This is a genomic window from Brevundimonas sp. SL161, from assembly GCF_049896985.1.
GTDB lineage: Bacteria > Pseudomonadota > Alphaproteobacteria > Caulobacterales > Caulobacteraceae > Brevundimonas.
In genome coordinates this window covers 55,728-99,928 of record NZ_JAFCVJ010000013.1, presented here as the reverse complement: position 1 = coordinate 99,928, position 44,201 = coordinate 55,728, and the positions used below count along the sequence as shown (strand labels likewise).

Annotated in this window: 43 protein-coding genes and 1 tRNA gene (1 of these 44 only partly in view); 27 read left to right on the top strand and 17 right to left on the bottom strand. The window is 66.7% G+C overall.

Annotated features, from left to right (window positions below; translation table 11 throughout):
* Positions 1-204: 204 nt before the first annotated feature.
* From ACP7AU_RS10955 to ACP7AU_RS10940, 4 genes are all read left to right on the top strand, one after another.
* Positions 205-375 carry a hypothetical protein gene (locus ACP7AU_RS10955; protein ID WP_426051426.1) on the top strand — a complete coding sequence of 57 codons (171 nt, stop codon included), beginning with the start codon at positions 205-207 and terminating at the stop codon, positions 373-375.
* Positions 376-455: 80 nt separating this feature from the next.
* Positions 456-701: a DUF3489 domain-containing protein gene (locus ACP7AU_RS10950; protein ID WP_426051425.1), complete on the top strand. Its 246-nt coding sequence runs from the start codon at positions 456-458 to the stop codon at positions 699-701.
* Positions 701-1,114 carry a DUF2924 domain-containing protein gene (locus tag ACP7AU_RS10945; protein WP_426051424.1) on the top strand — a complete coding sequence of 138 codons (414 nt, stop codon included), beginning with the start codon at positions 701-703 and terminating at the stop codon, positions 1,112-1,114. The genes ACP7AU_RS10950 and ACP7AU_RS10945 overlap by 1 nt, the downstream gene beginning before the upstream one ends.
* On the top strand, positions 1,111-2,721 hold the full coding sequence (locus ACP7AU_RS10940; RefSeq protein ID WP_426051423.1) for a recombinase family protein: 1,611 nt from the start codon (positions 1,111-1,113) through the stop codon (positions 2,719-2,721). Before ACP7AU_RS10945 ends, ACP7AU_RS10940 begins: the two co-directional genes overlap by 4 nt.
* Before the next feature lie 273 nt (positions 2,722-2,994).
* On the opposite strand, the gene ACP7AU_RS10935 is transcribed toward ACP7AU_RS10940, so the two are convergent.
* Both ACP7AU_RS10935 and ACP7AU_RS10930 read right to left on the bottom strand, forming a co-directional pair.
* Positions 2,995-3,070: transfer RNA gene (locus tag ACP7AU_RS10935), tRNA-Ala, on the bottom strand.
* 191 nt (positions 3,071-3,261) lie between these two features.
* A complete protein-coding gene (locus ACP7AU_RS10930) occupies positions 3,262-3,726 on the bottom strand; it encodes a TIGR02300 family protein (protein ID WP_426051422.1) in 465 nt (154 codons plus the stop codon).
* Between the two features lie 133 nt (positions 3,727-3,859).
* Here ACP7AU_RS10930 and aroA point away from each other — a divergent pair, with 133 nt between their 5' ends.
* From aroA to mscL, 5 genes are all read left to right on the top strand, one after another.
* Entirely contained in the window at positions 3,860-5,176 is a 1,317-nt protein-coding gene (gene aroA, locus ACP7AU_RS10925; RefSeq protein ID WP_426051421.1) for a 3-phosphoshikimate 1-carboxyvinyltransferase, read from the top strand.
* 49 nt (positions 5,177-5,225) lie between these two features.
* Positions 5,226-5,876 (top strand): (d)CMP kinase, encoded by a 651-nt coding sequence (cmk, locus tag ACP7AU_RS10920; RefSeq protein ID WP_426036093.1) that lies wholly within the window; start codon positions 5,226-5,228, stop codon positions 5,874-5,876.
* 156 nt (positions 5,877-6,032) lie between these two features.
* Positions 6,033-7,736 carry a 30S ribosomal protein S1 gene (gene rpsA, locus ACP7AU_RS10915; protein WP_425991855.1) on the top strand — a complete coding sequence of 568 codons (1,704 nt, stop codon included), beginning with the start codon at positions 6,033-6,035 and terminating at the stop codon, positions 7,734-7,736.
* Positions 7,737-8,029: 293 nt separating this feature from the next.
* Positions 8,030-8,320, top strand: coding sequence for an integration host factor subunit beta (locus ACP7AU_RS10910; RefSeq protein ID WP_426036095.1), 291 nt, complete (start codon positions 8,030-8,032; stop codon positions 8,318-8,320).
* Between the two features lie 47 nt (positions 8,321-8,367).
* Positions 8,368-8,787: a large-conductance mechanosensitive channel protein MscL gene (gene mscL / locus ACP7AU_RS10905; RefSeq protein ID WP_426036097.1), complete on the top strand. Its 420-nt coding sequence runs from the start codon at positions 8,368-8,370 to the stop codon at positions 8,785-8,787.
* Here mscL and ACP7AU_RS10900 read toward each other — a convergent pair.
* Together ACP7AU_RS10900 and ACP7AU_RS10895 are read right to left on the bottom strand one after the other, a co-directional pair.
* Positions 8,770-9,642, bottom strand: coding sequence for a hypothetical protein (locus ACP7AU_RS10900; protein WP_426051420.1), 873 nt, complete (start codon positions 9,640-9,642; stop codon positions 8,770-8,772). The two genes, mscL and ACP7AU_RS10900, sit on opposite strands and share 18 nt — an antisense overlap.
* Positions 9,623-10,741 (bottom strand): N-acetyltransferase, encoded by a 1,119-nt coding sequence (locus ACP7AU_RS10895; protein ID WP_426051419.1) that lies wholly within the window; start codon positions 10,739-10,741, stop codon positions 9,623-9,625. Before ACP7AU_RS10895 ends, ACP7AU_RS10900 begins: the two co-directional genes overlap by 20 nt.
* A gap of 153 nt (positions 10,742-10,894) precedes the next feature.
* Here ACP7AU_RS10895 and ACP7AU_RS10890 point away from each other — a divergent pair, with 153 nt between their 5' ends.
* The 4 genes from ACP7AU_RS10890 (at position 10,895) to ACP7AU_RS10875 (ending at position 18,807) form a co-directional block, all read left to right on the top strand.
* Positions 10,895-11,575, top strand: coding sequence for an ImuA family protein (locus tag ACP7AU_RS10890; protein ID WP_426051418.1), 681 nt, complete (start codon positions 10,895-10,897; stop codon positions 11,573-11,575).
* Complete coding sequence (locus tag ACP7AU_RS10885) at positions 11,496-13,097, top strand: Y-family DNA polymerase (RefSeq protein ID WP_426051417.1); 1,602 nt, start codon at positions 11,496-11,498, stop codon at positions 13,095-13,097. The genes ACP7AU_RS10890 and ACP7AU_RS10885 overlap by 80 nt, the downstream gene beginning before the upstream one ends.
* A complete protein-coding gene (locus tag ACP7AU_RS10880) occupies positions 13,094-16,444 on the top strand; it encodes an error-prone DNA polymerase (protein ID WP_426051416.1) in 3,351 nt (1,116 codons plus the stop codon). The genes ACP7AU_RS10885 and ACP7AU_RS10880 overlap by 4 nt, the downstream gene beginning before the upstream one ends.
* A gap of 413 nt (positions 16,445-16,857) precedes the next feature.
* Complete coding sequence (locus tag ACP7AU_RS10875; protein WP_426036109.1) at positions 16,858-18,807, top strand: peptide MFS transporter; 1,950 nt, start codon at positions 16,858-16,860, stop codon at positions 18,805-18,807.
* A 147-nt stretch (positions 18,808-18,954) separates the two neighbouring features.
* On the opposite strand, the gene ACP7AU_RS10870 is transcribed toward ACP7AU_RS10875, so the two are convergent.
* From ACP7AU_RS10870 to ACP7AU_RS10860, 3 genes are all read right to left on the bottom strand, one after another.
* On the bottom strand, positions 18,955-20,988 hold the full coding sequence (locus ACP7AU_RS10870; protein WP_426051415.1) for a TonB-dependent receptor plug domain-containing protein: 2,034 nt from the start codon (positions 20,986-20,988) through the stop codon (positions 18,955-18,957).
* A gap of 114 nt (positions 20,989-21,102) precedes the next feature.
* On the bottom strand, positions 21,103-23,169 hold the full coding sequence (locus tag ACP7AU_RS10865) for a TonB-dependent receptor plug domain-containing protein (protein ID WP_426036113.1): 2,067 nt from the start codon (positions 23,167-23,169) through the stop codon (positions 21,103-21,105).
* Between the two features lie 121 nt (positions 23,170-23,290).
* A complete protein-coding gene (locus tag ACP7AU_RS10860; protein ID WP_426051414.1) occupies positions 23,291-23,830 on the bottom strand; it encodes a hypothetical protein in 540 nt (179 codons plus the stop codon).
* Between the two features lie 134 nt (positions 23,831-23,964).
* On the opposite strand from ACP7AU_RS10860, the gene ACP7AU_RS10855 reads away from it, so the two are divergent.
* A complete protein-coding gene (locus ACP7AU_RS10855) occupies positions 23,965-24,915 on the top strand; it encodes a TraB/GumN family protein (protein ID WP_426036117.1) in 951 nt (316 codons plus the stop codon).
* Between the two features lie 147 nt (positions 24,916-25,062).
* On the opposite strand, the gene ACP7AU_RS10850 is transcribed toward ACP7AU_RS10855, so the two are convergent.
* The 8 genes from ACP7AU_RS10850 to ACP7AU_RS10815 form a co-directional block, all read right to left on the bottom strand.
* Complete coding sequence (locus tag ACP7AU_RS10850; protein WP_426051413.1) at positions 25,063-25,746, bottom strand: hypothetical protein; 684 nt, start codon at positions 25,744-25,746, stop codon at positions 25,063-25,065.
* A 64-nt stretch (positions 25,747-25,810) separates the two neighbouring features.
* Positions 25,811-26,053 (bottom strand): hypothetical protein, encoded by a 243-nt coding sequence (locus ACP7AU_RS10845; RefSeq protein WP_426051412.1) that lies wholly within the window; start codon positions 26,051-26,053, stop codon positions 25,811-25,813.
* 85 nt (positions 26,054-26,138) lie between these two features.
* Positions 26,139-26,807 carry a hypothetical protein gene (locus ACP7AU_RS10840; RefSeq protein WP_426036123.1) on the bottom strand — a complete coding sequence of 223 codons (669 nt, stop codon included), beginning with the start codon at positions 26,805-26,807 and terminating at the stop codon, positions 26,139-26,141.
* Between the two features lie 154 nt (positions 26,808-26,961).
* Positions 26,962-27,312, bottom strand: a complete 351-nt coding sequence (locus ACP7AU_RS10835) for a helix-turn-helix domain-containing protein (protein ID WP_426051411.1) — start codon at positions 27,310-27,312, stop codon at positions 26,962-26,964.
* Positions 27,313-27,428: 116 nt separating this feature from the next.
* Positions 27,429-28,859 (bottom strand): metalloprotease TldD, encoded by a 1,431-nt coding sequence (gene tldD / locus ACP7AU_RS10830; RefSeq protein WP_426051410.1) that lies wholly within the window; start codon positions 28,857-28,859, stop codon positions 27,429-27,431.
* 175 nt (positions 28,860-29,034) lie between these two features.
* Positions 29,035-29,910: a GIN domain-containing protein gene (locus ACP7AU_RS10825; protein ID WP_426051409.1), complete on the bottom strand. Its 876-nt coding sequence runs from the start codon at positions 29,908-29,910 to the stop codon at positions 29,035-29,037.
* The gene (locus ACP7AU_RS10820) at positions 29,907-30,497 is read right to left on the bottom strand and encodes a DUF1700 domain-containing protein (RefSeq protein WP_426036131.1); all 591 of its coding nucleotides are present in this window, start codon (positions 30,495-30,497) and stop codon (positions 29,907-29,909) included. Before ACP7AU_RS10820 ends, ACP7AU_RS10825 begins: the two co-directional genes overlap by 4 nt.
* Positions 30,494-30,853 (bottom strand): PadR family transcriptional regulator, encoded by a 360-nt coding sequence (locus tag ACP7AU_RS10815; RefSeq protein WP_425991817.1) that lies wholly within the window; start codon positions 30,851-30,853, stop codon positions 30,494-30,496. The genes ACP7AU_RS10820 and ACP7AU_RS10815 overlap by 4 nt, the downstream gene beginning before the upstream one ends.
* 266 nt (positions 30,854-31,119) lie before the next feature.
* Between ACP7AU_RS10815 and coxB the strand changes: the two genes are divergently transcribed.
* The 11 genes from coxB (at position 31,120) to ACP7AU_RS10760 (ending at position 41,492) form a co-directional block, all read left to right on the top strand.
* On the top strand, positions 31,120-32,124 hold the full coding sequence (gene coxB / locus ACP7AU_RS10810; RefSeq protein WP_426036133.1) for a cytochrome c oxidase subunit II: 1,005 nt from the start codon (positions 31,120-31,122) through the stop codon (positions 32,122-32,124).
* A gap of 19 nt (positions 32,125-32,143) precedes the next feature.
* On the top strand, positions 32,144-33,823 hold the full coding sequence (gene ctaD / locus ACP7AU_RS10805; RefSeq protein ID WP_426051408.1) for a cytochrome c oxidase subunit I: 1,680 nt from the start codon (positions 32,144-32,146) through the stop codon (positions 33,821-33,823).
* 64 nt (positions 33,824-33,887) lie between these two features.
* On the top strand, positions 33,888-34,862 hold the full coding sequence (gene cyoE, locus ACP7AU_RS10800; RefSeq protein WP_426051407.1) for a heme o synthase: 975 nt from the start codon (positions 33,888-33,890) through the stop codon (positions 34,860-34,862).
* A 4-nt stretch (positions 34,863-34,866) separates the two neighbouring features.
* Positions 34,867-35,073, top strand: coding sequence for a hypothetical protein (locus tag ACP7AU_RS10795; RefSeq protein WP_426036139.1), 207 nt, complete (start codon positions 34,867-34,869; stop codon positions 35,071-35,073).
* Positions 35,073-35,651: a cytochrome c oxidase assembly protein gene (locus tag ACP7AU_RS10790; RefSeq protein WP_426036141.1), complete on the top strand. Its 579-nt coding sequence runs from the start codon at positions 35,073-35,075 to the stop codon at positions 35,649-35,651. Before ACP7AU_RS10795 ends, ACP7AU_RS10790 begins: the two co-directional genes overlap by 1 nt.
* A gap of 59 nt (positions 35,652-35,710) precedes the next feature.
* Positions 35,711-36,583, top strand: coding sequence for a cytochrome c oxidase subunit 3 (locus ACP7AU_RS10785; RefSeq protein WP_426036143.1), 873 nt, complete (start codon positions 35,711-35,713; stop codon positions 36,581-36,583).
* Positions 36,584-36,699: 116 nt separating this feature from the next.
* Positions 36,700-36,987: a DUF983 domain-containing protein gene (locus ACP7AU_RS10780; protein WP_426051406.1), complete on the top strand. Its 288-nt coding sequence runs from the start codon at positions 36,700-36,702 to the stop codon at positions 36,985-36,987.
* Positions 36,988-37,198: 211 nt separating this feature from the next.
* Positions 37,199-37,810, top strand: coding sequence for an SURF1 family protein (locus ACP7AU_RS10775; protein WP_426051427.1), 612 nt, complete (start codon positions 37,199-37,201; stop codon positions 37,808-37,810).
* A 50-nt stretch (positions 37,811-37,860) separates the two neighbouring features.
* A complete protein-coding gene (locus ACP7AU_RS10770) occupies positions 37,861-39,072 on the top strand; it encodes a M16 family metallopeptidase (protein WP_426036149.1) in 1,212 nt (403 codons plus the stop codon).
* Positions 39,073-39,220: 148 nt separating this feature from the next.
* Positions 39,221-39,808, top strand: a complete 588-nt coding sequence (locus ACP7AU_RS10765; RefSeq protein ID WP_426036151.1) for a GNAT family N-acetyltransferase — start codon at positions 39,221-39,223, stop codon at positions 39,806-39,808.
* A gap of 37 nt (positions 39,809-39,845) precedes the next feature.
* Complete coding sequence (locus ACP7AU_RS10760; RefSeq protein ID WP_426036153.1) at positions 39,846-41,492, top strand: putative bifunctional diguanylate cyclase/phosphodiesterase; 1,647 nt, start codon at positions 39,846-39,848, stop codon at positions 41,490-41,492.
* On the opposite strand, the gene ACP7AU_RS10755 is transcribed toward ACP7AU_RS10760, so the two are convergent.
* Positions 41,489-42,058 carry a YqgE/AlgH family protein gene (locus ACP7AU_RS10755; protein ID WP_426051405.1) on the bottom strand — a complete coding sequence of 190 codons (570 nt, stop codon included), beginning with the start codon at positions 42,056-42,058 and terminating at the stop codon, positions 41,489-41,491. The genes ACP7AU_RS10760 and ACP7AU_RS10755 overlap by 4 nt on opposite strands.
* A gap of 135 nt (positions 42,059-42,193) precedes the next feature.
* On the opposite strand from ACP7AU_RS10755, the gene ACP7AU_RS10750 reads away from it, so the two are divergent.
* Positions 42,194-42,679 carry a peroxiredoxin gene (locus ACP7AU_RS10750; RefSeq protein ID WP_426036157.1) on the top strand — a complete coding sequence of 162 codons (486 nt, stop codon included), beginning with the start codon at positions 42,194-42,196 and terminating at the stop codon, positions 42,677-42,679.
* Positions 42,680-42,692: 13 nt separating this feature from the next.
* Positions 42,693-43,154 (top strand): very short patch repair endonuclease, encoded by a 462-nt coding sequence (locus ACP7AU_RS10745; protein ID WP_426051404.1) that lies wholly within the window; start codon positions 42,693-42,695, stop codon positions 43,152-43,154.
* On the opposite strand, the gene ACP7AU_RS10740 is transcribed toward ACP7AU_RS10745, so the two are convergent.
* Positions 43,097-44,201, bottom strand: the 3' portion of a protein-coding gene (locus ACP7AU_RS10740) for an ATP-binding protein (RefSeq protein ID WP_426051403.1). The gene runs 830 nt beyond the window's last position; the window shows 1,105 of its 1,935 coding nt (coding positions 831-1,935); its start codon lies beyond the right edge, outside the window — the gene reads right to left on this strand; the stop codon is at positions 43,097-43,099. The genes ACP7AU_RS10745 and ACP7AU_RS10740 overlap by 58 nt on opposite strands.

Genomic DNA, 44,201 nt, shown 5'->3' with positions numbered 1-44,201 from the left:
ACGAACGGCTCGAAGAACGCCCACTCCGCATCCGACATCAAACCACGAACCATGGCTGCTCTCCGCAAAGAACAGCCTTGAATCAGCGATCAGCTGATTTGGGAATCCACTTTGTCCACGTCACCTAGAAGTCGCCTCGACTTCCCACTAACGGCAAGCCTGTGTGTTGCCATGGCAGGCACGCTTCCGAAACAAGATCGACAGATGGCCGACAATCTGCTCGCAATAGTGTGGGCTCGATTGGACCAGGCTGAGCGGCTCGCGACGGGTGCCAATGCATTCTCAGAACTGGGCCCCATCGCCGCTTTGGCCGACGATGTCGCCGTTCTCGCCCGAGCCATACAACTCGTTCTGAAAATTGATCAGCCGGGCTGAAATCGTCGCTTCTTCCATTCGACTTCGCTGGTGAAGCAAGCGTTGGTCGCTCCACCGCAAGGTGCGGATGGAGAAAAATGATGAGCCAGAACAAGACTGAAGCGACCGCCAAGATCCCTCGCGTCAGCAAGACCGATCAGGTCGTCGCCCTGATGCGGAGATCGGAGGGCGCGACCTCAGCCCAACTGATGGAGGCCACCGGCTGGCAGGCCCATAGCGTGCGCGGCGCCATCGCCGGACAGATCCGCAAGAAGCTGAAGCTGGCGGTGACCACGGAGAAGACCGATGCCGGAACGGTCTATCGCATCGTCGAGGCCACGGTCTGATGCCTGCCGACTCAACAAGCCTGGAAGGGCTGCGGGCTGAGTGGCGGGAGCGGTTCATGACCGCCCCGCCCAAGCTCCGATCCCGTGATCTGCTGGCGCGAGAAATCGCCTACAGGGATCAGGTCGCCCGCCACGGCGGTCTGTCGCGCACCCTGGATCGACGGTTATGCCGGCTGGCCGAGCGGTTTGCTGAGAACGGCGCGTTTGAGCCGTCCCTAGCGCCGAAAATCAAACAGGGTAGCTGTTTCGTGAAGCACTGGCGCGGCGACCGCCACGAGGTTTGGGTGAAAGACGAAGGCTATCACTATCGAGGCCGGGACTTCGCCTCTCTGAGCCAGGTCGCCTTCGTCATCACCGGCACCAAGTGGAATGGCCCGGCCTTCTTCGGGCAGAGGAAGCCGGTGAAGTCATGAAGCGTCTACGATGCGCCATCTATACGCGCAAATCGACCGAAGAGGGCCTGGAACAGGGCTTCAACAGCCTGCATGCGCAGCGCGAAGCCTGCGAGGCCTACGTTCTGTCGCAGGCGGGAGAGGGTTGGCAGGCCCTGGCCCGCGAGTACGACGATGGCGGTTACTCGGGCGGGAGCATGGAGCGCCCAGGCCTCAAGCAGCTCATGGCTGACATCGCGCGCGGCGAAATCGATATCATCGTCGTCTACAAGGTGGATCGGCTCACGCGATCCTTGTCGGATTTCGCCAAGATGGTCGATTCCTTCGACGCAAAGGGCGTTAGCTTCGTCTCGGTGACCCAAGCCTTCAACACGACCAACAGCATGGGCCGTCTGACCCTGAACGTGCTGCTGTCCTTCGCTCAGTTCGAGCGTGAGGTCACGGCTGAACGGATCCGGGACAAGATCGCGGCCTCAAAAGCCAAGGGCATGTGGATGGGTGGCCCGCCGCCGCTGGGCTACGAGGGCGTTGACCACAAACTCATCCCGAACCCCGCCGAAGCCGAGACGGTGCGGCTGATTTTTGAGCGGTATCAGGCGCTAGGGTCGATCATGGACCTTCAGGTCGAGCTTCGCCGTCAAGGCGTTCGGTCGAAGCTTCGGACCACTAAAACAGGGACGATTCGCGGAGGAGCCATCATCACGCCGGGCGCACTGCGCGGCATCCTGATGAACCCCGTCTACAAGGGAGCTCTCAAGCACAAGGAGAAGCTGGTCGAGGGCGCACATGAAGCCATCGTCGATCCGGTGCTCTGGGAGTCGGTGAACACGGCCCTGCAAACCCGCAGTGACTCGCTGTCTGACGACAAGGCCAAGGGAACGGGTGGCCTGCTATGCGGCCTCCTCAAGGATGACCACGGTCATACTATGAGGCCGGTGCACACCAAGGGTAAGGCCGGACAGCGTTACCGCTTCTACTCCTCGGTGGCCCACGAGAATGGCAAACGTGACGACATTGGAAGCGTGAGTCGGATCTCAGCCGGTGTGATCGAGGCCTTCGTCTCAGACTTGGTGATGCCAAACCTCTCGCCGACTTGGCAGGCAACCTTGCCCGCCGATGAGCGGCTGCGAGCCGCCCTGGTCAAGGTGACGCTCGGCGAAACCCAGATCCGGCTGCTGGTGGGCAAGGGTGCGATGGCGGAGGGCCAGCCGATCGCCGGTGCCGAGTGCAGCGAGCAGGCTGATGGCCAGCTGGCATGGACTGTCCCGGTTCAACTGAAGCATCGGCACAATGCGACCTTGATCCAAGCGATTGGTCAGTCGCCGACATCGGCGAATCGCATCGACAAGACATTGCTGAGGAGTGTCGCAATGGCGCGTCGATGGGCTGGGGACCTGCGGAGCGGCCGCTATGCATCCAGTGCTGACCTGGCGAAGGCCGAGAAGCTCTGCGTTCGATATCTGGGACAAGTGTTGCCCCTGGCCTATATGGCGCCGGACCTGGTCGAGCAGATTGTTGAAGGACGCCAACCTCAGGCGCTCTCGCTGGGCGCCCTGATCGCCAAGCCCTTCCCAACGGATTGGGAACAGCAGCGCCGCATGTTCATGGCGATCGGTGCCGTAGGCTAACGGCCGACGTCCGTAAAAAACCCGGAGAGACATTACATCCGCCGCCGGCTCGCCGGCGGCGGCTCAGTTCTGGCGCAATAGTCTCTGTAGGCGAGCTCCGGCCAAACCGGAAGTCGGAATGCGGGCTTGGAGAATGGCAGCTCAATTCGTGGAGAGTGCCGCACAAAAACACTCTCTGGAGACAGAAAGGTCGCCGTCTTAACTGTCTAGGCTGCTGAAAAGAGTGGCCAATCTCCCCCTTCCCCGGATTTCCGGAAGAAGGGGGAGACTGATTGGTGGAGCTTAGCGGAGTCGAACCGCTGACCTCTTGCATGCCATGCAAGCGCTCTACCAGCTGAGCTAAAGCCCCAGACCTTAAGACGCTAGGTCTTTCGGTTGGTCCGCCGGGTCTGGTGTGGCCCCCGGCGAGGCGGCGGAACCTATGTCGGGTCGTTTTTCAGATCAACCCGGTTCCGAATTTTATTTTCAACTTTCTCGAAGGCCCGGGGACGGACCGAAATCCGCCCCCGAAATCCTTTGGAAAACAGGCTTCAGGCCGATCTAGTGATCGTCGTCCTTGCTGCCCTTGGCGATGTCGCCGTCGAAGGCGTCGTCGTCTTCGTCCTCGATGAAGGGAACGGAGTCGTCGTCATCGTCGTCGTCCGCCAGGACGTCGTCGTCGCCATCGGTCGTGCCCATGCCGGCTTCTTCGGACGGGTCTGCGGTCGTGTCGTCCTCGTCGTTGGGCGTCAGGATCGGCTCGTGGCCTTCCTGATCGATTTCGGGGGTGACGACATCCTCTTCTTCATCCTCGTCATCGGTCGGCTTCTTCTCGACCACCTGATCTTCGGCGTCATCGGCGGCATAGCCGCCCGGACGGCCGCGACGACTGCGCAGCTTGATGGCTTCTTCGGGATCGAACTCGTGCTCGCACTTCGGGCAGTGCGCCGGGCGACGGCCCAGGTCGTAGAATTTGGCCTGGCAGTTCGGGCAGACCTGCTTGGCGCCAAGTTTGGGATCGGCCACGGGTGATGGAGACCTTTGGATGGAGGAGGGGATTTCGGCCGCGTCCCTTGCCACCATGGGGGGCCGCTGTCAAAAGCCGTCTTTGGCGTGGCCGTGGTCCGCTCCCTACCACATTGCATCCTGCGGAGCCTCCGTGGCCTCCAACGCCCCCCATCTGACCGCGCGTCCCGGCCATCCCTTGCGAGGGATCGTGCGCGCCCCCGGCGACAAATCCATCTCTCACCGCTCGATGATCCTGGGCGCCATGGCGACCGGCGTGACAGAGGTCGACGGCCTGCTGGAAGGCGACGACGTCCTGGCCACCGCCCGCGCGGCCGAGGCCTTTGGCGCGACGGTCGAGACGCTGGGCGGCGGGCGCTGGCGCATCACCGGGCGCGGCGGCTTCCAGACCCCGGCCGGCGTCATCGACTGCGGCAATGCCGGCACCGGTGTGCGGTTGTTGATGGGGGCGGCGGCCGGATATCCGATCTCGGCCACCTTGGACGGCGACGGTTCGCTGCGGTCGCGGCCGATGGGCCGCGTCACCGACCACCTGACCCGGATGGGCGCGCGCTTCGCCTGGAGCGGCAAGCCGGGCCTGTTGCCGGCGACCCTGACTGGCGGAACGCTCCACGCCATCGACCATGTCCAGACCGTCGCCTCGGCCCAGGTGAAGTCGGCCATCCTGCTGGCCGGGCTGAACGCAGACGGCGTCACCTCGGTGACCGAGCCGGAGAAGAGCCGCGACCACACCGAGCGGATGCTGCGGGCCTTCGGCGCGACCGTCGATGTCGAGGACGACGCCGAGGGCTGGGTCATTCGTCTCAAAGGCGGCCAGCCCCTGACGGGGACCACCGTCTCCGTGCCGGGCGATCCCTCCTCGGCCGCCTTCCCCTTGGCGGCGGGGCTGATCGTTCCGGGATCGGAAGTGACCGTTGAAGCGGTCATGCTAAACCCGCACCGGACCGGCCTGTTCGACACCTGGGTCGAGATGGGCGCGGACCTGACCATCGCCAACCGCCGCGTCTCGGGCGGAGAGGAGGTCGGCGACATCACCGCGCGTCACTCCGCGCTGAAGGGCGTCATCGTGCCGGAGAGCCGCGCCGCCTCGATGATCGACGAATATCCGATCCTGGCTGCCACCGCTGCTTTCGCAACGGGCCGGACCGTCATGCGCGGCGTCGGCGAGATGCGGGTCAAGGAAAGCGACCGCATCCGCCTGATGGTCGACGGACTGCGGGCCTGCGGCGTCGCCGTGGAGGAAGAACCTGAGGGTTTCATTGTCGCCGGAGGCCCAGTCCCGGGCGGGGCGACGGTCCACACCGCCCACGATCACCGCATCGCCATGAGCCATCTGGTGCTCGGCCTCGCTGCCGCGAACCCCGTCACGGTCGATGAGCCCGACATGATCGCCACCTCCTTCCCCGGCTTTGTCGAGATGATGCAGGGGCTTGGCGGCGACGTCGGGTGACACAGCGTTCACTGGCGTCCGCCGTCGGTCTGTGCTTCGTCACACCGGAATGAGCAATCCGTTCGTCATCGCCGTCGACGGGCCCGCCGCCTCGGGCAAGGGCACGATCGCCTCGCGTCTGGCGCGCGAGTATGGCCTGCCGTTCCTCGACACGGGCCTGCTGTACCGCGCCGTGGGTCTGGACGTGCTGACCGGTGGAGGCGACCTCGGCGACGCCAGGGCGGCGGAGGCCGCAGCCCGCGCCCTAGACGCCGGGCGGCTTTCGGACGATGCGGCCCTGACGAGCGGGGACGCCGGCGAGGCCGCCAGCCGGGTCGCGGGCTTCCCCGGCGTCCGCGCGGCCCTGCTGGATCTGCAACAGGCCTTCGCGCGTCAGGCGGGCGGGGCGGTGCTGGACGGGCGCGACATCGGCACGGTCATCGCCCCCGAAGCCCAGTCCAAACTGTTCGTCACCGCCACGCCCGAAACCCGCGCGCGACGCCGCTGGCTGCAGCTGAACGGTCGCGGTGATCCCATCACCTACGAGGCCATGCTGGCCGATATCCAGCGCCGCGACGAACGCGACGCGGGCCGCGGCTCGGCCCCCATGGTCCAAGCCGGGGACGCGGTCTTGCTGGATACGACCGATATGGATATAGAGGCGGCCTTCGATGCGGCCCGCCGTATCGTCGAGGCGGCGCGAGCGAAACACGGCCTCTAGGCTCGTTTCGCAAATCCAGCGCTCCGTCCTCGGCTTCCGCGGGCGCTCTGGTTCAGCTGAGCCTCGCGTCCCACGACCGACTTCCCATTCCAACTTTCACCTCGCGCGGGGCCGTTCGGTCGCGCGCCACAGCCCTATCGGAAACACCAGAGCTTCATGTCTGATACCCTCAACCCCACCCGCGACGACTTCTCCGCCCTGCTCGACGAGCAGCTGCAAGGCCGCGACCTCGGCGAAGGCCAGGTCGTTCACGGCCGCGTCGTCGGCATCGAAAAAGACATCATCATCATCGACGTCGGTCTGAAGACCGAAGGCCGCATCCCCGCCCGCGAGTTCGGTCAGGGTGAAGGCGCCGTCATCCCCAAGATCGGTGATGACGTCGAAGTCTACCTGGAGCGCGTCGAGAACGCCCTGGGCGAGGCCGTCATCAGCCGCGACAAGGCGCGTCGCGAAGAAGCCTGGACCCGTCTGGAAGTCGTGTTCGCCGAAGGTCATCCGGTCAACGGCGCCATCGTCGGTCGCGTCAAGGGCGGCTTCACCGTCGACCTGGGCGGCGCCTCGGCCTTCCTGCCCGGCTCGCAGGTCGACATCCGCCCGGTGCGTGACGTCGGTCCGCTGATGGGCAAGGAACAGCCGTTCCAGATCCTCAAGATGGACCGCCCGCGCGGCAACATCGTCGTCTCGCGTCGTGCGATCCTGGAAGAAGCCCGCGCCGAACAGCGCACCGAGCTGGTCGGCCAGCTGCAAGAGGGTGAAGTCCGCGACGGCGTCGTCAAGAACATCACCGATTACGGCGCGTTCGTGGATCTGGGTGGCATCGACGGCCTGCTGCACGTCACCGACATGTCGTGGAAGCGCGTCTCCCACCCGTCGCAGGTTCTCGCCGTCGGCGACACCGTCCAGGTCCAGATCGTCAAGATCAACCCGGACACCCAGCGCATCTCGCTGGGCATGAAGCAGCTGCAAAGCGATCCGTGGGACGGCGTCGAAGCCAAATACCCGCCGGGCGCCAAATACACGGGTCGCATCACCAACATCACCGACTACGGCGCGTTTGTTGAGCTGGAAGCCGGCGTCGAGGGCCTGGTGCACGTCTCGGAAATGTCCTGGACCAAGAAGAACGTCCACCCCGGCAAGATCGTCTCGACCTCGCAGGAAGTCGACGTCGTGGTTCTGGATGTCGACGCCTCCAAGCGCCGCATCTCGCTGGGCCTGAAGCAGGCCCAGGACAATCCGTGGGACGCCTTCGTCGCCGCCAACCCGATCGGCTCGACCGTCGAGGGCGAGGTCAAGAACGCCACCGAGTTCGGCCTGTTCATCGGCCTGGACAACGACATTGACGGCATGGTGCACCTGTCCGACCTCGACTGGTCGGTCTCGGGTGAGGAAGCCATCCAGCGCTACCGCAAGGGCGAGATGGTCAAGGCCAAGGTTCTCGACGTCGACGTCGAGAAGGAACGCGTCTCGCTCGGCATCAAGCAGCTGGGCGGCGATCCCGTCGGCGAAGGCGACACCTACAAGAAGGGCCAGACCGTCACCCTGACCGTCACGTCCATCGAGTCGGGCGGCATCGAAGTGAAATTCGGCGAAGACGACGCGCCGGTCTCCTCCTTCGTGCGCAAGTCGGACATCAGCCGCGACCGCAACGAGCAGCGCCCCGAGCGTTACGCCGTCGGCGACCGCGTAGACGCTCAGATCACGGGCATCGACAAGGCCACGCGCCGCGTCTCGGTCTCGATCAAGGCCCTGGAAATGGCCGACGAGAAGGAAGCCATCGATCAGTTCGGGTCCTCGGACTCGGGCGCCTCGCTGGGCGACATCCTCGGCGCGGCCCTGCGCGAGAAGGCCGGCAAGGAGTAATCCTTCCGATCTGATCGGGCGTCAGGCTCACCAAGAAAGAAGGGCGGCCGGAGCGATCCGGCTGCCCTTTTCGTGTGTGTTAGCGCCGGCGGAAAATGCCATTTCCGCAAGCGGTTGCAACCCGACCTGGCCGGGCTCTCCGTGTACGGTTGCCGACATTTAATGATCTTCCCTGACGGAAACTGACGATCAGGCCTTTTTCGCTCGCCGGGCGAAGGCTAGGGTGTCCGCGCAACCCGATTGAAGTTGCACCAAATTTGCTCGCGTGAGCAGGAAGGGGCGGGGGCCTGGCGATGATTAAGTCTGAGCTCATCGAGAAGCTGGCGGCTGAGAACACGCATCTGACCCACGCCGAGGTCGAGCGCGTTGTCAATGTCGTGCTCGGACGCATGACCGAGGCCATGGCCGAGGGTGGCCGTGTCGAGCTTCGCGGCTTCGGGGCATTCTCGGTTCGCGCCCGGCCTGCGCGGGCGGGACGCAACCCGCGAACCGGCGAGACCGTGGACGTTCCCGCCAAGTCGGTCCCGTTCTTCAAGAGCGGTAAGGAGCTGCGCGAGCGGCTCAATGCATCCGGGGACGACTGAGCCCGGTCTGTCACGAGCCCGCCCGACGAAACTGAAGGGGAGACGCCGTGAGCCTGCTGAGCGAGTTCAAGGAGTTCGCCGCACGCGGCAACGTCATCGACCTGGCGGTCGGCGTGATCATCGGCGCCTCCTTCGGCAAGATCGTCACCAGTCTGGTCGAACAGGTTCTGATGCCGCCGATCGGCCTGTTGCTCGGCCGGGTCGATTTCTCCGAACTGAAATGGGTGCTGGCGCCCGAAAATCCGGCCACGGAAGCGGTCGAGGAGGTCGCCATCCAGTATGGCGCCTTCATCAACACCTTGATCCAGTTCGTGATCGTAGCCTTCGTGGTCTTTCTGGTGGTGAAGGGCATCAACCGGATGCGCCGCGCCGAGGTGGCCGCCCCCGAACCGGCGACGCCGCCCGCCCCGACCCCGACCGAGGCCCTGCTGGCCGAAATCCGCGACGAGCTAAAGGCCCGGCCCTGAGCGCGGGCGGCGGGTTCTGCTGCCCGTGACCACCAGATCAAGCACGCGTCCTTCGGCCGCCGCCATATCAGTCGCGTGAACCCTGACGCCGTCGACGACGCCGGCGACGATCTGCCCGTCTTCTGGGTGTGGTGGGATCTGGTGTTCAGACCGACAGGCTGTGTATCGGCCTCCGGAGACGAGGCAGCTGATCGAGACCTGGAATGTCGGTGACGCCCGGCGTTCGATCACGCGATCCGGCACGATAGGTCGAGGGAAGTCGGTCAGGAGCTCCCCCACGCTGGGAACCAGGTCCCGGTCGTTCGTTGTCGGATAGCCGCAAGCCTCGAGAACGGCGTCGAGACCGTGTGAACTGGCAGGCAGGTCGACTTGCAGGCGCACGGATGTGGATGCGCCGCCGTCCGCACTGAGCGTGAGCCGCCCGCCGCCTTTGAGGAGCCGAAGTAGACGTGGATCGCTGCCCGCAGTGAGCGTCGTGCCATCGTCATGGCGGGTCCAGGAGGCTCTTCTCGCCGGGCCGTCGGACAGGCGAACATCGTACCAGGCCTGACCCGGCGCGGCTCGGGGCAGGCCCAGGATCGCGACCTCCAGCACCCGGGACCGGCATTGAGCGACCACGGTCACGCGCGTCGCGTATTCGACCGACGCCACGGTCAGATCCTGACCGGCGTCTCCCGCCAGATCCCAGTCGTCATCGGACTGGGCGAGGGACGGCGTCGCGGCCGCGAGCAGGCTCGTTACAGCGAGACAGGGCAGGGTCGCACGGCGTGGCGTCATGTCGTCCTCCGTCGTGATCCTAACGCGCAACGCTTGCAGGATGATATCGGACCCTTCGTCAGGCCGCCCGCCGCTCATCCCCGGTCACGGGCACAGGTCTCAAACAGATGCCGTAGTCGCCGTCGAAAGGCGTCGGGGACCAGGTGTCGACGCCCGGCGTATCGGGGTCGAACTTCACATGACAATGCCCCCAGCCGCCCTCGCGACGGGCCATATCGGCCAGCGGGCCCAGGCGACGCAGCAGGTCCGGGCTGACCATCTGTATGCGGAGCTTCGCCGCCCCGAGGTTTCGCGCATTGGCCAGGAGGGCCTGCATCAAGGCCGGGACGGCGCGCGGTTCATCCTCCCGCGCAACCAGGTCGAGGATCTCCAGCATCGGCGGCTCGATCGGATTGCCCTTGGACATTACTACCATCGCATAGCCGCCGATGGTCTCGCCGCGGCTGAAGGCCAGTAACAGGGGCCGCAGGGTCAGGTCGGGATCCGCCAGCCGCCAGCGCAGCATGGCCGGACTGCGGTCGGCGATCAGTCGGCCCTCGGCCTTCAACGCCTCCCAGAAGTCCGCGTATCGCGACAGGTCGGCCAGGTCGGTCAGGGCGGTCACGCCCGTCGGCAGGTCTAGGGCGTCGGGATCTCGCAGGCGCGGGTTCAACAGTCGCTCGTGTCGCGCCTGCGTCAGACGCGGGGCGTGACGGTCGATCTCGCGCCACAGCCGTCCGCCGGCGCAGGCCAGGGCATCGACCCGCCAGGACAGTTTCACATCGTGCGTTTCCTGCGGCCAGGCGACCAGGCCGTGGCGCCTGTAGAGCGGGCTGGATGCCGGATTGGCGTTGAAGGTGTAGAGGGCGAACAGGTTCCTCTGTTTCGCGAAGGCGGCCAGCAGTTTCCGGCTGTGGCCACGCGCCAGTGGCGTAACGATGATCGAGAATCCCGTGGCGCCGTGGATCGTCCGGTCGCCGTAGTGGAAGCGTTGAACGAAATTGCCGGTGAAGCCGCAGGGTTCCCCATCTTCGGCCTCCAGCAGCCAGCCGGCCGGCGCGTTCGTCTCCTGCAGCGCCGGATTGCTCGCCAGCCAGACCCAGCCGGCCTCCGAGCGATTGGGCCAGCCCACGGAATGATGCAGGGCGTTGACGGCGCCGTGGTCCTTCGAGTCGATGGGTCGAACTGAAAAACTCATTGGTCTGGTTCCAGAGCGATACAGGCCGCCCCCTCCACCGAAAGTCCTGCACGAGGCAGGCCAACAAAGACATGCTTAAGTAGAGCGGGCGGGGAATCTTCCTAGCGGAGCGATTCCGGTTTGACTCCGGCGACGGCGGAACAAATAATGAACATGGAGTTTTCTATCGCCATGTCCGCCCGTCCGCCGCCAGAGTCAGAAGCCGTCCCGCCGCCCCTTTCGCGACTGTCCGAAGGGCTGGAGGAGGTGTGCGCGGCGGGCGCGCGCGACATGGCGGCGGCCCTGGCCTTCACCCTTGGCAGGGCTGTGGTCGGCGAGGGGCGGGGCGTTGTCATGAGCGCGACCCGGGCGTGGCTGGGTGAGAACGGACGGCCCTATGGTCCCGGTCTGGCGGGCTTTCGGACGCGCGACGCCTTCGTCCTGATCGAGACCCGGACGGAGGCGCTGGCTCTGTGGGCCATGGAACAGGCGCTGCGGTCCGGCGGCGCCGCCCTGGTGATCGGCACGGTCGACGGAGCCGAACTGGCCCAGACCCGGCGGCTGGAATTCGCCGCCCGCGACGGGGGTTGTTCCGGCCTTCTGCTGCGCGCCCGCTCCGGCGACCTCAGCGCCGCGCGTCGGCGCTGGCGCATTACAACTCTTGCGGGCAATGGCGACGCCTTCGACGAGCGCGCGCCGGGGCGGATGACGATCCGTGCCGAAATGACCCGCAGCCGGATGGAGCGACCGGGCGTCTGGATGCTGGAGCAGGATGATGAGACGCATCGTCTCCGTCTGGCTGATCGACTGGCCGGTGACGGTCTGGACCCGATCGGCCGGACCCAATACGCCTGAGTCTTCCCGGCCTGACCCTTTCGCGGCGGGGGCAGGGCCGCTGGCCCTGATCCTGCGCACGGCGCGGGGGGCGGTGATCCATGCCCTGAACCCGGCCGCCCGGACCCTGAACCTGTCGCGCGGCCAGACCCAGGCCGACGCCCTCGCCATGGTCCCGCATCTGGCCTGTCATCCCGCCGATCCCGCCGCCGACCTGCGCGCGCTGGAGGCCCTGGCCGTCTGGGGCGAGCGCTGGTCTCCGGCCGTTACCGTCGATCCCTCGGAAGGCGGGCTGGAAGGGCTGTTCCTCGACCTGACCGGCGCGACCCATCTGTTGGGCGGCGAGGACGGGGTGATCGCCCGTATCGAGCAGCGTCTGGCCGAGGCCGGCATTCGCGCCCGCGCCGCCATGGCCCCGTCTCCCGGCGCGGCCTGGGCCTTGGCGCGCTGGGGCAATGCGACCCGCATCGCCTCCGACGCGGACGTGCGCGAGGCTCTGGCCCCCTTGCCGGTCGACTCCCTGCGCATCGACGACGCCGCCCTGAAACAGACGCGGCGGTTCGGGCTGAAGCGGATCGGGGATCTCTATCCCATGCCACGCGCAGGTCTGGCCCGCCGCTTCCGCGACGGCGCCGGGGTCGGTCTGGTCCGCCGTCTGGATCAGGCCCTGGGCGCCACGGCCGAGGCCCTGATCCCCACCCGCGCCCCGCCTCGCTATCGCGGCTGGGAAGCCTATGCCGATCCCCTGACCGACACGGCCGGGATCGAGGCGCGCCTGCCCGGGCTCGCCGAGAGCCTGGCCCGGACCATGGAGAGCGACGGGCAGGGGGCGAGGGCCCTGACCCTGACCGCCTTCCGTGTCGACGGCCGGGCCAGCGCCGTCTCGGTGCGCATGGGGCGGGCGCTGCGCGATGTCTCCATTTGGATGCGGCTGTTCCGCGAGACGGGGATCGAGCGGATCGACCCCGGCTTCGGCATCGACGCCCTGATGCTCACTGCCGACGTGACCGAGCCCATGGTCGCGCTCCAGGTCTCCATGGGCGAGGAGCCGCAGGCGCGTCACGCCGAGGGCATGGCCGCCCTGATCGACCGGCTGTCGGCGCGTCTGGGCGAGGCCTCGGTGCGGGTCGCGACGCCGCAGGGGTCGTGGATGCCGGAGCGGGCCGAACGCTGGGCGCCGGCCCTGACGTCCGCCCCGGTCAGGGACAGGCACGATCCCGGCCGGGCCCGCCCCCTGCTGTTGCTCGACCCGCCCGAGCCGGTTGAGACCCTCGCCGACCTGCCCGACGGCGCCCCGGCCCGGTTCACCTGGCGGCGCGTGACCCGCCGCGTGACCCGCTCCGACGGCCCCGAACGCCTGTCGCCCGAATGGTGGCGTCCCCGCCCGGACGGCCGCCAGTCCCGTACCCGCGACTACTACCGCATCGAGGACGACCAGGGCCTCCGCTACTGGCTGTTCCGCGAAGGCCTCTACGGCGCGGAATACACAGGCGCGAAGGACGAGCGCGCCCCCTCATGGTGGATGCACGGGATGTTCCCGTGACGGGCCGGCCCCACCCCGACTGGAACGGCGAGTACGCCGAGCTCGGCGCCATGACCAACTTCAGCTTCCTGGAGGGCGCCTCCCATCCGGGGGAGATGGCGATGCAGGCGAAAGCCCTGGGCCTCGCCGCCGTCGGCGTCGCCGACCGCAACACCCTGGCCGGAATGGTCCGTGCCCTGATGGGGGCCGAGGACCACGCCATCCGTCTGGTCGTCGGGGTCCGGCTGGGCTTTCTCGACGGGACCGAACTGATCGTCTTCCCCCGCGACCGCGCCGCCTACGGCCGACTGTGCCGCCTGCTGACCCTGGGCAAGAGCGAGGTGCTGGACGGGCCCTCGACCAATGTCGTCCCTCTGCGACCGGATGTCGTCGTGGACGGCGAGCCGCATGAGCCCGCCCCCGACCGTACCGCCAAGGGCGAGACCCGGCTGACCTTCGAACAGGCCGCGGCCCACGGCGAGGGGATGATCGCCCTCGCCGTCGCGCCCGAGGCTCCCGACACGGCGTTCGAGTCCCGCCTCCTGACGTGGCGCAAGGCTTGGCCCGACATCCTTTATCTGGCCGCCCAGCCTCTGTGGCGCGGCGACGACCGGGCGCGGCTGAACCGGCTAGCGGCGATGGCGAACCGGACCGGCGCCCCGATGATCGCCACCAATGCGGCTCTGTACCATCACCCCGACCGGCGCCCGCTTCAGGACGTCCTGACCTGCATCCGCGAGGGGACGACCATCGACGCCGCCGGCCTGCGCCTCCAGGCCAATGCCGAACGCCATCTGAAGCCCGCCTCCGAAATGGGCCGCCTGTTCAAAGGCCACGAGGCGGCGCTGGCCCGGACCATGGAGGTGGTGCGGGCCTGCATCTTCTCCCTGCGTGAGCTCAGCTATCAGTACCCGGACGAACCTGTGCCGGGGGGCTGGTCGCCGCAGGGTTGGCTGATCCGCCTGACCTGCAGGGGCGCCCGCGAAAAATGGCCGCGGGAAAACGGGCCGGTTCCGACCTCCGTGGTCAAGACGATCCGCAAGGAACTCCGTCTGGTTCGGGAAAGGAAATACGCGCCCTATTTCCTGACCGTCCACGAGATCGTCGCCTGGGCGCGGCATCCCGATCGCGACATTCTCTGTCAGGGACGGGGCTCCGCGGCCAACTCCGTCATCTGTTTCTGCCTCGGCATCACGAACGTCGATCCCACCGCTCAGGACATGCTGATCGAGCGGTTCATCTCGTCCGAACGCTCCGAGCCGCCTGACATCGATGTCGATTTCGAACACGAACGGCGCGAGCTGGTCATGCAGCATGTCTATGACCGCTACGGCCGCGACCGGGCCGGCATCGTGGCGACCATCATCCACTACCGGCCGCGCTCCGCCATCCGCGACGTCGGCAAGGCCCTGGGGCTGACCGAGGACGTCACCGCCCGTCTCGCCGACACCGTCTGGGGCTCCTACGGCGCGGAGGTGAAGGACGAACACGTCGATCATACCGGCGTCAGCCGCGACGATGTCCGCATGAAGCTGGCGCTCGACCTGACCGCCGAGCTGATTCAATTCCCCCGCCACCTGTCGCAGCACGTCGGCGGCTTTGTTCTCAGTCAGGGGCCGCTGTGCGAGATCGTCCCCATCGGCAATGCGGCGATGAAGGACCGCACCTTCATCGAATGGGACAAGGACGACATCGATCATCTGCAACTGATGAAGGTCGATGTTCTGGCCCTGGGCATGCTGACGGCGCTGAAGCGGGCTTTCGGCATGATCGCGCAGAGCTACGGGCGATCCCTGCAACTGCACACGGTGCCGAGGGAGGACCCCGAGGTCTACGAGATGCTCTGCAAGGCAGATTCCGTCGGGGTCTTCCAGGTCGAGAGCCGGGCCCAGATGGCCATGCTGCCCCGGCTGCAGCCGCGCGAGTTCTACGATCTGGTGGTCCAGGTTGCGATCGTCCGACCCGGTCCGATCCAGGGCGGCATGGTCCACCCCTATCTCAAGCGACGAACGGAGCGTCGGGCGGCGGAGGCGCGCGGTCATGTCTACGAGTTCGACATGCCGGGTCCCGCAGGCGGCGATCCGGACGAGTTGAGAAACGTACTTCGCAAGACCCTGGGCGTCCCCCTGTTTCAGGAACAAGCGATGCGGATCGCCATGGTCGCGGCCGAGTTCAGCGGCGGAGAGGCCAACGGTCTGCGCCGCGCCATGGCCACCTTCCGGCACATGGGCACGATCGGTCATTATGAGGATATGATGGTCGGCCGGATGATCGGGCGGGGCTATGAGGCCGAGTTCGCCCGGCGCTGTTTCGACCAGATCAAGGGCTTCGGGGAGTATGGCTTTCCCGAAAGCCACGCCTGTTCGTTCGCCTTCCTCGTCTACATCTCGGCCTGGGTGAAATGCGTCTACCCGGAGGTCTTCGCCGCCTGTCTTCTGAACAGCCAGCCGATGGGATTCTACGCCCCGGCTCAGCTCGTGCGTGACGCCCGCGAGCACGGGGTCGAGGTGCGACACCCGGACGTCAATGCGAGCGGCTGGGACGCGTCGCTCGAGGCTCGGGGCGAGGGTGAGGCCTGCGCCATGCGCCTCGGCTTCCGCTCCATCGACGGTTTCCGGGAGGCGTGGGCCGAGACCATCGTTCAGCAACGAGCCATCGCCCCCTTCCGCGATCTGGAGGACCTTCGCATCCGCGCCGATCTTTCCCCTCCCGCCCTCGACCGGCTGGCGGAGGCGGACGCCTATGGTTCGCTAGACCTGTCGCGGCGCCGGGGAATGTGGGCGGCCAGGGGGGCGGCGCCGGCGTCGACGGCGCCCCTGTTCGCGGCCATGGGGCTGGACGAGGCGGACGGGGCGCCCCCGGCCGCCCTGCCGCGCCTGACCGATGCGGAGGAGGTGGTCGGCGACTATCAGACCATCCGGCTGTCGTTGAAGGGCCACCCCGTCGCCTTCCTGCGCGAACGGCTGACGCGGGCCGGGGCGATGACGGCCGAGGCCTACAGGGCGGCGAAGGACAACCGTCGCGTTTCGGTCGGGGGAGTCGTGCTGGTGCGTCAGCGGCCGGGATCGGCCAAGGGGGTGGTGTTCCTGACGCTCGAAGACGAGACGGCCCTCGCCAACCTCGTCGTCTGGCCCGATGTGTTCGAGCGGCTGCGCCCCGTCGTCATGGGCGCGCGCATGGTTCTGGTCACCGGCAAGGTCCAGCGGGCCGAGGGGGTGGCCCATCTGGTGGTCGAGGACATGGTCGACTGGACACCCATGCTGGGCCATCTGTCCACGGACCAGACGCCGGGATCAGGCCACGCCCCGACACGGGGACGGCATCCGCGGGACGTGCGCATCCTGCCGGGATCGCGGGATTTTCACTAAGAGGTTCCATCTCCCTCTTGCCGCTCATCGTGGGCTTAAGTCTTTCTGGGATTAAACGGCGACAAGCGTCGGGGGCAAATCGGCCACACCCGACAGGCCGCGACGAAGCCCGCCATCGACTGCTCACGTCCAATCGAGCGCGACGGAGCCCTGCCGCCCCCACCCCGTCGCTGCGCGGTGACCCTCCCCCTCGGGGGAGGGAAAGCGCCCGCGACCCCGGTTCACCTGCGTTCATCGCCGCCTTGTGACGGTTCGATTATCCATAAGGCTTGTCCGGTCTTGCCCGGCGTGCTGCTTATGCGGGCTTGTGCGCGCCCGTTCGGCGCGGTGTTAGGGAGTGGGCGGTTGATCAAGACCGACGAGGGAGCCGTAAAAGGGCTTCGACGACTTACGAACAGTGCAGGGGGTCAGGCGTGAACATCGTCATCCTTCTGGGGGTGATCATCACCCTGGCGACCGGGCTTCCGGTCCTGCTTCAAATCCTCAAGACCCACCCCAAGGGGCTGCTGGTCTGCTTCTTCGCCGAGATGTGGGAACGGTTCTCCTTCTACGGCATGCGCGGTCTGCTGATCTTCTATCTGACCCAGCATTTCCTGTTCGATGACGGTTTCGCCTCGGGCCAGTACGGCTCCTACGCCTCCCTCGTTTACCTGTTGCCGCTGATCGGCGGCATTGTGGCCGACCGTTACATCGGCACGCGCAAGGCGATCATGTTCGGGGCGGTCCTGCTGGTCGCCGGTCACGGCATGATGGCCTTCGAAGGCAATCCCGCGACCCAGAGCCTGACCTATGGCGGCGCCGTCTATGAGATCCAGATCGACGGACGCGGCGAAACCCAGACGTCCCAGGTCGTGGTCGGCGGACAGCCGTACCACTTCACCCCCGCGGACGGCGGCGGCCTGACCATCACCGACCTGCCGGCCGGATCGGTCGTCCCCGGCACGCTCGCCGAAGGCAGTTACGAGCTGACCGCCACGCGCGATCCGATGGGCGTCAACATCTTCTACCTGTCCCTGTCCCTGATCATCATGGGCGTCGGCTTCCTGAAGCCGAACATCTCGACCCTGGTCGGACAGCTCTATCCGCAAGGCGATCCACGTCGGGATTCCGGCTTCACCCTCTACTACTACGGCATCAATCTGGGGGCCTTCTGGGCCGCCGTCCTGTGCGGCCTGCTGGGCCAACGTTTCGGCTGGAGCTGGGGCTTTGGCCTGGCCGGCATCGGCATGTTCGCCGGCCTGATCGTCTTCTGGCTGGGCAAACCCCTGCTTCAGGGCAAGGGCGAAAGCCCTTTCCCCGATCTGATCAAGAAGCCTGTCCTCGGTCCGATCAACCGCGAGGGGCTGATCTATATCCTGGGCTTCGTCGGCGTCGCGGCCCTGTGGTTCATCGTTCCGAACCACCAATTGGTCGGAGCAGGCCTGATCCTCTCGACGATCGCCTCGCTGGCCTTCATCACCTGGTTCATCGTCTTCAAGCTCAAGGGCGACAAGGTCGCGCGTGAGCGGATGATGCTGGCCATGGTCCTGGTGTTCGGCTCGGTGATCTTCTTCACCCTGTTCGAACAGGCGGGCACCTCGCTGAACCTGTTCGCCGACCGAAACGTCGACCTGTCCCTGACCAGCCAGGCCTACACCTTCCTCGGCATCCCGGTGGGCTCGCCGGACCAGGTGGCCGCCGCGGGCTTCTCGACCACGCAGTGGTGGGGCTGGATCGACACCTCGATGTCGGCCTCCCAGACCCAGTCGTTCAACGCGGGCTTCATCCTGATCTTCGCGCCGGTCTTCGCGGCGCTGTGGGTCTGGCTGGCCAAACGCAAGATGGACCCCAACCCGGTGGTCAAGTTCGGCCTGGGCATCATCCAGGTCGGCCTCGGCTTCCTGATCGTGGTCTGGGGCGCCCAGTCGGGCCTGGTGGACGACGCCTTCCGCACCCCGATCGTGCTGCTGGCGCTACTCTATATGTTCCACACCCTGGGCGAGCTGTTCCTGTCGCCGGTCGGACTGTCGGAGATCACCAAGCTGTCGGTGCCGGCCATCGTCAGCTTCATGATGGCCGTCTGGTTCATGGCGTCTTCGATCGCCCACTTTGTCGGCGGCATTATCGCGGGCGCCGCCGGGACCGAAACCGTCGGTGGCCAGGTGCTGGATCCGGAGGTGGCGCTGAACACGTCCCTGGCGTCCTTCAACCTGTTGGGCCTGTGGGGTGTCGGCATCGGCGTCGCCTTCATCGTCGCCAGCTTCTTCATCTCGAAATGGTCGAACGGCGTGAATGACCCGGACAACCACCCGGGACCGTCGCTGACCGATCGGGGTACGGAAGACGGCAGCGTCGCTCGCCCCGGAGCCACCACGACGGGCTGACCGCCTGTCGGCAAGACAAAGGGCGGCGTCCTCGCGGGCGTCGCCCTTTTTCACGCAAGGAGGTAGGAATTAATTCGGTCCACAGCCCTTTTGTCTCCAAGCCGGGCCGCCATTTGTGGTGACGGTCTTTGACATCGCGTGCCGACCCTACAGGGTCTTGCGAATCTGGATGAACAGCCAGGGGCTCATCCTCGTGCCCCGCTCCTCGCGGAACGAAAGAGGGGCGCTGTTGCGCGGGCCGGAATAGACGAGGCGTTCGCGGCGCTGCTCGCGGTCGGTGGCGTTGCCCAGGTCGAGACGGACGGTCAGGTCGGGCCGGGGCTTCCACTGGCCATAGACGGTCACGAACGGTTCTTTCTCGATGTTGCGCACTTCGCGGATCCGGTACTGGACCTGGTCGTCGAGATTGCAGCCGTGCTGGAACCCATACGACCAGCGGCCGCCCCCCAGATCCTGATTGAAGTTGATGCCGCACCCGAAGGCGATCTGGCCCGAGAAGCGGCGCCCTTCGCCGGTCAGAGGATCCGTCACGCTGGACTGAGAGATGGTGGCCCTGGCCACGAGGCGGGCATTGGGCAGGCCCAGCCGATCCATCGGCAGCGTGACCGCAATCTGCTGATAGCTGGACGAACCATCGCCAATATTTCCAACGGCCTCGAAGCCGCCGGTCAGGGGAATGACGTCGATCAGGTCTTCCCAACGCTTGAACTGGGCCGTCAGGGTCAGGGCGCCCTCGCCCCAGAAACGGCGCTCGTAGACGGCTTCAAGTACCCAGGCCTTGGCCGGCTCCAGTTCGGGGTTGCCGCCCTCGACCTGGTTCAGATCGACGTCGGCCGAGGCGATGAAATCCTCGAAATCCAGCTGATCGACTTCACGCTCGAGCCGCAGGCGCACCTGGTGGTCGGCGACCGGGGTCCAGGTCACCTGCAGGCGCGGCTTGGGATAGATGAAGGTCCTGGTCAGGTCGCTGTCGCCCGACTGGCTGATCTCCGACACCTCGACCCGCAGGGCCGCCTCGACGGTCAGCCTGGGATCGGGCCGCCAGCTCGTCTGGCCGAAGACCTCGCCGCGCAACTCCTCGACCTTCACCGAGGCGGAAGGCAGCGCCACGGGGACGCCGTTCTCGACATAGGTCGTGGCGCTGTCGAGGAAGTTGTAGGCCGCCTCCCCGCCGCCTTCGAAGGCCCAGCGATCTGACGGGCGGAAGCGCAGGACGGCCCGGCCAATGGTTTCACCGGCTGTTCCTTCGCCACCGAAGGCGACGCTGTTCAGGCCGGAGAAGGAGCGCGATTCGTCGTTGTCGACCTCGAAGCGCTGCAGACCGGTCAGTTCGAGCTCCGCGCGCTCGCCCAGGGCACGCGCCCAGTTCAGGCCCAGTTCCGCCTCGACCTCGTCGCCTTCGTTCTCGACCCTCTCGTTCCGGCCGGCTCCGGTGCGGATCAAGGTGTCGATCGAGTTTTCAGCCTTATGCCAGCCCAGCACGCCGTTGACCCTCAACCGGCCGCCGCCGCTTAGTCCCTGCCAGGCGGCTGTGCCCCGCACATTGCGGAACCGGTCCCAGCGGTCGAGATCGGCGGTCTGGATCGGGACGCCCGCGGCGTTGTAGCGACGACGATAGCCGTCGCCGGTGTCGTCGGTCCGGTCTGTGGTGGCGCTCAGCGAGGCCTCCAGCTGGCTTTCGCCCTCACGGCGGGACCAGGACGCCTGAAGCAGCGGCCCCAGGTGGCCGTCGGGATAGACGTAGGTATTGGCTTCCAGAACGGTCTGGATCTGAACCGTGCGCTTCAGCACGACATTGGCCACGACCGAGCGGCCCTGCATGTCGATGCTAGGAGCCCCGCCCCGGATGAGTTCGATTCGCTCCACGCTCGCAGCGGAGATCCGACGCAGGATCCCATCCAGACCGTCGGACTTGGAGGAGGGGCGGTCCCCGTCGATCAGGACGTTGCCGGCGGCGCCCGCGAAGCCCCGGGTGTTGTTGTTGCCCGTGTCCAGGCAGAAGCCCGGCAGGCGGGCGATCATGTCCAGCGCCGTATTCGGACTGCCGTCGGCGAAGAAGGCGGGTTCGAAGACGAGGACGCCCTGTTGCACCGTATCGACGGCTGGCGCGCCACTTTGGGCGGCGGCGGTGAACGGAGCCGCGACGAGTATCGTCGTCGCCAGCAAGAGCGCCTTGGTCATATGGAATCGTCTCCCTCGGAAGACCCTTACGGCCAGCTTCGTTCAGCGCCAGTTACAAGCGGTTCAGATGGAAAAGATTGCCGAAACAGTCGCGGCGATGCTGTGGCGGAGCGCTCAGAAAGTCTTGCGCACGCGGATCTGCCAGAAGGTTCTGGGGTCGATCGGGCGCACTTCGGTGAAGGCTATGGGCCGCGCGGGAGTCCGGTCCGCATACTGGATACGTTCGAGCTGGAAGTCGTTCCAAACATTGACCTTGACCATGACCGAGAGGGTCGGGGTCGGCTTGTATTCGACGAAGCCCTCGAAATAGTCGCTGCCGGTGAAGCCCGAGGTCTGGTCGGGGTCGTATGAAAACTGGCGCAAACCTTCGAGATAGGTGGCCGACCAGTTGACCTTCCAGCTGGTGATGTCCTGGGAGATGGTGAAGCCGGGCTGCGAGGCGCGCACGCCGGAGATCTGGCGCTCTCGGCCTGTCGTGGGATCTGTGACGGCCGTGTTGTTCCAGGTGTTGCGGAATGCGAACTGTCCGCCCGAGAAGCCGGTCCAGTCGAGCGGCACGACGACATTGACCGCCAGCTGGTCCAGTGTGCCGTCACCGATATTGCCGGTCGCCGACAGGTTGCCGGGCAGGGGCAGGCGGTCGATCACGTCGATGATCTCGTCGTGGCGATAGCCGACCGACACGATGCCGTCGCCGAGGAAGCGGCGTTCGTAGACCAGTTCGGAGATCCAGCGCTGTTCCGGCTCCAGATCGACGTTGCCGCCGAAGACCTGGTCGTCGCCGAGGTCGGCGGATGCGGCGAAGTCTCCGAAGTCGAGCTGGCCGAGCTCACGCTCGAAGCGGAAGCGAAGCTGGTTCTGGGGCATGGGCGTCCAGGTCACCTGAACGCGTGGCTTGGCGAAGAAGAAGCTCTTCTCCTGATCGGCATCGCCCGACTGGGTGATGGTCGAGGCTTCCAGCCGCAGACCGCCCTCGATGGTCAGGTTCGGCCGGACGCGCCAGGTCGTCTTGGCGAACAGCTCGCCCCGGGTCTCCTCGACCTTGATCTGGTCGGACGGAAGCGGAACAGCGACGCCGCCCTGGAGGAAGGCCTGATCGACCTCCAGCATGTTGTAAGCCACCTCGCCGCCGCCCTCGATGGTCATCGACGACGACCGTTCCCAGCGCAGCAGCGAGCGCAGGATGGTCTCCGAGGAGCTGCCTTCGGATTCGAACCGTTGCTCCGGGCTGACGACGGCGCCGACGCGGTTGTTGGAAAGCGACGCGTTTTCGAAATCCCCCCATTCGCGGATGAAACGCGTTTCCGAAACCAGGCCCTGACGCATCGGACGGGTGAAGACGGCGCCGACCTCGCCGCTCGTGCCTTCCTCGTCGAAGCGGTTCTCGCGCAGGGTGCCGGGCGCGTCCTGGCGGCTCCACTGGCTGTAGTCGTTCTGGCCGACCCGGCCCGTCAGGTCGATCTTGCCGCCCAGGAAGGCGTTGGCATAGTTGCCGCGAATGCTCTGTCCGCCGCCCTGCTGGTCGTTGAAATAGCCCTCGTCGCGCAAGACCGTGCCGTCGGGGCGGGTGCGGATGACGCGGCCGACGCCGTTGGAGTCGCTGACACTGACGCCGTCCGACAGGGTGAAGCCCATGACCCGTTGGCCGTCACGGGCGGTGAACTGATAGCTGCCGTTGGCGGCGTCCTGGCCCCCCTCGAACAGGAAGGCCGTACCGGTCAGGATATGTTCGCGGCTGGACTGGGTCCTGGTGATCACGTTCACGACGACCGAATAGCCCTGCATGTCGATGCCGGGCGCGCCGCCGCGAATCAGCTCGATACGCTCGACCTGGGCGACCAGGGTGCGGCCGAGGACGTTGGAGCCGGCGTCGTTCTTGGACGCGGGGCGGGCTCCGTTGATCAGGATATTGCCGACGGCGCCTTCGAAGCCGCGCGAGCCGTCGCCATCCTGGACCGAGAAGCCGGGGATGCGGTTGACCATGTCGAGCGCCGTGTTCGGGCGCTGGCCGGCGAAGAAGTCGGGGGTGAAGACCAGCACGCCCTGCTGGCTGGGGTCCGCAGCGGGAGCCGGAGTGGCCGAAGCCGTGGAAGGGGGCGCACTTTGAGGCGCGGTCTGCGCCAGGGCGCCGCCGGCGCTGAACATGATGGCCGTCGTGGCCAGAAGAATGGTCTTGGTCATCGCCTGGGGTTCCCCTCGTTGCTGGTGAGAGGTGTGACGACCGGCCGCATTCATCTCCAGTTACAAGCTGGACAGGTGGATTAAATCTCTGACAGCATTACAGGGCCGCAATCTTCGTGGCTTATTCTGGCGAATACTGAACCGGTCCAGTGTCGTCATTGGCGGCCGGCGATGCAGGACTTTGCGTAGCGGCGATTTCCAGCCGGTTCCAGCGTAGCGCGCGCTCCCCGGCGTAGTCCGGGCGGGGAGTGTCGAAGCCGAAGGCGCGGGATCCGTCGGCCAGGGGATCGGCGGGCGGGGTGGCGACCTCGATGCCCTCCCTGTCGATGACCGGTGTCGGCATGGGCATGCGAGGGGTGGCGTCGCCCAGGGACTCATCGCCGATCCAGGCGGGCGGCGGCAGGGTATCGTCGAGTGGCCGTTCGACGATCCGTTCCAGGGCGGCGCGGTCGAAGCCGTCATTGAGGGCGCCGACCTCCATGGTCTCGCCGGGCAGGACCTCGTGTTCGACAGGGGGGACCACGGCGATGGCCAGGCCCCGGCCGAGCGCCCGACCCGTTTCCGATCCGCCCAGCATGAAGGCGCCGGTTCCGATGACGCCGACCATGGCGACGGCGGCGAGGCCGAGGCGAACCTCGGTGCGGGACAGGGGATGGGCCATGGCGGTCGGGACCTGACGGACGGATGCGGCGTTAGCGGAACACGGCGGCGGCGGCGCGGTTCCGCCACCAAGGCCACGCTTGAGCCACAACCGATCCCGATATTCCAGTTCGGACATACGGAGAAAATTCGGACATGCGGAAATGGCTCACAGGGCTGGCGCTGCTTGCGACCCTCGCGGGGGCCGCGCCTGCGTTTGCCCAGGATCCCGTCTCCCGGGACGAAGACCGGGTCGAGGATGTCGTGGTCATCGCGCGCCGGGCCGGCGCGCCGATGTGGACGGTGAAACGGGGCGACAGCACCGTGATCCTGGTCGGATCAATCCGCGGCCTGCCGCGCGACTTCCAGTGGCGGCCCGAGGCGCTGGAAGAGGCGACCGGACGGGCTGACCGAATCCTCTACCCACCCTATGCCCGTGTCTCCGCCGGTGACCTCATGCGTCTGCTCTGGCGAAGCCGCACGATCACGCGATTGCCGGACGACACGACATCGGCGGACCATCTGCCGGTCGGTCTTCAGGCGCGTCTCGAGGCCGTCATGGTCGGGGAAAGGAACGAGGACTGGCGCCGCCGGAGCTTCCTGATCACCAGCGACGACCTGTTGAAGCGGGCGGGGCTGGTGCGGGGCGGCCGCGACGCCGACGATGTCGTCCGGGGCGCGGCCCGACGCGCCGATGTTGAGGGCGAGGCGGTCGGCTTCGTGCGGGGCGACGAAATCATCGACAATCTGATCACCCAGTCGCCGTCCGCCTATGAGCCCTGCATGGCCGCCAGCATTGCGGCGGCCGAGGCGGGCGGTGGCCTGTTCGCGGAGCGGGCCGACGACTGGCGCAGCCTGCGCGTGGCCGAGGTGATCGCCAACCCTCTGGATGTGGCGTTGGGCCAGTGCTGGCCCTGGGGCGATCCGACGATCGGGCCGCAACTGCGAGGGCAATGGCTGACGGCCCTGTCGACGGCGCTGGACGCGCCGGGCGTGACCCTGGCCGTCGCCCCGCTGCGCCTGCTCGCAGAGCCCGGCGGGGTGCTGGACGGGCTGGAGGCGGATGGCCTGGACGTGCGGGGGCCGGACTGGACGGCGGAACCCTGACCGGACTCCAAAACACAGTCCGAAACGTCCGAAGCGACCGAACATTCGAGGGGATGGCGATGTCAAAGACCGTAACCGGTCACTCCTAGCAGGTCGCGGCGTCAGATCCGGTCGTGGGCCCTTGGACCATCGTCCGTCCAGTCGACGTTATCGTGCGATCAGCAACGGCCCCAGAGCCGATCCGGCCGGGACCGGCCTGGCCCAGACGGAGCCGTCGGATCGCCAGCCGGTGTCGATGTCGAAGGCGACTTCCCGTGTGGCGGCGGCGACGAAATCGATCAGCAGGCCAGGTCCGAAGGCGGTCTCCACGATCGAGCCGGGCGGCGTCGAATCGGTAGCGAAGAGCGCCAGGATCCGGTCGGTCGGGGCGAGCATCCCCATGGCGTGACCGTGCAGAGGGAAGACGCAGAAGGGAGCCATCTGGTCCGAGATCGTCCGGCACAGCCCCCAGCTCCAGGACTGATCGTCCCTGTTGATCAGGGCGGCGGTGTCAGGCAGGCCCGAGACGGTGGCCGTCAACTGCCGGCCGTCGTTCAGCAGGGCCGTCTGGCCCAGCGCGGTATCGACCTGCGCGCCGACCACGACGACGGCGTTCGGCTCGATCTCGGTAGACGACAGATAGATGTTCAGCGTGTCTTCGAAGGTGAGCGTCGTCGTCTGCAACAGGTGCGTTCGCCTCAGCCAGACCAGCGGCGCGCCGCCCGCCGTCCCCGGGGCGCCAGACGCGAAGGGGCCGTGTCGGACGGCGGCGAACAGATAGAGGGCCATGTCCTCCCGGTTCAGCGACTGGACCGTGTGCGGGGACAGGGTGATCGTCAGATGGCGGGTCACAGCGCTCTCCGGAAGGACATGGAAGCGAGAGCGTCGGGGCGGATCAGGCCCGCCCCGACCGACCTCAGTAGACGCAGGACGGGCCGGAGGTTGAGTTGTTGAAGATCGTCAGGGTGTTTCCGTTCACCGGCAGGACGAAGCTGTGAACCTGATTGCCGGCAAACGGGACGACCACCGGCCCCTGGGCGGCCAGGGTGTAGGTGACGTTGCCTGTCGCAGGATTGGTCGTGGTCGCCGTGATGTTACCGGGGATGATGCCGCCGGCGAAGGCGTGCTGATGTCCCTTGAGGATGATGGTTTGGAGCATGGTCGTGATCCTTGATGAGAGGGAGAGAAAAAGGACGCGGACGTCCGATGGGGTCGGCCGCCCGCGCCAGGTTGGGCAGCAGGGGTCAGGAGTCCTCGATCAAGAGGGGCACCAAGCTCTCGTTCGCCTTGACCGGCACGCCCCAGGTGCCGCCGTCCCAGGCCCAGCCCTTGTTGATGTCGAAGGAAACGGCGCGGGTGTTGTCGGCGGTCAGGTCGATCAGCAGGCCCGACGCATAGGCCTTGTAGATCACCGTGCCGGTGTTGACGGTGTTGGAGGCGAACGTCAGCAGGACCTTCTCGATCGGCACCACGACATCCAGCATGTTGCCGTGCAGGGGGATGGCGCACATCGGATTGGCGGACCCGTTGTTCATCTGGGAGATGCCGGCCGTCAGGGCCATGCTGGACTGATTGAAGATGGAAATCGCCAGCGGCGTGCCTTCGCTGACCGGAGTCAGGTTCTGGTCCTCATCGACATTGGCGGTCTGGCCCAGATTGATGTCGACATTGGCGCTGGCGTCGATGACGCCGTTCGAGATGATCTGATCCGTCGAGATGTAGGCCTGATACTGCTCGGTCCATTTGACCCTGGTGGTGTTCAGAAAATTCAGATCGGTGAACCAGACCAGCGGCGCGGCGCCGACCACGGTGCTCTTGACGGCCTTGAAACCGTACAGGGCGTAGCCGCCATCTTTCAGCTCTTTGACGGTCTCGGGGGACAGGGAGATATCGATTTCGTAGGGCGTGGACATGGAGGATCTCGTGGCGAAAGGTCGCCCCGGCAGGGCCGGGCGTGGATGGCGAAATGCAATCCATGCGATAATACTCGCCGCTATTTACTACCTTAGGTAGGGTTGTTCCTTGTGTCCCACACACGAAAGCGGGCGACCTCTTGCGCGCGGCGCGTCAGGGGTGGTCCAGGACGGGTTTGAGAATTTTGACGAGGCCGACCAGCGCGTCGATCGCTTCAGAGGCCCGATCTTCGGACAGATCCGCCAGAAGTTCCCGGGTCAGCCGATCGAGCTTCGCCTCCTCGTTCCGGTGGGCATGGACATGGCCGCGCCCGGTCAGGAGCCAGTCCAGGGAGACATCCAGTGCGCGACAAAGTTTGACGGCGTTGTCCAGCGAGATCGACGGACCCCGGCGCCAGCGGCTAATGGCGCTCTCATCGACGCCCAGCTCGACGGCCAGCGCGTATGACTTGTGAATCCTTTGCGCTTTCAGCGCCTGATCCAGTCGTTCCTTCCAGTCCTGCATTGTTCAAGCCCCGCATCGCGCCGCGTCCCGAGGCATTCGGGCCGACCTGCAGGATCATAGAACATTTAGTGAACATCGGGGAACCGCAGGGCGAAGACGGGTGTGTTCGGGACGTCTCAGACCGCCGTGCCACCGACGGTCAGGCCGCCGATCTTGAGCGAGGGCTGGCCGATGCCGACCGGCACCCCCTGGCCTGCCTTGCCGCAGACGCCGACGCCGGGGTCGAAGGCGAAGTCGTCGCCGATCATCGAGACATTGGTCAGGGCTGTTGCGCCGTCGCCGATCAGGGTCGCGCCGCGCACGGGGGCGGTGATCTTCCCGTCTTCGATCAGATAGGCCTCGGTGCACTGGAAGACGAACTTGCCGTTGGTGATGTCGACCTGGCCGCCGCCGAAGTTGGCGGCATAGAGGCCGCGTTTGGTCGAGGCGATCATGTCGGCCTGCTTATCCTTGCCGCCCTCCATGAAGGTGTTGGTCATGCGCGGCATGGGCTGGTGGGCAAACGATTGGCGCCGGCCGTTGCCGGTGGCGCGCTGGCCCAGCTGACGCGCCGACAGACGGTCGTTCATCAGCCCGACCATGATGCCGTCCTCGATCAGCACAGTGCGCGAGGTCGGGGTGCCTTCGTCATCGACGCTGAGTGATCCTCGACGGCCCGCGATGGAGCCGTCATCGACGATGCTGACGCCGGGGGCGGCGACGCGCTGGCCCATCATGCCGGAGAAGACCGACGAGCCCTTGCGGTGGAAATCACCCTCGAAGCCGTGGCCGATCGCCTCGTGCAGCAGGACGCCGGGCCAGCCGGCGGCGAGAACGACATCCATCTCTCCGGCCGGGCAGTCGACGGCCTCGAGATTGACCAGGGCGCCGCGCAGGGCCTCATCCACCTGGGCCTGCCAGCGGTCGGGCGTGATCCAGTTTTCGAAGCCGGCGCGGCCGCCCGCGCCGTTGGACATGGTCTCGCGCCGGCCGTCCTTCTCCACCGTGATGGAGACGTTCAGCCGCACGAGCGGGCGCACGTCGCGCACGGTCAGGGCGTCGGCCCGCAGGATCTCGATGGCGCGACGCTCGCCGACGATCGAGGCCGAGACCTGGACGACGCGCGGGTCGCGAGCGCGGGCCCAGGCGTCGATCTCCTGCAGCAGGGCGATCTTGGCGGAGAAGGCGGGCGAGGCGAGGGGATCGACCGCGTCGTAGAGCTTCTGGTTGGTGGCGCGGGGCCCCTCGGCGGAGACGCCGGCATGGCCGGACTTGGCCAGCGCCGCCGAATCAGCGGCGCGTCGGAGGGCGGCCGAGCTGATCTCGTTGGCGTGGGCGTAGCCGGCGGTCTCACCAGCGACGACGCGCAGGCCGAAGCCCTCGGTGGCGTTATAGGCGGCGGCCTTCAGGCGGCCGTCGTCGAAGACGAGCGATTCGGACTCGGAGCGTTCGAGGAACAGTTCGCCGTCGTCGGCGCCGTGCAGCGCCCCCCGGAGGATCGACAGGGCTTCGTCAGGATCGACGCCCGAAGTTTCGAGCAGAGGCGGCGGGGGGATGTGGACGGTCATCTCATATAGGTAGGCGCTGGGGCGTCGGACGCCAATCCTCCCCCGTCGGGGGAGCCATCGACCACGAGGTGATGGAGGGGGCCGGCTTCAGACACCGGGTCTGTGGCGGGCCCCCTCCGTTACGGCGCTGAAGAAGCGCCGCGCCACCTCCCCCGACGGGGGAGGATTTTGGCGATCAAGGCGCGGGAACCGTGGTGCTGGTGCTGACCGAGACGCCGGGGCCTTGGGCGATCTGACGTCTGGTCGCGACGGTGGTCTCTTCCGAAACGCTGGCGTAGTCCACCTCGCCGGAGCCCGAGACCTGCTGGTTGACCGTCGCGGGCCGGGTATTCAGTTGCACGTCGCCGGAACCGGCGATGGAGATGTCGGCCCGGCCGGTCGGGGCGACGACGGCGTCCCCCGATCCGGCGATGGCGACATTGGCGTCGATGGCTGCGAGCGCTCCGAGATCGGCGTCGCCGGAGCCGGAGATGTCGACTTCCAGGGCCCGGGTGCGGCCCATCGCCGTAACCTCTCCCGAACCGGAGATGTCGATCGCCAGCGTATCCTGGTCGTAGTCGCGGAGCATCAGGTTGGCCGAACCCTCCAGGTTGAACGTGTTGATGTTCGGCGCGGTGACGACAATCTTCACCGCTTCCGACTGAACCCAGATACCCCGACCATGTTCGCGGCGGCCGAAGACGACCGTCTCGTGGTTGGGGCCGTCACGATCCGCCCAGCTCAGGCGGCCATCGACCAGCCGGACCCGCTCGACCAGCTGGGCGGGGCCGGTGATGGTGACCCCCGGCGTGGCGCCCTGGACGTAGTCGACGTCGGCGGACAGGTCGACGATCAGGGTCTGGCCGCCGGTCCATTCCAGGGTCCGGGTCACATCCGGACCGCGCGTGCCGTCGTCGCGTTCGAAGGAAACGGTGTCGCCATCCTTGTCGTGGAAGGTCCACTCCCAGCCGTGGCGAGCCATGTCGCGGCCCCCGAGTGCAAAGGCGCCGCCGAGGGAAGCCGTGGCCAGGACGAGACCGGCGGCGGCGATGATGAGAAGGGTACGGATCATGCGGGGTCTCCCGTGACAGCGTTGGCTTGGGGCTCAAGCGCAGGCTTGAGCAGGCGGTAGTGCAGGCGGGCGAACCAGACGATGCCGTTGACCAGCCAGATGGTGAGGATGGCCAGCAAGGCCCCGGACGAGGCGGCCCCGGCCATCAGGCCCAGACCCGCCAGCAGTGCTGCGGCGACGCCACCCGGGAACCCGGCGAACGGTCCCGCAACCATGATGGCGCCACCTGAAACGAACAGCGCGATCACAGCGATGAACATGCCGAACAGAGTGCCGATCACGCCCATCAGGATGGGCAGCAGGATCAGGATGTCGATGGCGCCCAGGCCGAGCACCGCGAAGACGGCGGCGGCGGCGGCGGAGGGGTTCTTCTCCTGATGCCAGCGCTGGGCGCCGGCCTCGGCGCGGAGTTCACGAGCGAGGCGGGCCGGATCACCGAGCGCGGTCGCCACCTCGGCCTCCGAGCGGCCGGCGGCTATGCCGTCGACGAAATGCGTCTCGTAGTCCGCGACGATCTCGGCGGCCACGGACATCGGCAGGCCGACGAGGCCCTGCCTCAGGCGACTGAGGAATTCGGTTTGTGTCATGCTGCTTCTCCCGGAGCAGGAGCCACGGGTGCTTCGTCGTTGGCGACGATCGCATCCACGGCGCGAGTGAAATGGGTCCATTCGGCGGACTGGGCGACCAGCGCGTCGCGCCCGGCCGGGCTGAGCCGATAGTATTTGCGTGACGGCCCCGACGATGATTCGACCAGATAGGTCTCCACCAGCCCGTCGGTCTGCATGCGGCGCATGAGCGGGTAGATGGTGCCTTCGCCCATGTCGATCGCATCCGACAGGCGGCTGGCGATCTCGTAGGCATAGCTGTCGGCGCGGGCAAGGAGGGCCAGGACACAAAGTCCGAGCACTCCCTTTTTTAACTGGATCTCTATGGTTTCGGGCATGTCCGAACACCTCCTTTGATTTCCACAGGCTATCGCAAGGTATCTTGCGGCGCAAGGTAGCTGTTCAAACATGGCAGCGATTTAAGAATCCTGCTCCGCAGCGCCGCCGCGACGAAATCGCGCCTGCGACGCCCAATCGCTTGGCAACCGCGAACCGGGGCGATATGGACCGGCCCTTAAACGCCGCGTCTCCAGAGAGCCCGGCCAAGTATATGCGAGTGGATCGCAAATACTTGATGCAGATGACTTTGATGAGGATTTCTCGCATGGGACTGGGCACTCGAGCCCTGAGCAAGGCCGGTGGCATTCTGGCCTCCGCATCGCTCGCCGTCTTCTTCGCCACCCCGACGTGGGCGCAGGACCTGATGGGCCAGCCGACGCCGGGCGGCATCGGCCTGCAGCCGGCCGCGTCGCCGCTGAAGCATCAGGCGCATATCTTCCACGACGCCATCCTGATGCCGATCATCACCGCGATCTGCGTGCTGGTGCTGGGCCTGATCATCTGGATCGCCATCCGCTACAACGAGAAGGCCAATCCGGTTCCGGCGAAGTGGAGCCACAACACCCTGATCGAGATCATCTGGACGGTCCTGCCCGTCATGATCCTGGTCGGCATCTCGCTGTTCTCGTTCCGCCTGTTGTTCGCCTATCACGACATGCCGACGCCGGACCTGACGGTGAAAGCCACGGGCAACCAGTGGAACTGGGCCTATGAGTACCCGGACCAAGGCATCGCCGAATACATCTCGGCCATGCTTCCGGAAGACGAGGCCCGCGCCCAGAACGTCCCGTACCGCCTGGCCGCCAGCGAGCCGATCGTGGTGCCGGTCGGCAAGACCGTGCGCGTGCTGGTGACAGCCGCCGACGTGATCCACGCCTTCGCCCTGCCGGCCTTCGGCCTGAAGACCGACGCCGTCCCCGGCCGGGTCAACGAGACCTGGTTTCGCGCCGAGCGTACGGGCGTCTTCTACGGCCAGTGCTCGGAACTTTGCGGCGTTGACCACGCCTTCATGCCGATCCAGATCAATGTCGTGACGGAGGCCGAGTTCGCGGCATGGGTCGCCTCCAAGGGCGGCTCGATGACCCCGGCCACGGCCGCTGAAGCGCCGGGCGGCACCGCTGCCCAGGTCGCGATCGGCACGACCGACGCGGCCGCTCCCGTCGCCGGCGCGATCCCGACCGCCCAGACTGCAACCACGCCGACGGCTCCCGCCGCCGGAACCGCTTCCGCTGCGACGGCCCCCGCCGCCGCGGCCCCGGCCGCCCAGTAACCGCGAGCCAGAGACCGAAATGGCCACCGACATCACCGCTGACACGCATTCCAATCCGGGCCACGATGCCCATGCGGAGCATGACCACAAGCCGGGCTTCTTCACCCGCTGGTTCCTGTCCACCAATCACAAGGACATCGGCACCCTCTACCTGCTGTTCGCCATCATGGCGGGCCTGGTCGGCGGCATCCTGTCCGGCCTGATTCGGCTGGAACTGGCCGCACCTGGCATCCAGTATTTCGTCGAAGGCGGCCTGATCGAGCAGCTGGGCATCGTTGAAGCCTCCAAGCATGGCTACAACGTCACCGTGACGGCCCACGCCCTGATCATGATCTTCTTCATGGTCATGCCCGCCATGATCGGCGGCTTCGGCAACTGGTTCGTTCCGATCATGATCGGCGCGCCGGACATGGCCTTCCCGCGCATGAACAACATCTCCTTCTGGCTGCTGGTTGCGGCCTGGGTGCTGCTGTGCCTGTCGATGTTCGTCGACGGCGGCCCGGGCAAGGGCTTCGGCGGCGGCTGGACCATCTATCCGCCGCTCTCGACCGTCGGCCACACCGGCCCGGCCATGGATCTGGCGATCTTCTCCCTGCACGTCGCGGGCGCCTCGTCGATCCTCGGCGCGATCAACTTCATCACGACCATCTTCAACATGCGCGCGCCGGGCATGACCCTGCACCGGATGCCCCTGTTCGCCTGGTCGGTGCTGGTCACCGCCTTCCTGCTGCTGCTGTCGCTGCCCGTGCTGGCCGGCGCCATCACCATGCTGCTGACAGACCGGAACTTCGGCACCCACTTCTTCGATCCGGCGGGCGGCGGCGATCCAGTGATGTTCCAGCACCTGTTCTGGTTCTTCGGTCACCCCGAGGTCTACATCCTGATCCTGCCAGGCTTCGGCATCATCTCGCACATCGTCTCGACCTTCTCGAAGAAGCCCGTGTTCGGCTACCTCGCCATGGCCTACGCCATGGTCGCCATCGGCTTCGTCGGATTCATCGTGTGGGCCCACCACATGTACACGGTCGGCATGAGCGTGAACCTGCGCGCCTATTTCATCGCCGCGACCATGATCATCGCGGTGCCGACGGGGGTGAAGATCTTCAGCTGGATTGCCACGATGTGGGGCGGTTCGGTCAGCTTCAAGACCCCCATGCTGTGGGCCATCGGATTCATCTTCCTGTTCACCGTCGGCGGCGTGACCGGCGTGGTCCTGTCCAATGCGGGCATCGATTACAGCCTGCATGACACCTATTACGTGGTGGCCCACTTCCACTATGTGCTGTCGCTGGGCGCCGTGTTCGCGATCTTCGCGGGCTTCTACTACTGGTTCGAGAAGATGTTCGGCGTGAAATACAACGAATATCTGGGTGCGACGCACTTCTGGATCATGTTCATCGGCGTGAACATCGTCTTCTTCCCGCAACACTTCCTGGGTCTTCAGGGCATGCCGCGCCGCTACGTCGACTATCCGGAAGCCTTTACCCTCTGGAACCAGGTCTCCTCGGTCGGCTATGCGATCACGGTTGTCGGCGTGCTGGTCTTCCTGATCATGCTGGTCGAGGCCGCCGTTCGTCGTCGTCCGGGTGTCGCCAACCCCTGGGGTGAAGGCGCCACGACCCTGGAGTGGACCCTGTCCTCGCCGCCGCCGCACCACCAGTTCAACGAACTGCCGGTGGTGAAGGGCGACAGCCACTAACCCCTCCCGTCCGTGTTAGGATGAGGGCCGCCTTCCGACCCCGGGAGGCGGCCCCTCTCATTTGATGACTCAAGCCCCAGCCCCCATCCAGGTCCACGTCCCGTCGACAACCCAGCCGGAAGACTTCTTCCAGCTGCTGAAGCCGCGCGTGATGTCGCTGGTGGTGTTCACCGCCGCAACCGGCCTGGTCGTCGCGCCGGGTTCGATCAACCCGCTGGTCGCCGCCATCGCCATCCTGTGCATCGCCATCGGCGCGGGCGCGGCGGGCGCGCTGAACATGGCTATCGAGGGCGAGACCGACGCCTTGATGCGTCGCACGCGAGGGCGTCCCGTCGCTGCGGGGAGACTGAAGCGCAACGACGCCGTCGCCTTCGGCATCGTCCTTTCGGTCTTTTCGGTCATGCTCCTGGACATGAACACCAACTGGTTCGCGGCCGGTCTGCTGGCCATGACCATCGTTTATTACGCCGTATTCTACACGATGATGTTGAAGCGCCGGACGCCGCAGAACATCGTCATCGGAGGGGCGGCGGGCGCCTTCCCGCCCGTGATCGGCTGGGCCGCCGCGACCGGATCGGCGCCGTGGCAGGCGTGGCTGCTGTTCCTGATCATCTTCCTGTGGACCCCGCCGCACAGTTGGGCCCTCGCCCTCTATTCGGCCGGCGACTACGCCAAGGCGGGCATCCCGATGATGCCGGTAGCGCGGGGCGCCAAATCGACCCGGCTGCAGATCCTGATCTACAGCATGATCTTCGTGCCGGTCGCGATCGCGCCGGGCTTCGTCGGCATGGGCGGGATGATCTACAAGGTCGTCTCGATCGTCGGCGGCCTGGCCTTCCTCGCCCTGGCCGCCCGCCTGTGGCGCTCCCGGGCCGGGGACGCGCCAGACAAGGCCGAGGCCGTGGGGCGAGAGGCCGCATTGTATGATGTCCGCGCCGAGGCCAAACCGGCACGGAACCTGTTCGCCTTCTCGATCCTGTATCTGATGGCGCTGTTCGCGGCCCTTCTGGTCGAGAGCTTCGTCGTTCCCGGAACCTGAGCCCATGCCCGTCTATCTGACGTCTGAACAACTCGCGGCCCGCAACAAGCGCAGTCTGTGGATCGCTGTGGGGCTGGTCGCCTTCATCGTGCTGATCTTCACCACGACCTTCATGCGGATGCAGGCGAACATGACGGCCCGTACGGCCCAGGACCGCGCATTGGCGTCCGCGCCTGCACAGGCTGCGTCGATGGCGGAGGCCTCCAACTGATGGCCGCGCCCCGATCCGCAAAACTGATCGCCCTGCTGTGCGCCGGGGTGGTCGTGACCATGACCGGCGCCGCTTTCGCGGCGGTGCCGCTGTACCGCATGTTCTGCCAGGTCACCGGCTTCAACGGCACGACGATGAAGGCGGACAAGGCTCCGACGGAGACGCTGGACCGGGAAGTCACCATCCGCTTCGACACCAATGTCCGGGGCCTACCCATGGTCTTCAAGGCTGAACAGGTCACTCAGCGGGTGAAGATCGGTGAGACCGGCATCGCGTATTTCGACGTCACCAACACTTCGGACAAGCCGATCCTGGCCCGGGCCAGCTACAATGTCGTGCCTGAGCAGACCGGAGCCTATTTCCAGAAGCTGCAATGCTTCTGCTTCGACGATCAGACGATCGCGGCGGGCGAGACCCGCAAGTTCCCGATGCAGTATTTCATCGCGCCAGAGATGGTCGATGACCGCGAGGTTGCGGGCGTCAACGAGATCACCCTGAGCTACACCTTCTATCCCGTGCAGGACGATCAGGGGGCTCCTAATCAGAACGCCTCCCGCGGGGGCACTGGCGCGGGCTGAACGCCGACGCTATAGCCCGTTCGAACTTCTCCTCTCTCGCCGATTCAGAGACACGACGCATGGCCAACGCCGCTCCACACCACGACTATCACCTGGTCGATCCCAGCCCCTATCCGCTGGTCGCCTCGATCTCGACGACCGTCATGATGGTCGGCGCCGTGGCCTGGATGAAGGGCCTCTTCGGCCTGCCGGAAGGCACGTCGTGGCTGTTCTTCGCCGGTCTGGCCGGCGTGCTCTACTCGGCCTTTGGCTGGTGGTCGGACGTGATCAAGGAAAGCCGCCGCGGCGATCACACCCCGGTCGTCTCGATCGGCCTGCGCTACGGCATGGTGCTGTTCATCGCGTCGGAGATCATGTTCTTCGCCGCCTTCTTCTGGATGTTCTTCGAGATGGCGGTCTTCAACGAAGCCCGCGCCCACATCCCGGAAATCTCCAACTGGGCCGATACCGCTGCCGCCTGGTCGACCTGGCCGCCAAAGGGCGTCGAGGTTCTGGATCCGTGGCAGCTGCCGCTGTTGAATACCGTCATCCTGCTGCTGTCCGGCACGACCGTCACCTGGGCGCACCACGCCCTCCAGGTCGGAGACCGCAACGGCGCCAAGATGGGCCTGATCATCACCGTGGTCCTGGGCGCGCTGTTCACCGCGGTTCAGGTCTACGAATACCAGCACATCATCCACGAGAACCTGTTCTTCAACGCGGAAGCCGCCAACTCGGGCCTGTACGGTTCGATCTTCTTTATGGCCACGGGCTTCCACGGCTTCCACGTCCTGCTCGGCACCATCTTCCTGGCCGTCTGCCTGCTGCGCCTGCTGGCCGGCCAGATGACGCCTCAGAAGCATTTCGGCTTCGAGGCCGCCGCCTGGTACTGGCATTTCGTGGACGTGGTCTGGCTGTTCCTGTTCGCCTTCGTCTATGTGACGTTCGGCTAGGGACGGCGTTGGACAGCGGTCCACTCCAACCTGACACTCCTGCGCCGGCGCGGATCGACCCGATCCGCGCCGGTTTGCTTTGCCGCTGCCCGAACTGCTGCAAGGGGCCGTTGTTCTTGGGCTTCCTGAAGGTAGTCGAGCGCTGCGCGGTCTGCGGCTTCGACTTCACCCGGCTGAACACCGGCGACGGGGCCGCCATTTTTATCATGCAGATCGCCGGCGGCCTGGTGGTGTTGGCGGCGCTGTTCGTCCAGATCGCCTATGATCCGCCGATCTGGGCCATGCTGGTCGTCGCCCTGCCACTGGTCGTGGGGCTGTCGCTGGGACTGATGCGGCCGGGCAAGGGGGTGATGATCGCCCTGCAGATGCGCCACCGGGCGGGACAGACGCGCAACAATGACTGAGCAAGATCCACAATCCTCCCCCATGGGGGGAGGAGGCCAACCCCGGACGCCGAACGTGGAGCGGCCGCCCTCCGTCCCTCCGCTTCGCTCCGAGCCGCCTCCCCCGACGGCGGAGGATCTGGTTCGTGCGCGGTTCCCCGTCCTGCTGACCGCGTTCATCGCTGCGTGCGTGCTCGTACTGTGCGGGCTCGGGACCTGGCAGGTGCAGCGGATGCATTGGAAGGAACAGCTGATCGCGCAGGCCGAGGCGGCGGCCCGACTGCCGCCCGCGCCATTGCCCGAGGTTCTGACCGCCGCCGATCCGGAGTTCCGCAAGGCTTTGGTCGTGTGTCGCGGCCTGCCGACCGCGGCCTATGTTGAGTTGCAGTCGATCCACGACGGCCAGCCCGGCAGCCGGCTGATCTCGGCCTGCGTGCCCGAGGGGATGACCCAGACCTTCCTCGTCGATCGGGGCTTCGTGGCCGACAGCATCTCGGCGCGGCCAAGTGTGCTGGCCTCGACCTTGCCTCTGGCCATGGCGGTGGAGCTGCGACGCTCGCCTCCGCCCGGAGCGATGACGCCGGCGCCGTCGCAGGGGCGGTTCTACGGCCGCGACAACGTCGCCATCGCCACGCAGCTCAGGGCCGCCGCGCCGTCCGAGTTCACCCTGTTCGCCCTGGCATCGCCCAATCCGGAGATCGGGGCGTTGGTCGCTTCGGCCCCCCCCGCGGCCTTCTCGAACAGCCACCTGGGATACGCCCTGACCTGGTACGGGCTGGCGCTGGCCCTCATGGGTTTCTATGTGGTCGTGCTCGTCCGACGCTACCGAAAGCCCATCCCCTGACCGCTTCTATTCATACCTTGTCCAACGGCGTCCGCGTCGTTTGTGATCCCATGCCCGGCCTGCGCACCCTGGCCCTGACCGTTGCGGTCAAGGGCGGGGCACGGTGGGAGAGCGAGAGCCGCTCCGGTTGGTCGCACCTGCTCGAACACCTCGTATTCAAGGGCGCCGGCGACATGGGCGCGCGCGACATCGTCGAACGGATCGAAGCCGAGGGCGGCTCGATCAACGCCGCCACCGGCTATGAGCGGACCAGTTTCGAGATCCGGGCGCTCGACGGATCGCTGGGGCTGGCGATGCAGGTGCTGTCGGACCTGGTATTCCGCCCCACGCTCGACGCCGCCGAGATCGAGCGCGAGAAGGACGTCGTCGCGCAAGAGATCGCCGAGGCCTTCGACACGCCCGACGACCATGTCTTCGAAATGGCCCAGACCAAGGCCTTCTCGGGCCAGCCGCTGGGCCGCCCGATTCTCGGCTCGATCGCCAGCCTGAAGCCGGTCGATCGCACGACCATCAGCGACTGGCGCGCGCGGCTCTATTCGCCCGACCGGATGGTGGTGGCGGTGTCCGGCGCGGTGGACGAGGTCGAGCTGCTGGCCCTGGCCGAGCGCTGGTTCGCCAACGCTGTGGCCCAGCCCGCAGATGCGCCGGAACCCGCGACCTTCGTCGGCGGCACGGCGGCCCTGTCGCGCAAGATCGAACAGGCCAATCTGGTGTTCCAGCTTCCGTCGCTGGCGACGGGCGATACGGGCATTCCGGCGCTGCGGCTGTTCACAGAGATCCTCGGCGGGGGGATGGCGTCCCGCCTGTTCCAGAGCGCGCGCGAGGAGCGGGGACTGGCGTACGCCATCGACGCCTATCAGGAACCCTATGAGGACGGCGGGGTGCTGGGGATCTATGCGGGCGCGGCGGCGGACCGGGCGGTGGAGCTGGCGCAGGTCTGCGCCGACGAGATCCGCGACCTGACGCTGAAGGGGCCGACCGACGCCGAACTGTCGCGCGCCAAGGCGGTGCTGAAGGGCGGGCTATGGATGTCGGACGAGAGCCCGGCCAGCCGCGCGGGGCGCAACGCCGCCCAGACCCTGATGTTCGGCGCGCCGGTGCCGTCGGACGACACGGCCGCCCGGATGGAGGCGGCGACGGTCGCGGACTTGAAGGCCGTCGGCGAGCGGATACTCGCCTCGGGCAAGGCCTCGACGGCGGTGCTGGGGCCCAAGCTGGCGGTGCCGGCGGGGCGGGCGTTTGTTGAGAGAGTTTCCCACTAACTCCGCTCATCCCCGCGAAAGCGGGGACCCAGCTCTTTGGGCGAACTGACCCCACCGGACATAACCGACCCTCACTCCAACGCACCGCACCTCACGAAAGCACTGGGTCCCCGCTTTCGCGGGGATGAGCGGAAGGTTAGGGTGGCCCATGGCCCTGCTGGACTGGATGACGGATGCGACCGGTCCCGTGGTCGAGGGCGCGGGCGTGCTGCTGCGGCCGCCGCGCACGGGCGATTATTCGGCCTGGGCCGACCTCCGGGAGCATTCGCGGGACTACCTGCAACCGTGGGAGCCGTCCTGGCCCGACGACGACCTGACCCGGGCTGCCTATCGGCGCAGACTGGGCGTCTATGCGCGCGAGATGGAGCTGGGCCACGCCTGGCCGTTCTTCGTCTTCGATCTGTCCGGGCGGACCCTGATGGGGGCCATCACACTGTCGAACGTGCGGCGCGGCGTCGCAGAGACCGGCACCCTCGGCTATTGGGTCGGGGAACCGTTCGCCGGGCTTGGCGTGGCGACCGCCGCCGTGCGAGCCATGACAGGGTTCGCGTTCCGCTCGGTGCGCCTGCATCGGCTGGAGGCGTCCTGCCTGCCGGCCAACATGGCGTCACGCCGGGTTCTGGAAAAAGCCGGGTTCCTGAAGGAGGGCGAGGCGCGGGCTTATCTTAAAATTAACGGCGCATGGGCAGATCATATCCTGTTCGGCCTCGTAGCGGACGACGTCGCTGTGTCCTGAAGGAATGCCTGCACCCGTGACCCCGCGACCCCGTACCATGACCTGGGACGCGACCACGGCCATCGAGGCGCTGGCCGCCGCTGATTCCGCCCTGTGGATATGGACCCCGAGCGAAGATCAGATCCGTTTCACCGGCGCGACCCGTTCGCTGGGACTGGGCCCGTTGGCGCCGGAATGTTCGGGCGCCGCCTTCATCGCCCTCGCCCTGCCCCAGGACCGGTCACTGGCCGAACGGGTGCTGAAACCCGCCGCCGAAGGGACCGAAGTCGCCTTGCGTCTGCGCATGCGTGGAGCCGAGACCTGTCTGTGGCGTGGCGTCTGGCTTGAGGATGGCCTCCGCGCCGCCGGCATGGTGGCGCTGGAAACCAAGATCGCGGGCGCTGACAAGGATGTCCTGACCGGCCTGCTGGACCGCCGCAGCTTCCTCAATCGCGCCGCCGAGACCCTGACCGCGCCAGGCGAATACGACATGGTCGTCGCCGATATCGACCGCCTGCGCCGCCTCAACGAGGCCTTGGGCCACGAGCGCACAGACATGGTGATCTCCGCGCTTGGATCGCGCATGGCCGCCGCCTTCTCGTTCGACGCCAATCCGGCACGGATCGGCGAGGACGAATTCGCCGTGCTGGTGCCGCGCGGGGTCGGCAACGCCGCCGATCGGCTCAGGGATGCGCTGGAACAGCCGCTCCGCGTCGCGGGCTTCGACATCTATCCGACCGTCTCGATCGGTTCGGTGACCTTCGAGGGTGGGCCGGACGCGCCGGACGCCGCAGAGCTTTTGCGCCGGGTTGAACTGGCTGTCGGCGCCGCCAAGAAGGCCGGACGCGGCGGGGCCGCCGCCTATGGACGGGCGATGGAGAGCGACAGCCTCAGTCGCCTGGCGCTTGAGGCCGACCTGCGCAACGCCTTCGTGCGAGGGGAGATCGAACCCTTCTTCCAGCCGATCGTGAACCTGAACACCGGCGCGGTGGCCGGGTTCGAGGCCTTGGCCCGATGGCGTCACCCCAAGCGCGGTCTGGTGCCGCCGGACGAGTTCCTGGGCCTGACCGACGAGATGGGCCTGATGAACGATCTGGGCCTGATGATGATGACCCAGTCGGCGCGCCAACTGGCGGAGTGGCTGAAGCGCCATCCCTCGGCCGGCAAGCTGTTCTGCAGCGTCAACCTGTCGGTCGGTGAGATCGAGCGGCCGAACCTGGTCGAGGATGTCGCGCGCGTAATCCAGGAAACCGGCCTGCCCTGGGGCGCGCTGAAGCTGGAGGTCACCGAGGGCGACATCATGCGGGACACGGCCTCGGCCGCGATCATCCTGCAGAAGCTCAAGGATGTGGGCGCGTCGCTTGCGCTCGACGACTTCGGCACGGGCTTCTCGTCGCTGTCCTATCTGGCGCGGTTGCCGTTCGATACGCTGAAGATCGACCGCTATTTCGTGCTGACGATGGATAAGGACGAGGGTTCGGCGAAGATCGTCAAGTCGGTCGTCAACCTGGGTCGCGACCTGAACCTGGAGGTCGTGGCCGAGGGGGTGGAGAACGCCGGGCTGGCGGCCCTGCTGCTCGACGCCAGCTGCCACTACGGCCAGGGCTTCGGCTATGCGCCCGCCCTGCCGGCGCAGGAGGCCGAGGTCTATCTCAACGAAAGTCTTTCCGACGGCGTCGCGCCGCTGAAGGCGCGATCGGGTTAGGCCCGGCCGGACTGTCCCGACAGCATCGCCGCATCGACGCCGAGGCCGGCCAGAGCCCGCGCCCACTTCGTGTCGAAATCCGTATCGAACAGCAGGTCGAGGTCGGCGTCGGCCGTCAGCCAGACGTTCTCGCCCAGTTCCTCCTCCAGTTGGCCGTCGCCCCATCCGGCATAGCCGAGCAGCAGGGTTGAACGGCGCGGGCCGGTAAGGGGGTCGGTCATGGCCGCGAGCGCCTCGCGCGTGCCGGTCAGGGCAAGGCCCGCGCCGAAGGGTGTCGAGGTGTCGTCGATCATCCAGTCGTCGGTGTGGAGCACGAAGCCGCGCTCGCGCTCGACCGGGCCGCCGACCATGACGGGGCGACCCCTCGACGCGTCGGGGGCGTTGACTGACAGTTTGGTCAGGACGGCCTTCAGGTCGACGCCGGGGGCCGGGCGATCGACGCGCACGCCCATCGCATGGTCGGGCCCGTGTGCGCAGACCAGGATCACCGCATGCTCGAAACGGGGGTCGCCGATGCCCGGCATGGCCATCAGCAGCCGGCCCGCGAGGGATTGGAAGTCGTCCATGACTGAATGATCGGTGCGCGGGGGGCGTTACGCAAGGCGACAGCGGTCACGATCACGCTTGGCGAGGGCTACGGGTGCGCCTATCTGACCGAAGTCGGCGCACGCGCCTCTCTCACAGACCTCCCGGAGCCTCCCATGACGATCCAGATCGGCGACCGCATCCCCTCGGCCACCCTGTCGCAAGGCACTCCGGAAGGCCCCAGGCCGGTCCAGACCGACGAGTTCTTCAAAGGCAAGACCGTCGCCCTCTTCGCCGTTCCCGGCGCCTTCACCCCGACCTGCTCGGCGCGTCACCTGCCCGGTTATGTCGACAACAAGTCGGCGCTTGCGGACAAGGGCGTGGACGTGATCGCCTGCCTGTCCGTCAACGACGCCTTCGTGATGAACGCCTGGGCCGAGAGCCAGAGCCTGACCCCGGACGACGTGATCATGCTGGCCGACGGCAGCGGCGACTTCACTCGCACGCTCGGCCTGGTGCTGGACGCGCGCGGCTTCGGCATGGGCGAGCGCTCGCAGCGCTATTCGATGCTGGTCAAGGACGGCGTCGTCACTCAGCTGAACATCGAACAGGGCGGCGAGTTCAAGGTGTCGGCGGCGGAACACCTGCTGGCGCAGCTTTAAAGCCGAGCGGCGCATGACGGACGTCTTCTCTTCGGAGAAGCGCAGCGCCGTCATGCGTCGGGTCAAGGGGCGCGACACCGCGCCAGAGATCGCGGTGCGGCGGATGCTGCGCGCGGCAGGGGTCGGCTATCGGCTGGGCGGCTCAGGTCTGCCCGACAAGCCGGATATTGTGATGCAGGGGCGGCGGACGGTGGTCTTTGTCCACGGCTGTTTCTGGCATGGCCACGACTGCGCGAGGGGCTCGCGAAAGCCCAGGGCCAATGCCGGTTACTGGACCGCCAAACTGGCGAGGAATGTCGCCAGGGATCGTCAAGTCGCCGCCAAATTGACCAACGACGGATGGCATGTCGTCACGGTCTGGGAATGTGGGCTGAAGGCGCCGGACGCCGCGTCGAAACTGCTCGCCGAGGTGACCGGTCAGGCGGCGACGGTCTCGGCCTCGCTGGCTTCAGGCTCTTCGCCCTCGAGGACGTGACTGAGGGCGCCCAGCAGCGCGGTCGGGGTCAGGGGCTTGGACACGAAATAGGTCATGCCGGCGGCCATGCAGGCGGCGATGTCGTCGGGCGAGGTGTCGGCCGTGACAGCGATCACGGGGGTCGCGGCGTTCAATCCGCCGCCGTCGCGGAGCCTGCGGGTGGTTTCGCGGCCGTCCAGCTCGGGCATCCGCACATCCATGAAGATGACGTCGAACTCGGCGGTCTCACACTGGGCCAGGGCCAGCAGGCCGTCGGCGGCGGTCGCGATATCGCAGCCCAGCGGAGCGAGGATCAGCTCCACCGCGCGGCGGTTGATGTCGTGGTCATCGACGACCAGCACGCGCAGGGGACGGTCCGCCACCTGCTCGGGATCGTTGCCGGTCTCGTGGCCGATCTCGGGGTCGAGGGATGCAGGAGCGGTCTCGAAGACCGGCGTGGAGGGCGTGGAGGGGGTGGGCGCGGACGTAGCCGGACGTGGCGTCCGTGGGGCCAGGCTGCGGACGATGTCGCCCCGGCTCTCCTGGTTGAAACCCTTCGGTGCGACGACGTTGGCGTCGCCGCGTGGCAGAAGAAGAGACAGGGTGAAGGCGGCGCCCTCTCCCGGACAACTGCGGGCGGTCAGGCGGCCACCCATCAATTCGGCCAGGTCGCGGCTGATGCTGAGGCCCAGGCCCGTGCCGCCGTGGCGGGCACTGACACCCTCCGCAGTCTGGTCGAACGGCGTGAACAGCCGGGTCAGCTGCTGATGCGTCATGCCGGGGCCGGTGTCGGCCACCTCGATCAGGATCGCATAGTGCGCAGGCTCTTCCAGCCAGGCCGAAAGGCGCAGGGTGACCGAGCCCTCGGCCGTGAACTTCATCGCGTTTGAGACGAGGTTGTTCAGCACCTGACGCAGGCGCATGGGGTCGCCCTTGACCGAGTGCGGGATGCTGGACGCGCCCTCGACGCGCAGGTTCAGCCCCTTGGCGCGGGCCTCGCCCTGCCAGAACATCAGGGTCTGGGCGATCAGGCCGCGAAGGTTGAAGTCGACGGCCTCGACCGTCATC

What these genes read in the sequence shown, in the direction of transcription:
- ACP7AU_RS10955 (WP_426051426.1), top strand. Translation starts at nt 205, where the DNA reads ATGGCCGACAATCTGCTCGCAATAGTGTGGGCTCGATTGGACCAGGCT.
- ACP7AU_RS10950 (WP_426051425.1), top strand. Translation starts at nt 456, where the DNA reads ATGAGCCAGAACAAGACTGAAGCGACCGCCAAGATCCCTCGCGTCAGC.
- ACP7AU_RS10945 (WP_426051424.1), top strand. Translation starts at nt 701, where the DNA reads ATGCCTGCCGACTCAACAAGCCTGGAAGGGCTGCGGGCTGAGTGGCGG.
- ACP7AU_RS10940 (WP_426051423.1), top strand. Translation starts at nt 1,111, where the DNA reads ATGAAGCGTCTACGATGCGCCATCTATACGCGCAAATCGACCGAAGAG.
- cmk (WP_426036093.1), top strand. Translation starts at nt 5,226, where the DNA reads ATGAGCAATCCGTTCGTCATCGCCGTCGACGGGCCCGCCGCCTCGGGC.
- rpsA (WP_425991855.1), top strand. Translation starts at nt 6,033, where the DNA reads ATGTCTGATACCCTCAACCCCACCCGCGACGACTTCTCCGCCCTGCTC.
- ACP7AU_RS10910 (WP_426036095.1), top strand. Translation starts at nt 8,030, where the DNA reads ATGATTAAGTCTGAGCTCATCGAGAAGCTGGCGGCTGAGAACACGCAT.
- ACP7AU_RS10900 (WP_426051420.1), bottom strand. Translation starts at nt 9,642, where the DNA reads ATGAGCGGCGGGCGGCCTGACGAAGGGTCCGATATCATCCTGCAAGCG.
- ACP7AU_RS10895 (WP_426051419.1), bottom strand. Translation starts at nt 10,741, where the DNA reads ATGAGTTTTTCAGTTCGACCCATCGACTCGAAGGACCACGGCGCCGTC.
- ACP7AU_RS10890 (WP_426051418.1), top strand. Translation starts at nt 10,895, where the DNA reads ATGGAGTTTTCTATCGCCATGTCCGCCCGTCCGCCGCCAGAGTCAGAA.
- ACP7AU_RS10885 (WP_426051417.1), top strand. Translation starts at nt 11,496, where the DNA reads ATGAGACGCATCGTCTCCGTCTGGCTGATCGACTGGCCGGTGACGGTC.
- ACP7AU_RS10870 (WP_426051415.1), bottom strand. Translation starts at nt 20,988, where the DNA reads ATGACCAAGGCGCTCTTGCTGGCGACGACGATACTCGTCGCGGCTCCG.
- ACP7AU_RS10865 (WP_426036113.1), bottom strand. Translation starts at nt 23,169, where the DNA reads ATGACCAAGACCATTCTTCTGGCCACGACGGCCATCATGTTCAGCGCC.
- ACP7AU_RS10860 (WP_426051414.1), bottom strand. Translation starts at nt 23,830, where the DNA reads ATGGCCCATCCCCTGTCCCGCACCGAGGTTCGCCTCGGCCTCGCCGCC.
- ACP7AU_RS10855 (WP_426036117.1), top strand. Translation starts at nt 23,965, where the DNA reads ATGCGGAAATGGCTCACAGGGCTGGCGCTGCTTGCGACCCTCGCGGGG.
- ACP7AU_RS10845 (WP_426051412.1), bottom strand. Translation starts at nt 26,053, where the DNA reads ATGCTCCAAACCATCATCCTCAAGGGACATCAGCACGCCTTCGCCGGC.
- ACP7AU_RS10840 (WP_426036123.1), bottom strand. Translation starts at nt 26,807, where the DNA reads ATGTCCACGCCCTACGAAATCGATATCTCCCTGTCCCCCGAGACCGTC.
- ACP7AU_RS10835 (WP_426051411.1), bottom strand. Translation starts at nt 27,312, where the DNA reads ATGCAGGACTGGAAGGAACGACTGGATCAGGCGCTGAAAGCGCAAAGG.
- tldD (WP_426051410.1), bottom strand. Translation starts at nt 28,859, where the DNA reads ATGACCGTCCACATCCCCCCGCCGCCTCTGCTCGAAACTTCGGGCGTC.
- ACP7AU_RS10825 (WP_426051409.1), bottom strand. Translation starts at nt 29,910, where the DNA reads ATGATCCGTACCCTTCTCATCATCGCCGCCGCCGGTCTCGTCCTGGCC.
- ACP7AU_RS10820 (WP_426036131.1), bottom strand. Translation starts at nt 30,497, where the DNA reads ATGACACAAACCGAATTCCTCAGTCGCCTGAGGCAGGGCCTCGTCGGC.
- ACP7AU_RS10815 (WP_425991817.1), bottom strand. Translation starts at nt 30,853, where the DNA reads ATGCCCGAAACCATAGAGATCCAGTTAAAAAAGGGAGTGCTCGGACTT.
- coxB (WP_426036133.1), top strand. Translation starts at nt 31,120, where the DNA reads ATGGGACTGGGCACTCGAGCCCTGAGCAAGGCCGGTGGCATTCTGGCC.
- ctaD (WP_426051408.1), top strand. Translation starts at nt 32,144, where the DNA reads ATGGCCACCGACATCACCGCTGACACGCATTCCAATCCGGGCCACGAT.
- cyoE (WP_426051407.1), top strand. Translation starts at nt 33,888, where the DNA reads ATGACTCAAGCCCCAGCCCCCATCCAGGTCCACGTCCCGTCGACAACC.
- ACP7AU_RS10795 (WP_426036139.1), top strand. Translation starts at nt 34,867, where the DNA reads ATGCCCGTCTATCTGACGTCTGAACAACTCGCGGCCCGCAACAAGCGC.
- ACP7AU_RS10790 (WP_426036141.1), top strand. Translation starts at nt 35,073, where the DNA reads ATGGCCGCGCCCCGATCCGCAAAACTGATCGCCCTGCTGTGCGCCGGG.
- ACP7AU_RS10785 (WP_426036143.1), top strand. Translation starts at nt 35,711, where the DNA reads ATGGCCAACGCCGCTCCACACCACGACTATCACCTGGTCGATCCCAGC.
- ACP7AU_RS10775 (WP_426051427.1), top strand. Translation starts at nt 37,199, where the DNA reads ATGCATTGGAAGGAACAGCTGATCGCGCAGGCCGAGGCGGCGGCCCGA.
- ACP7AU_RS10770 (WP_426036149.1), top strand. Translation starts at nt 37,861, where the DNA reads ATGCCCGGCCTGCGCACCCTGGCCCTGACCGTTGCGGTCAAGGGCGGG.
- ACP7AU_RS10765 (WP_426036151.1), top strand. Translation starts at nt 39,221, where the DNA reads ATGGCCCTGCTGGACTGGATGACGGATGCGACCGGTCCCGTGGTCGAG.
- ACP7AU_RS10760 (WP_426036153.1), top strand. Translation starts at nt 39,846, where the DNA reads ATGACCTGGGACGCGACCACGGCCATCGAGGCGCTGGCCGCCGCTGAT.
- ACP7AU_RS10755 (WP_426051405.1), bottom strand. Translation starts at nt 42,058, where the DNA reads ATGGACGACTTCCAATCCCTCGCGGGCCGGCTGCTGATGGCCATGCCG.
- ACP7AU_RS10750 (WP_426036157.1), top strand. Translation starts at nt 42,194, where the DNA reads ATGACGATCCAGATCGGCGACCGCATCCCCTCGGCCACCCTGTCGCAA.
- ACP7AU_RS10745 (WP_426051404.1), top strand. Translation starts at nt 42,693, where the DNA reads ATGACGGACGTCTTCTCTTCGGAGAAGCGCAGCGCCGTCATGCGTCGG.